The organism is Bacteroides sp. MSK.20.82 (genome assembly GCF_019052485.1).
GTDB lineage: Bacteria > Bacteroidota > Bacteroidia > Bacteroidales > Bacteroidaceae > Bacteroides > Bacteroides thetaiotaomicron.
Genome location: NZ_JAHQUN010000021.1, coordinates 57,672 through 99,703, shown reverse-complemented (window position 1 = coordinate 99,703; position 42,032 = coordinate 57,672). Strand labels below are relative to the sequence as shown.

Here is a 42,032-nt window from a genome sequence, read left to right as displayed (position 1 = left end):
TGAAAACGTTGATTGCTCCGAGTATCAGTGAGGCTGACGAAAACGGAAGTTTCCACCAATGGGTACGCCCTATCAAGATTGAAGACTTGCTGGGTCGTTCAGAAATTCATATCAATATGGAGGAGGTGATGACTGAGTTCTGTGGCAAGGTTGTGCTGGTGACAGGAGCTGCCGGTAGTATTGGTAGCGAACTTTGCCGGCAACTGGCTCAGATGAACATCAAGAAGCTGATCATGTTTGATTCCGCCGAGTCACCTTTGCATAATGTCCGTCTGGAATTTGAGAAGAATTATCCCGGTCTTGATTTTGTTCCTGTCATTGGAGATGTCCGCGTGAAAGAACGTCTCCGTATGGTCTTCGAAACTTATCAGCCTCAGATCATCTTTCATGCCGCTGCTTATAAGCATGTTCCGTTAATGGAAGAGAATCCCTGTGAAGCTGTACTGGTCAACGTTGTCGGCTCTCGCCAGGTTGCTGATATGGCAGTTGAATACGGAGCTGAAAAGATGATCATGGTTTCTACCGATAAGGCTGTAAATCCTACCAATGTAATGGGATGCTCGAAACGATTAGCTGAAATCTATGTACAGAGCTTGGGCTGTGCCATCCGTGAGGGCAAAGTGAAAGGCCATACCAAATTTATCACTACCCGCTTTGGTAACGTCTTGGGTAGTAACGGCTCTGTAATTCCCCGTTTTAAAGAACAGATCGAGAATGGCGGTCCTGTCACAGTGACTCACCCCGATATCATTCGTTTCTTTATGACTATTCCCGAAGCTTGTCGCTTGGTAATGGAGGCCGCTACTATGGGTGAAGGCAATGAGATTTTTGTCTTTGAGATGGGAAAAGCCGTGAAGATTGTTGATCTGGCCACCCGTATGATCGAATTGGCCGGTTATCGTCCCGGTAAAGATATTGAGATCAAGTTTACGGGATTGCGTCCGGGTGAGAAGCTTTATGAAGAAGTCCTGAGCGATAAAGAGAATACGATTCCTACCGAGAATAAGAAGATAATGATAGCGAAGGTACGTCATTATGAGTATACTGATATCCTTGAAACTTATGGAGAGTTTGAGAAGTTATCCCGTACGGTAAAGATCATGGACACAGTGAAACTAATGAAGAGAGTGGTACCTGAATTTAAATCCAAGAACTCGCCGAAGTTTGAGGTCTTGGATAGATAACTAGAATAATTCTGAACACTAACATAAATCAACAATGGATACAAAAGAATTGAAGATTGCTGTTGCAGGTACCGGCTATGTTGGTCTTAGCATAGCAACGCTTTTGTCGCAACATCATCAGGTGACGGCAGTCGATGTGATTCCTGAGAAAGTAGATATGCTTAATCGTAAACAATCGCCTATTCAGGATGAGTATATAGAGAAATATTTGTCTGAAAAGTCATTGAATCTAACGGCTACGCTTGACGGCGCCGAGGCCTACAGTGATGCTGATTTTGTGGTTATAGCGGCTCCTACTAACTATGATCCGGTGAAAAACTATTTTGATACTCATCATATAGAGGATGTCATTGACTTGGTTTTAAGTGTCAATCCTGATGCTGTGATGGTAATTAAGTCTACTATTCCAGTAGGATATTGTCGTGGACTTTATTTGAAGTATGCCCGAAAGGGAGTCAGGAAGCTTAACTTGCTTTTTTCTCCTGAGTTTCTTCGTGAGAGCATGGCCCTTTATGATAACCTTTATCCAAGTCGTATCATTGTTGGTTATCCAAAGTTGATTGATAGCGAGCAGTTCGACGAGGAAAATGAAGCAATAAAGGTCATTGCGAATATTCCTGTCTTAGAGAAGGCTGCGCATACTTTTGCCGCATTGCTTCAGGAAGGTGCAATCAAGGAAGATATTCCTACGCTTTTTATGGGTATCAAGGAGGCAGAGGCTGTTAAGCTGTTTGCTAATACCTATCTTGCATTGCGTGTCAGTTATTTTAATGAACTTGATACTTATGCAGAGATGAAAGGTCTGGATTCTCAGTCGATAATACAGGGTGTTGGTCTTGATCCTCGTATTGGTACACATTATAATAATCCTAGTTTTGGTTATGGCGGTTATTGTTTGCCTAAAGACACGAAACAACTATTGGCTAATTATCAGGATGTTCCTCAGAACATGATGACTGCTATTGTCGAAAGTAACCGTACAAGAAAAGACTTCATAGCAGATCAAGTCTTGCGTAAAGCTGGTTATTATACTGCCTCCTGCTCATGGGATGCCCAGAAAGAGCAAAAAATAACCATTGGTGTATATCGTTTGACCATGAAGTCCAATTCTGACAACTTCCGTCAGAGTGCCATTCAAGGGATTATGAAGCGTATCAAGGCGAAGGGTGCTACTATTGTGATTTTCGAGCCTACTATGCAAGATGGTGAAACATTCTTTGGTAGCCAAGTGGTCAATAACTTAATCAAATTCAAGGAAATAAGTCAGGCCATCATCGCCAACCGCTACGATTCTTGTCTGGATGATGTGAAAGAGAAGGTATATACTCGTGACATTTTCCAAAGAGATTAACTTTATGGTAACATACAATGTTAGTTTAGAGAACAAAGTGGTTTTGGTGACTGGTGCAGCCGGTTTTATCGGAGCCAATTTGGTGAAACGTTTGCTAAATGAGTTTGATAGCGTGAAAGTCATCGGTATTGATAGTATTACCGAATACTATGACGTACGTTTAAAGTATGAACGCTTACAAGAATTGTCTGCTTACGGTGACAGATTTGTTTTCATAAAAGACAGTATTGCTAAAAAGGAAATTGTTGAGTCTATTTTCACTAACTACCATCCTCAGGTAGTCGTGAATCTTGCTGCACAAGCTGGTGTACGTTATAGCATCACTAACCCTGATGCTTATATTGAAAGTAACCTTATTGGATTTTATAACATCTTAGAGTCCTGTCGTCATCATAGCGTGGAGCATTTAGTATATGCTTCTTCCAGTAGTGTGTATGGAAGCAATAAGAAAGTGCCTTATAGTACCGATGATAAGGTGGACAATCCTGTATCACTCTATGCTGCTACTAAAAAGAGCAATGAGTTAATGGCTCATGCTTATAGCAAGCTCTATAACATACCAAGCACAGGTCTGCGATTCTTCACTGTTTACGGTCCCTGCGGTCGTCCAGATATGGCATATTTTGGCTTTACCAACAAACTTCGTGAGGGTAAGACCATCCAAATATTCAATTACGGCAACTGCAAACGCGACTTCACCTATGTTGATGATATTGTAGAGGGTATTGTCTGTATCATGCAGCATGCTCCTGAGAAGAAAAATGGCGAGGACGGACTTCCAATCCCACCATACAAGGTATATAATATCGGTAACAACTCACCTGAGAATCTCCTTGATTTCGTGACCATTCTTCAAGAAGAGCTCATAGCAGCCAAGGTACTTCCTGATGATTACGATTTTGAGACACACAAAGAATTAGTGCCAATGCAGCCAGGTGATGTTTCTGTCACCTATGCTGACACAACTTCATTGGAACAAGATTTTGGCTTCAAGCCATCAATCTCACTACGTAAGGGCTTAAGGGCTTTCGCTCAATGGTACTCGAAGTACTATAAGTGTGAAGAGTAGTTTATGCTAAGTTAGTCGAAGTACCAATTACTATGGCACCTGCGAATATCCCCTTTAGACCTTCGTCTTTAGCCTTTCCTTTCCTCTTTCTCAAAATATTTAGTTACTGCTACTGTATTTTGCAACTTTTCTTCTAGTGATAATTCTGTGGTTAGGCTGCTTACAAAAGAATAAAAAATAAAATAATAACAGTCAAATTATGGCAAAGAAAGTTATGCTAGTTTTCGGAACCCGGCCAGAGGCAATCAAGATGTGCCCATTGGTAAAAGAGTTCCAGAAGCGCAACGATGAGTTCGAAACTATCGTATGTGTTACCGGTCAGCATCGTGAAATGCTTGATCAAGTTCTCAAAATCTTTGATGTGAAGCCTGATTACGACCTCAACATCATGAAGCAAGGTCAGGATCTTACTGATGTGACTGCACGTGTCCTCACCGGTCTTCGTGATGTGTTCAAAGAGTGTCGTCCAGATGTTGTACTCGTTCATGGTGACACCACTACCTCAATGGCAGGTGCCCTTGCAGCGTTCTATTCCCAGATTCCTGTAGGTCACGTGGAGGCAGGTCTTCGCACTCATAATATTTACTCTCCATGGCCAGAGGAGATGAACCGTCAGATTACAGGACGTATTGCTACCTATAACTTTTCTCCAACTCCACTTTCTGAGAAGAACCTGTTGGAGGAGAAAGCTCATGGCAACATCTATGTGACCGGTAATACCGTTATTGATGCCCTTTATATGGTAGTTAATAAACTTAAGACCGATGATGCGCTCGCTAAGGAGCAAGACAACGTACTCGTACAGGCAGGTTACGATGTAACACGTCTTGCTAACGGCAAGAAGCTTGTCCTCATCACTGGTCACCGTCGCGAGAACTTTGGTGACGGCTTCATTCGTATGGTAACTACAATGAAGGATCTTTCAGAAAAATATCTTGAGGTTGACTTCGTATATCCTATGCACCTCAATCCTAACGTGCGCAAGCCTATCCACGAAGTGTTTGGTGAAGATCTTACTCGTCCTAACTTTTTCTTTATTGAGCCACTTCAGTATCTCGAGTTTGTACACCTTATGAGTAGAGCTACTATTGTCTTGACCGATTCTGGTGGAATCCAAGAGGAGGCTCCAGGACTTGGAAAGCCAGTACTCGTAATGCGTGATACCACAGAGCGTCCTGAAGCACTTGCATCTGGTACTGTTCATCTTGTGGGAACAGATTATGATAAGATTATGAATGAGGTAAGCGTCCTCCTTGACGATGCAGCAGCATATGATGCTATGAGCAAAGCAGTTAACCCTTACGGTGATGGACAGGCTTGCTGTCGCATTGCAGACATCCTTGCTGACAAAGAGACAGAACGTTACGATGTCAATTTCATCCCAACAACAGAAAATAACAACAAAAAATAACTCATTAAAAATCAAACTCATGATTAATGTAATTGGATTGGGTTACATCGGTCTTCCGACCGCCCTTATGATGGCCTCTCACGGAGTTGAGGTCATCGGTACTGACTACAACGAGCAGCTCGTTAATACCCTCAATGCAGGTCACACCACCTTCAAAGAGGATGGTATCGACGAACTCTTTCATAATGCCCTCAAAGCTGGCATCAAGTTCACTACAGAGTACCAGAAGACAGACATGTATGTCGTGTCCGTTCCTACACCATACGACAAGTTTTCAAAGAAGGTTGACGCATGCTATGTAGTAGCAGCTGTCAAGGAAGTGATGAAGGTTTGTCCTAAGGGAGCAACCGTAGTTATCGAGTCAACTGTCAGTCCAGGAACCATCGACAAGTTCGTACGTCCTGTCATCGAGGAGAACGGCTTCAAGATTGGTGAGGACATAAACCTTGTGCACGCTCCTGAGCGTATTATCCCAGGCAACATGATTTATGAGCTTCTTCACAACAACCGCACTATTGGTGCTGACTCGCGTGAGATTGGTGAGAAGGTAAAAGAGTACTATGCAAGCTTCTGTCAGGGTGATATTGTAGTAACCGATATTCGTACTGCGGAGATGACCAAGGTGGTTGAAAACACCTTTCGTGCAGTTAACATCGCTTTCGCTAACGAGCTTGCACGTATCTGTCGTCACGACAATATGAACGTATACGAGATTATCCGCATCTGCAACATGCACCCACGTGTAAATATTCTTCAGCCAGGACCTGGTGTAGGTGGGCATTGTATTTCTGTCGACCCATGGTTCCTCGTTGGAGACTATCCACAGCTCGCTAAGGTAATCGATGAGTCGATGAAGACTAACGATAGCCAGCCAACATTCGTTCTTGAGCGCATTTATGAGATCATGAAGGAGAACAATATCACCGATAACCGTAAAGTAGGCCTCTATGGGTTGACCTATAAGGAGAATGTTGATGACTTCCGTGAGTCTCCAGCCCTTCAATTACTCGATATTCAGCAGCGCCACTTAGCTCGTCCATTGAAGTGCTACGATCCTTTTCTCGAGAACCACAAGATTGCAGAGAATCAGTTCTCTGATTTCGATGAGTTCCTGAAGGATGTTGATATGGTAGTATTGATGGTTAAGCACGATCACATCAAGCACAACTGGGATAGGCTCAAGGGTAAGGTGATATTGGATTGTTTCAATATTTGTCCACTTGAGGGAGTTTATCACATTTAAAATATGAGGTTATTCGTCAGCACAGGTGGAGCACAAGCTTGCAGTTCGATTCTGCCTGACGGAGCAAATTAATAATAGTCAAATTTTAAACAATGAAAAGAGTTGGATTATTAATAGCTTATAAAAATCCAAATTATGGCACTATGCTTCAGGCATTTGCAACTCAATATATTGTTGAGTCTTTAGGGTGTGAAACAGAGATAATCGATTATACTGCAGATCGTTTTAACAAACATTATCCGCTTGATTTGGGCTTGTTTCGTTTTTTGATTGATGCTTATCAAGAAAAGAAGAAAAAGGCAGCACGCACAAAATTTAATGATGCAACTTTTCAAAATAACATTGCGAAAAGAAAAACTTCTTATGTAGAATTCATACATCGAAGATTACATAATATAAAGGAAGTTTCAGGTTTTTCAAATCTCTGTAAACTAGGTTCTGAATATGATGCTGTTCTTATTGGTAGTGACCAGAAATGGCATCCTGGATTCTCATTTGGAGTTGATTCTTCATTCCGTTTTGTGCCCAAGAGCGTTCGAACAATATCTTATGCAACTAGTCTTGGTGTTTCAGAATATCCAAAGAGCTATTGGAGAACATCTCGTAAAGCTTGGAGCAGGATAGACTATCTTTCTGTACGAGAAAAAACAGGAGCAGATATTATTTCAAAAGTATGTGATAATAATATTCACGCTGAGGTTGTTGTTGATCCTACCTATCTAATATCTTGCGAAGATTGGAAAAAGATTTTTCCAGTTGAAAAGAAATTTGAAGATAAGTATATTTTCTGCTATTTCTTAGGAAATGATGAAGAGTCAAAGAAATGTGCTCGTAGATATGCTAATTTGAAGGGCCTCAAACTTGTATCAGTAGTTAGTAACGAAAGTTATTCAGAAATAGACCAGGAATACGCAGATTTTCTAATGACAGGTGAGTCTCCAGACAGTTTCGTTAATTGGATAAGGGGGGCAGAATGTGTGTTTACAGATTCTTTCCATGGTACAGCATTTTCTATAATGAATGAAAAGCAGATATATGTGTTTTATAGGAAGAATACTGGAGTAAAGTTACAGCGTCATTCTAGAATCGATGATATCCTTTCTCTTTGGGAGATTAAATATAGATTAATTACAGATAAGCATAGGGAATGGGATAGTTATCAGGAACAGCCAATCGATTATACACTTGTTACCCAAAAGGTTCAATCAGAGCGCGAGAGATCAATGAAATTCTTGAAAGCAGCATTAACTTTTTAATATGTTGACATCCGGTTTATATCAAAGTAAGAATCAATGCTGTGGCTGTGAATTATGTTCTTGTGTCTGCCCGAAGAATTTAATTAGAATGCAACCAGATGACGAAGGCTTTCTGTATCCATATATAGAGACAGATGAGGGGTGTATACATTGTAATAAATGTATAAAAATCTGCCCAATGAAGTCCTCTAATCGAAATGATATTGTATTGAAAGCTTCGTTTGGCGGGCAAACGCGAGATATTGATGGAACGAGATATAGTTCTTCTGGAGGCTATGCAACGGCCATCAGTAAGCAATTTATTTTGGAAAAGGGTGTTGTTGTTGGTGTACGTTATTCTTCTGATTTTTCAAAATCGGAATATGCAATAGCAGAAACTATTGAGGAATTAGAACAGTTTAGGACTTCTAAGTATATTCAAGCTGAGAAGGGTGGTATCTATCAAACGATAAGAAATATAAAAAGGAAAAAAATATTATTTATCGGTCTGCCATGTGAAGTTTCAGCTCTGTATAATTATTGGGGGCGTAACACAGATAATTTATATTCTATATCTTTGGTGTGTCATGGACCTACGACTCCTAAGGTGCAAAATCTTTTTGCAAGTAAATTAAAAGAAAATAATAATTCTCAGATAAAGTATTTCTCCGTAAGATATAAAGAGAGTGGTTGGAAACCATATTATATTTATGCCGATTTTGAAAATGGGAAACATCATCAAGAACTTTTTAAAGGAAGTAGTTATGAGATTGCTTTTCAGTATCTGAAGCGACCTTCATGTTCTTCTTGTAGATATAAACTTGGTGATCAAGAATTCGGACTCGTATCTGATTTAACACTTGGTGATTTTCATGCTGTAGAAAAAAATATGCTCCAATATAGTCCTTGGGGGGTATCACAAGCGAGTGTTCAGTCGGAGAAAGGTGAATATTTGATTGATCTTGCAAGAAGGCTATGCAATGTTGAGTTCATTCCTGAAAAATATATAACTAAATATAATTATGCATTTCATCATCCTGTAGCTCAGAAGACAGGTAGAGAATCTTTTAAGCGTATACTTTTACGGGAGGGATTAGATTGTGCAGCAAAGAGTTTGCTGGTGCAAATCCCTACTTGTTATATTAATGCAAAAAGGAGAATAATATCATTCCTCTATAATGTAAAATCATATCTTATATCAAAGTAAAATGGGGAAAAGCTTAAAAAGCGTTTTTTTATCTGGAACAATGTGGACAGCTGCCGAAAATGTTATATTTACAGTATTAGGTATTGTACAATTGGCAATAACTAGTAGAATATTGTCTTCAACTGATTTTGGTGTCTATGCTATTGCTGTGTTTTTTACTGGCCTTGGAACAATTGCGTTTTCTATGGGATTAGGCCCAGCTTTAGTTCAGAAGAAAGGAGATATTAAAGACTATTTGGATACGGCTTGGTCTGCGAATTTATTAGCATCAATAGTAGCAACAATAGTTTTGGAATTTTTGATATTTCCAATATGCACTTATTATTACCATAATGAGGAAGGAGTGCTTCCATCTATGGTTATAATGTTAAGTGTTATATTCTCAGCAGGACAAAATCCTGCAATAGCATATTTTCAGAAGGAGATCAAATTAAAGAAATACTTCTATCTTAAAGTTTTTCCAAAAATTCTTAGTTTTGTTCTCGTTGTAGTTAGCGTGTACTACATGAAGTCTTATTGGGGATTAATTATTGCACTACTATCAGAATATTTGTTTAGGCTAATATATTCATTCTTTGTTTATCCATATAAAGTTAAGTTTGTTATTGACAAAGATAAATTTTATGAGCTATATAGATTTGGGGGGTGGTTGCAGTTGAAAAATATCACGTCATGGTTTGCTACTAATATTGATGTTGCTATAGTCGGTAACGTTTTGGGTACAGCATCTCTTGGATTGTATAATCGTGCTCAAACAATTGCAGGTTATCCAAGAACTTTCGTTACAGGTGTGATTGATAATGTCGCCTTTCCACTTTATGCTCAGATAACAGACGATAAATCTAGGGTCGACCATGTCCTTAGTCAAATTCAGAATATTGTCATGTATCTTCTTTCCATGATGTGTATTGTGGTTGTGCTTTATGCAAAGCCTATTGTTCTTCTTGTATTGGGCAGTACTTGGGTGGAAATGGTTGAACCGTTTAAAATAATATTTGTATCATATGTTTTTCAAACTTTGTTGTTTTCATTTAATCCATTATTGAGAGCTTATGGCTTTACAAAACAGGAATTCAGATTTTATACAATCAAAATGTTAGTGATGATAGGGCTTCTTTATCCTCTCACTTATTGGTATGGTCTTATTGGTGCTGGCATTTCTATTCTTCTTGCTGTGATATGTGTATTTCCTTATTTGTTTTACACTATTAAGAAACTTACCCATGTTGAGTTGAGACAAATCTTCTATTCTTTTGGAATTTCTCTCTTTGTTTCATTTATTACAGTTGGTGTTTTTATGTATATACCAGATTTTGATGGTTTTTGGTGGGTGTTAGAAATGTTTATAGCAATAACTTTTGCGTCATTCTTTTATTTTCTTCTGGCTTTAATTCTTAAGAAAGGACCTGGGCTCGCTATATTGTCGCTTACTCACCTTAAAAAATAAGTTGTTGATTCAAGATCACTATATAACTGTTTGTTAATAAACAGGAGATTGCTAGAATATATGAAAATATTATTTTATTACTTATTATACTTGATATTTTTAATATCATCAATTCTTTATGGGTCTTTATATATTGGCCCTGTTACCCCCAGACAAATAATGTCTGTTGTTATGATAGTCGTTTGCATAAAGGAGGGTTATCTTTTTTTTGATAAATATGCAAAACTGTATTTTGGATTTGTGTTCTTTTATCTTGTCGCTTGTTTCTCTACAGGAGGTTTTGATATAGCTCTTAGAAATTTATTAAGTTATTACTTGGTTGCATTTGTAGGATATCAGTCAACTCGAATGATAATTTCAAAATATAGGGGGGCAAGGTTTGTTTTGTTATCTTTGCTTTCTATTTTTTTCGTTGATGCTGTCGTTACTTTAATTCAAATGTGGCAGCGGCCACTTTCATATATCATACTTGATACTTTAAATATTACAGCTGCTGATGAACTTTTAGAGAGAGCTGAACTCCGTGAGATGGATACTCTAGCAGGTCTTGCGGTTCCGGGCATTGTTGGCTCCGTATTAAATGGATATGTACTTGCAGTTTCGTGTGCTTTGATATTTTATAATAAGAGTGCTCGTTTAAAGTTCTGGAATATAATATTGTTAATGTTTTTTCTTGTTTCAGTGTTCGTTGTACAAGAACGAACTGCTTTGTTTGCTGCAGGCTTTGTTTCGATATTAATGATTGTTAAGTTAGTCGGTAGTTCTGAAGAGAAAAACAAAGTCAAATGGATATTTTTTTTTATAGCTATAATATTAATAATTGTATTTGGTAGACCATTATTTTATGACAGTATTTTGGATGATGGATTTAGATATAGTGAATCGAGTTTCAGTATCAAAGAGGATGCTCGAAGTCATATTTGGTCTGAAGCCTGGGATTTTATTCAATCAACTCCAGTAGGCGGTATTTTTTATTATACTAACACTCACATTAAAATGCCTCATAATTTTTTTCTCAACGCTTTCATTTATGGTGGTATATTCGGTGGTTTGTTCCTTATCACTTTGTTTGTAGAACAAATGATAATTGTATTAAAAATACTAATCCAAAAGTTATCTGCGAATAATATTCTATCTCTAGTATTTGCTGGGGCCTACTTGGCATATAGTATTAATACAATGACTCATAATAGTTCTTTAGCAGATGGAAACCTATTGGTATGGTTATTATGGGGGGCTATTATTTCAACTCGTAATGGTATTAATAATATTAAGAAATAGTGTTTTATGATAAAAAATATTACTGATCTGCGTTATTATCATGAAAGTGATAGATTGGCCTGTAATAAAAGTGCAAAAGTGTCATTACGAGAAAGAATTCTTAGTTTCTTAGCACCTGATTATATTTCGGAATTCTTAAGAGAATTACGAATTGTTGAATATCTGTCCAATTGTTCTAATAGAGGAATTATGGGGAGGGCATTTCTTTTTTATCATCGATTAAAATTAAGAAAAATTCAATTGCATCTAGGTTTTTCTATACCTATTAATGTTTGTGGTCCAGGATTGTCCATCGCTCATTATGGTTCTATTATTATTTCAAGTAAAGCTAAGATTGGACGTAACTGTAGAATTCATTCATGCGTCAACATAGGGGCAAGTAGAGGCAAAAACGGTGCTCTCATAATTGGGAATAATGTGTATATTGGCCCAGGGGCAATATTGTTTGGTGATATAACTATTGCTGACAATGTAAGTATAGGAGCTAATGCAACTGTAAATCGCTCGTTCACTGAGTCAAATGTTGTTATTGCTGGGACACCAGCAGAAATTGTTAAAAGAAATGTTCCTGCATGGAATGAAGTATAATTTATTTGTATAGTAATGAATATTTGTATTGTATCAACTGATTATCCTGCTCCATCTCATCCAAAATATGTTTTTGTTGAGCAGTTGGTAAATGAAATGGTTAATCAAGGGGTTGATATATCTGTTATCGCTCCTCAAAGTATAACACGCCATTTACTAAAAGGAGACCCTCTGCTAGCAGTGGATTCTGAAAAGAAAATTGGTAATCGAAGTTATCATATTTATCGTCCGAAATATTTAACCCTTGGAAATGCTCCAAGATGGATACAAAACATATTAGAATGGTTAAGATATAAAGTCATCTTGAGAGTAATCACAAAACATAATTTAAAGCCCGATGCTATTTATGGCCATTTTTGGCAAAATGCTTTTGATATTAGAAAGTATTGCTATAAGAATGGTACACCATTGTTTGTTGCTTGTGGTGAAGGAGATACAGCATTGGAGGATCTTGTCAATTCGTTATCTTTTGCAGAAAAGAAAAGGCTTTCCAATGCGGTAACAGGCGTCATAAGTGTATCAAGTCTTAATAAAAGGAAGTGTATAGAATATGGGTTGTCAAAAGCTGAGGATATTGTTGTTCTTCCTAACTCTGTAAATTCTTCTCTTTTTTCTGATATAAATCCTCTTAATAGGAATTCACTTGGAGTTTTTGATGATGATTTTTTAATTGTTTTTACCGGTGGTTTTATCCATCGTAAGGGGGCTTCTAGACTTGCTGCTGCAATTGATAAGATTGGTGATAAAAGGATAAAAGTTATTTTTATAGGAAAGCCAGTACCAGGAGACGATGCGACACCTCATTGTAATGGAATAGTTCATATTGGAGCATTAGAACATGATGATATCCCTTCTTATCTCAGTGCTGCTGATGTGTTTTGTTTACCTACTTTGAATGAAGGCTGCTCTAATGCTATAGTAGAGGCCATTGCATGTGGACTTCCTATTATATCTTCAAACTTACCATTTAATGATGATATATTAGATAGTTCTAATGCTTTACTAGTAAACCCAGAAAGTGTCGATGATATCGCTTCTGCTATTAAACAATTAATGGATAATTCTGATTTAAGACAAAAGTTAGCAGAAGGATCTAAAGAAAAGGCTAAATCATTACGGATTGAATTTAGAGCAAAAAAAATAATTGAATTTATAAATAGACAGATGCAAAAGTAATCGATAAATGAGAGATTTTATTAGTAGCTTAATACATTTCTTTATTGAAATAAAAATATGGACACCGTGTCATATGCTGAAACGACTATGTTGCAAATGTTTTATGAAGAAATCCGACATGCTAAGTTTTATATTCAGGAATGTAGACATTTGAAGTCTGCAACGTATTACAATTGATAGAAATTGCAATATTTACAAATAACGTGTACTTGATGGACGAGCGATTTTACAATCAGTGATAATGTTGATATAGTAAATATTCTTGCGTTTGACCGGCGTGAAATGATTATAATAGTTCTGATTAAACTCCTGTCGCGAGTAACGTTACTATCGAAGATTATGTATGGATTGCTTCAAGAATAACAATTTTGCCAAGTGTAACAATAGGAAGAGGCGCAGTTGTTGCATGTGGCATGGTTGTAACAAGAGATGTTCCTCCTTTGGTTATAGCGGGGTACCTTCTAAGATTATTGGACGGCGAAAAGATAATATGAAATATAAGTTAGGCGATCGCCTATGGTTTAAATAAATATGAAATATTTGTTAGTTGATTTGTCGGGAAAGGTCGATAATTATGACAAGGCTTTATACCAAGCATTAGAAAAAGAATTGTCGAATGAAAAATCATCAATACAACTTTTGATTCCTGGTCATGGTTTAATTAGACTAATCCCTAATAAATTCAGTCAAACTGAATTTATTGTAAAGAGATTAATAAAGGCATTGGAGGGAGGGATTAATTACATTTACTTGCTTTTACATGTTGCTTTTAAGAAAATTGATACTATTCATTTCCAATGGTTACCTTTTGTTGAAGTAGTTGGTATAGAAAAATATATTCTTTATTTGCTACATGTACTATCACCTCAAACGAAGGTTATTTTAACGATACACAATATTTATCCTCATGGTGTGAAAAGTATGAGCGATAGCGGAAAACAAAAATATAAGAAGAGGTTTCGTGATACTTGCAGGAATATAGATAACATCATTGTTCATACGGAGTCATCTAAAATGGAAGTAATCAAAGAATTTGATTTTGTTCCTGATATTATCAGTATTGTTCATCATGGAGTTTTTATTCCTAAGATTAGGATCTCCAAGAAAGAATTTTTGCAAAAAAATAAATATGTTATATTACAGTTTGGTTTGCAAACCTATTATAAAGGAACTGATATTTTAGTTGATGCAGTTAACTTATTGCCTGCTGAATATAGTGAAAAGATTGAAACTAGAATAGTTGGTGGTGTCGGTGAAAGCTATTTACAGGAACTTAAAGGTAAAGATTCTAACTCCCTTATTCATTGGAAATCTTACTTTTTGTCTAATGATGAACTTTATGAAGAGATAAATAATAGTGACGTTTTAGTCCTTCCTTATAGAGAAATATCACAAAGTGGCGTTCTGTTGTTATCTATTTATTTTGAAAAAAATATAATCTGTTCGGACTTACCTTCTTTTGTAGAAACGATTCATGGTGATCAGGACAATTCGTTGGATCATGATTTTTTCTTCAAAAATAATGATCCGTCTTCTCTATGCGAATTACTTATGCGCTATATTGATAGTAATATTAATAATGAGAAGATACAATACAGGATTAAGCATCTGAAGAATTTGTATTCATGGGAGAATGCAGCTAAAGCTACTATTAGTATATATAGAAAATAAACAATTATTAAATATACAGAAATGAAAATTGCATTATTGACACAATACTACAAACCAGAAATGGGTGCACCTCAGAATCGTTTGTATGAAATGATTCATGGTCTTAAGGAATGTGGTAATGAAGTATGCATAATCACAGGTATGCCCAATTACCCTATGGGGAAGATATTTGATGATTATAGAGGTAAGATTACATGCACTGATCAAATAGATGGTGTAGAGATTAAAAGATATTGGCTCTATGCATCAAATACAAAGAAGGTGATTCCTAGAATTTGGAATATGGTATCTTTCTCATTTATGGTGCTATTCTCTTTACGCTATCTGAAGAGTAAGCAATTGGATTATTTAATAGTTGAAAGTCCTCCTTTGACGTTAGGGCTTGTTGGAAAATGGTTAGCCAAGCACGCACATTGTAAATTTATTGCAAATATCTCTGATATTTGGCCTTTGTCTGCGAAAGAATTGGGTGCGATATCAGAAGGAAAGCTTTATCATATTCTTGAGAATCTTGAGCATAGAATTTATAAGGGGGCTTATATTTCTATGGGGCAATCTCAGGAGATTGTTGATCATATTGCTTCCCACGGTGGCAATAAAACCTATCTGTTTCGGAATGGAGTAGATCCTACAAGATTTGCAGATATTAAGGTGCATAAGATTAATGATGGAAAAGTTAGATTGGTTTATGCTGGTTTGCTTGGATTCGCTCAAGGGGTTGCTGATATCTGCAAGTCCATCAATTTTGCTGAGATGGGTATGGAATTTCATATTTATGGTTCAGGTGGCGAGCAGAAGGAGATTGAAGCATTTATAGCTTCTCATCCCAATAATGGTATTATATATCATGGTGTCGTTGCTAGAGAAGAATTACCTTTTCGATTGAAAGAGGCTGATATGACGCTGATTCCGTTAGTCAAAAATATCTATGGAGCAGTTCCTTCTAAAATTTATGATTCTATGGCTGCAGCTTTACCTATTATGTTTGTTGGAGAAGGTGAGGGGGCCCGTATTGTGAAGGATAACAATATCGGATTGGTGGCCCATTCTAAAGACTATGAAGGATTAAAAGATAATATTAAGTATGCAGTATCTCATCCTGAGGAAATGAAAGTGATGGCAAAGAACTGCGTTGATTGTGCTGAGAATAAATTCAATCGTCCTAAACAAATCTTGTGTCTAAACGATTACTTGAAGGATAATCTTAAGTAAAATATTAAGCTATTTGAAAAGACGATTTCCAATAAATGGAATTAATAGTTAGGAAAAATCTGCTCCTAGCATTATTATGAGTATCTCTTTTTAGGCAGGATTTTAACAGATTGCTTACATTTCAATTGAATGCAAATGAGTGGAATTATTGGTTTGATTTTGCTGTTGATCATGGAGTGCAAGTTTTTGCTCTTGAGGCTATTAAAGGAAGAATATTAATAAATGCGAGCAATTGTGTAGACGAAGTCTTAACTCTGTCATTAATGAAATAACCAGCTAGCCTAATATTGTTCAACAGAATTTTAGACATAGCATCAAAAAACAACTTAGGGATTTGCAGCTAATCTTAGCTGAACCTGTTGTACGCAATGTAGTTCCTTGCATTGTTTGGATTTGCTGGAGTATCTGTAAGGAAGAAGCTAACGCTAACTTGTTGTTACTCCTACAGATGTAATAGTGATGAATCGAGAGGAGTTCAGGCGTGTTATAAAGAATGCGCTAATTTATACAGAGAAGAACAATGATATCGTAACTATCAGTATCAAGCCATTTTGTCTTGAAACTAGTTATGGATATGTCGAGTCTTCCTTAGGGAGGAGAAGATTCATAGCGTAAATGAATTCAAGGAGAAGCCAAACCTTGAAACAGCAAAGAAATATCTTGTTGCTGGCAATTATTTTTGGAATACAGGTATATTGGTATGGAGTGCCAATACCATTACAGAATGCATTAGTAAGTATAAACCAAGTATTGTAGAGGAGATGGATGCTATTATTGCCTCAGAAGTTTCAGAAATTTCAAAGGTTCGAGAGATTTTTCCGAATGTAGAAAAGGTCTCTGTTGTTTATGCAGTCATGGAGCCTGTATCCTGTATCAAAGGTTGGTATGGTATATATTCATCCTGCTGATTTCGGATGGAGCAATCTTGGTAATTGGGCTTCGTTACATGATAAACTTCAAAAAGATGAATTTATAATGGCGCAATTGGTAACATTTACGTGTACGAATGCAAGAATTATGTGGTTTATGTAGAAGATACAAATAAGGTTGTGTTTCAGGGTTTAGATGGATATATTGCCTCTGAGAAAAATGGTTATATTCTTATTTGTCAGAGAAGTGAGGAACAGAGAATTAAAGAGTATAAAGGTTATGATAGGGTAGTACGGAGGACATAAGCCTATGATTCGATGTTATTGCCTGTGAGAATGAATAATAAGTTATATGAAACGATTATTTGATATAGTAGCGAGTGGAATTGGGCTTGTGCTGTTGGGCCCATTGTTTTTAGTCCTTGCCATTTGGATCAAGATGGATTCAAAAGGCCCTGTGTTCTATCGTCAGGTGCGTGTAGGCAAGAACAATAAGAATTTCCGTATTTTAAAGTTTCGTTCCATGCATGTAGGGGCGGACAAAGGATCATTGGTGACTATTGGTGGGCGTGATTCTCGGATTACACGCTCTGGGTATTACATCCGCAAATATAAGTTTGATGAAATACCTCAATTAATCAATGTGCTTATCGGCGACATGAGTTTGGTAGGCCCTCGTCCTGAGGTTCGCTATTATGTGAATTATTGGACTTCAGAGCAGATGCACGTGTTGGATGTACGTCCAGGTATTACAGATCCTGCAAGTATCAAGTTCCGTAATGAGAATGAACTGATGGAAAAGGCTGAGGCCCCAGAGGATTACTACATCAATGTGATTATGCAGGAGAAGATCAAGCTTTACCTGGAGTATGTTGAGAACGCTAGTTTTTGGTATGACATTAAGCTGATCTTTATGACATTCAAAGTGATAATTACTGAAAGATAAACAATAACTTTTAAAACATACAGTAAAATGAGTACTGATTTAAAAAAAAGGAACGTGTTTTTCAGTCCTCCAGATATGACGGAAACTGAAACGAGATTGGTAGTAGAGGCTATCATGAGTGGTTGGATTACTACTGGTCCTAAGACAAAAGAATTTGAGAAGAAGATTTCGGCATACGTACATACTGATAAGACTGTATGTCTGAATTCTGCAACAGCTGCTATGGAACTTGCGCTTCGTCTTATTGGAGTGGGGCCTGAGGATGAGGTAATTGTGCCTGCATATACTTATACGGCTAGTGCAAGTGTGACTCAGCATGTGGGGTGCCACTTAGTGATGGTAGATAGCAACGAGGAAAACCAGCAGATGGATCTACAAAAGTTGGCTGAGGCTATCACAGAACGTACTAAGGTGATTGTGCCTGTTGATCTAGGTGGTGTGGTATGTGAGTATGACAAGATTTTGGAGATCCTTGAGCAGAAGAAGGGTTTGTTCCGTCCTACTAATGAATTACAGAAGAAGATTGGGCGTGTGATAATCAGTTCGGATTGTGCTCACGCTTTTGGTAGCGAGTGGAAAGGTAAGATGGCTGGTGAGATTGGAGACTTCTCTTCCTTCAGTTTCCATGCTGTTAAGAATTTGACTACGGCAGAAGGTGGCGCACTTACTTGGCATCTACCATTTGGAAACGAACCTATAATAATGGATATAGATACTACTATTCCTGTCTTCGAGGGAGAGACATGGAATGAATTTCTGTACCGCAAGTGCCAGTTGTTCAGTCTCCATGGACAGAACAAGGATGCTTTGGCAAAAACTAAGCTCGGATCATGGGAGTATGATGTGATTGGCCCTTGGTATAAATGTAATATGACCGACATCATGGCTTCGCTTGGTTTGGCTCAGATGGAGCGTTACGATACAATGCTTCAGAAACGTCAAAAGTATGTAGAGCGTTTCAATGAGGCTTTTAAGGAACTGAATGTGGCTGTTCTCGACCATAAAGGGGCTGAGCATTGTTCAAGTCATCACCTTTACATCATCCGTTTGTTAGGCAAGACTCGTGAGCAGGTGAACGATGTTATCACTAAGATGGCAGAACGTGGCATCGCTACCAACGTGCACTACAAGCCGCTACCTATGATGACTGCCTATAAGACTCTCGGTTTCGACATTAAGAACTTTCCCAATGCCTACAAGATGTTCGAGAATACAATGACACTTCCACTTAACACTAAGATGACAGAGGAGGATGTAGAGTATGTTATCGAGAACTTCGTAGATATCGTAAAGTCCCTATAATCTCATTTAGATTCTCCAATGAAAAAAGTAGTAATAGGGGGATTATGTGCATACTTCTTTTAGGTACAGAGGACAGATAAGACAAGATGTGAGTTTTTGAGTTCAATAATTAATGGAAAAGATGATTGATAAAGATTTTCCAAAAGGGTTATTAACTCAGGCGGCTGAATTGCCATCCTTGCGTTGTAATTATGACTTATGTAATTTGACACATTACAATGAATGCTGAATGCTTTGCAGGCACAAACGGAAGTGTCTATTTATCAATATGAAAATACTGGAGAAGCTGTAACGTGTCTTGCAGGTAAATTGGAAGAAGTTATCTATGGAGGAGTAAATAAAATTTATAATTATAGTATTAAAAACAATAGAAAGAAATATATGAAGAAAATGAAACAACTAGGCTATTGCCTATTGGTAGCTTTTCTGTTAACAGCCTGCCAGTCTTACAAAAAAGTACCTTACTTGCAGGATGCAGAAGTAGTACTGTATAGTACCCAGAATGAACAACTGTACGATGCAAAGATTATGCCAAAGGATTTGTTAACCATTGTGGTGTCATGTACTAGTCCAGAATTGGCGGCGCCTTTCAATTTGACTGTTGCAACGCAGAATAATATGGCCTTGAATTATGCCACCACTCAGCCAGTCTTACAACAGTACTTGGTGGATAATGAAGGTAATATCAATTTTCCAGTGTTGGGTGAACTACATGTGGGTGGATTAACGAAGAAAGCAACAGAGCAAATGATTGTGGAAAGGCTGAAACCTTATATAAAAGAAACTCCTATTGTAACAGTACGTATGGTGAATTATAAGATTTCCGTAATCGGCGAAGTTGCCCGTCCTGGTACGTTCACGATTTCTAATGAAAAAGTGAACATTCTGGAAGCTTTAGCTATGGCAGGAGATATGACTGTATACGGTTTGCGTGATGATGTTAAGCTGATACGGGAGAACGCCAATGGTAAGCAGGAAATTATTCCGTTGGACCTGAATAAGGCGGAGACTATTCTTTCTCCTTATTATTATTTGCAGCAGAATGATATCATCTACGTGACTCCTAATAAAGCGAAAGCACGAAATTCGGATATCGGAACTAGTACAAGCTTGTGGTTCTCTGCTACTTCAATCCTTGTTTCTATTGCCAGTTTATTGTTTAACATCTTGAAATAAAAAGAAAGGGTTATGAAGGAAGAAAATCAAAACGTGAAGGAACGTGAATTGACTGAGGATCAGATTGATTTCCGAGCGCTTCTTTTTAAGTATATTATTCATTGGCCCTGGTTTGTAGGGGCAGTGTTGCTATGTTTTGTTGGCGCGTGGTTTTATTTGCATTGGGCTACCCCCATTTATAATATTTCCGCCACTGTTCTCATAAAAGACGAGAAGAAGGGTGGAGGTGCAGGACTTTCTTCGGAATTGGAGGATATGGGGTTAAGTGGTGTGATGACTTCTTCTAAAAATATTGATAACGAGTTGGAAGTTTTACGTTCGAAAACACTCGTAAAAGAGGTTGTTAATCAGTTGGGATTGTATATAACTTATAAAGATGAGGATGAATTTCCTGCTAAAGGTTTATATAAGACTTCTCCGGTGCAGGTGAGTCTGACATCTCAGGAGGCTGAAGAATTGAATGTACCAATGATGGTGGAGATGACCTTACAGCCTGAAGGTAGTATGGATGTGAATGTGACTGTAGGTGAGAAGGGTTATCAGAAGCATTTTGAGAAGTTGCCTGCTATCTTTCCGACTGATGAAGGCACGCTGGCCTTCTTTCAGGCGGCTGATTCGGTAACTTTACAGGATGGAACGAAAGTTCCTCGGATAGAGAAGAATATACGCCATATAACTGCGACAATAAACAAACCGATGAGAGTGGCAAAAGACTATTGTAAAAACTTGTCTATTGCCCCTACTTCTAAGACTACTTCTGTAGCCGTAATTTCGTTGAAGAACTCCAGTTTGCAGCGTGGACAGGACTTTATCAACCAGTTGCTTGAAATGTATAATCGCAATACGAACAATGATAAAAACGAAATCGCTCAGAAGACGGCGGAATTTATTGATGAACGTATTGGCATTATCTCAAAAGAATTGGGTAGTACGGAAGCTAATCTGGAATCTTTCAAGCGTGATGCAGGTATCACGGATTTGACGAGTGAAGCTCAGATAGCCTTAGCTGGTAATGCTGAGTATGAAAAGAAGAGCGTAGAGAACCGTACTCAAATCAGTTTGGTGAATGACTTGCGTAAGTATTTGCGAGGCAATGAATACGAAGTCTTGCCGAGTAATGTAGGTTTACAGGATGCTGCCTTGATTGGAGCCATTGAACGTTATAACGAAATGCTTATTGAGCGTAAACGCTTGCTACGCACATCAACAGAAAATAATCCCACGATTGTGAATCTAGATACGAGTATCCGTGCTATGAAAGCCAATGTACAGGCTACCCTTGAAGGAACCTTGCAGGGACTGATGATTACCAAAGAGAGCCTTGACCGTGAAGCGAGTCGTTATTCCCGTCGTATCAGCAACGCTCCGGGTCAGGAACGTGCTTATGTGAGTATTGCCCGTCAGCAGGAGATCAAGGCAGGATTGTATCTGATGTTGTTACAGAAACGTGAAGAGAATGCTATTGCGCTTGCTGCCACTGCGAATAATGCGAAGATCATTGATGAAGCGATAGCTGATGATATCCCGGTATCTCCCAAACGCTCTATGATCTATTTGATTGCATTGATGCTTGGTGTTGGAATTCCGGTTGGTATCATCTACTTGATTGAACTGACGAAATTCAAGATCGAAGGTCGTGCCGATGTGGAGAAACTAACGAGTGTTCCTGTTGTCGGTGATATTCCATTAACTGATGAGAAGAATGATAAGAATGGTTCTATCGCTGTCTTCGAGAACAAGAATAATCTGATGAGTGAAACCTTCCGTAATATTCGAACCAATCTTCAGTTTATGCTCGATAATGATCAGAAGGTGATCCTTGTGACCTCGACTGTCAGTGGTGAAGGAAAATCGTTTGTTTCGTCGAACCTGGCTATCAGTCTTTCTCTTTTGGGAAAGAAAGTGGTGATTGTCGGACTCGATATTCGTAAGCCAGGGTTGAATAAAGTATTCCAGCTCTCTAATAAGGAGAGAGGTATTACTCAGTATCTTTCCAATCCTGAGACGGATTTGATGGAACTTGTTCAACCTTCTGATGTGAATAAGAATCTGTTTATTCTTCCGGGTGGTACTGTTCCTCCTAATCCAACGGAACTGTTGGCTCGTAACGGTCTGGACAGAGCGATAGAAACCTTGAAGAAGAACTTCGATTATGTCATCCTTGATACTGCTCCTATCGGCATGGTAACGGATACCTTATTAATAGGTCGTGTAGCAGACTTGTCAGTTTACGTATGCCGTGCTGACTACACTCATAAGGCGGAATATACATTGATCAATGAACTGTCTTTTGAGAAGAAGCTGCCTAATCTTTGTACCGTCATCAACGGCGTAGACCTGAAGAAGCGAAAATATGGTTATTACTACAGCTACGGTAAGTATGGCAAACACTACGGCTATGGTAAACGTTATGGTTACGGCTATGGATATGGTCAAGATACAAAAAGATAAATATCTGAATATCTATGAATTATAACTTTTCTCAGAAAAAGAGCCCCGCAAGGGGCTTTTCTTTTTGTTATCTGAAATAAAAGCCTCACCTTTGCATTGTTGATCAACAAAACGTGAATAAAATAACTTGAATTTGAATCTTTAAAAAAACGTATTATGAGTGTAATTTACAAAGTTGTTACGCGACCATCTGACCCGCGTGTTCCCAATTCTCCCAAGAAATATTATCCGCATCTGATCACTTTAGGTCAGTCTGTCAATCTGAAATATATTGCGCAGAAAATGCAGGGCTATTCTTCTTTATCCATCGGTGATATCAAGAGTGTGATTCAGAATTTTGTGGAGAAAATGAAAGAGCAACTTCTGGAAGGTAAGTCTGTGAATATCGAAGGCTTGGGTGTATTTATGCTGACTGCTTGTTCGAAAGGGGCGGATGCAGCGAAAGATGTCAATGCTAAAAGTGTGGATAGCGTACGCATCTTCTTTCAGGCGAATAAGGAACTGCGTATCACGAAGACGGCTACCCGTGCAGATGAAAAACTGGATTTGATCAGTTTGGATGAATATCTGAAGAAGTTGAATGCCTCTGTGACTCCGAATGATCCGGATGATGGTGAAAATGGCGGTGGTGGAAATGAAGGAGGAGATGAGGAAGCCCCGGATCCGACTGTATAATCTGAAAAGCTTAAAAAGAAAGGAGGAAAAATCTATGAAGAAAACTTGGAGTGTAGTTTTGAAAGTAATCATTGCTGTAGCCGGTGCGATTGCCGGAGTACTGGGAGTACAGGCTGCATCATTGTAAGCAGCATTCAGTAAATAAAGTAATTGGTTAGATAAGACAGGCAGGCGGGAAGAACTTTCCCGCCTGCTTTGTTGTATGCTAAAATATCAAATAGTTGGCGTTACTTTTTCGTGTGCGATAACGAAAACACAAAAAATAACATTTTATTATGTAGAAAAAAATGAGGGAATGCTTCGTAGTTCACAAATAATGATTAAATTTGCCGCGATTTGTAATGTTGAGTTTGCAAAATGACGAATAATACTATAAAGCATCTAGGTATTGTGGAAAACATACAGGGTTCTCATCTGTCGGTGAGAATCGTTCAGACGTCGGCTTGTGCGGCTTGTAGCGCAAAAGGCCACTGTTCTTCGGCGGATAGTAAAGACAAAATCATAGATATAACGGATGTTACAGCTGCTTCCTATCAGGTAGGAGAGCGGGTGATGGTGATCGGCGAAACGTCGATGGGCATGATGGCTGTAACCCTTGCATTCATAATTCCTTTTGTACTTCTGATTGTTTCCCTGTTCGCATGGATGGCGTTGATAGGGAATGAACTGTATGCGGCTCTTCTTTCTCTGGCAGTTCTTATTCCTTATTATTTCGTATTGTGGCTCAATAAAACGCGAATGAAACAACATTTTTCATTTACTATAAAACCAATAAATAACTAAAACATTATGAATTTGATTCTGATTGCAGTGATTTCATTGGGAGCTATAGCGCTCGTGCTGGCCGCTATTCTTTATGTAGCTTCCAAGAAATTTGCCGTGTATGAAGACCCGCGGATTGCCCAGGTGGGGGAAGTGTTGCCCCAGGCAAACTGTGGTGGATGTGGCTATCCTGGATGTAGCGGATTTGCCGATGCTTGCGTCAAAGCCGGTTCGCTGGATGGTAAATTCTGCCCTGTAGGCGGTCAGCCTGTCATGGCACAAATTGCTGATATTCTCGGACTGGCAGCTACTGAAGCTGAACCGATGGTAGCAGTAGTAAGATGTAACGGAAGCTGTGCCAACCGTCCGCGTATTAATCAATACGACGGTGCGAAGAGTTGCGCTATTGCCGCTTCATTGTATGGTGGAGAAACAGGTTGTAGCTACGGATGCCTCGGATGTGGCGACTGTGTGGCTGCCTGCCAGTTCGATGCTATCCACATGAATCCTGAAACGGGACTTCCGGAAGTGGATGAAGCCAAATGTACAGCTTGTGGCGCTTGTGTAAAGGCTTGTCCGAAGGCGATCATCGAGATTCGTCCGCAAGGCAAGAAATCACGCCGTGTGTACATCTCTTGTGTGAACAAAGACAAGGGAGCCGTAGCACGTAAGGCTTGTACAGTGAGCTGTATCGGCTGTGGTAAGTGTGTCAAGACTTGTCCGTTCGAAGCCATTACGCTGGAGAACAACCTGGCTTACATCGATCCGAACAAGTGTAAATCATGCCGTAAGTGCGTGGAAGTTTGTCCGCAGAACACGATTATCGAGCTGAACTTCCCTCCACGTAAACCGAAGGCAGAAGAAGCACCGAAAACAGTTGCTGCAGAAGCTCCGAAGGTAACAGAATAATAACAGAATAAAATACAGAATTGTATGTTAAAGACATTTTCAATTGGTGGAGTTCATCCACACGAAAATAAATTGTCGGCACATCAACCTATCATCACAGCGGAAGTTCCTGCAAAGGCAGTTATTCTGTTGGGGCAGCACATTGGCGCACCTGCCAAACCGATAGTAGCAAAAGGTGATATGGTGAAGGTAGGCACGAAGATTGCCGAACCTGCCGGCTTCGTTTCGGCAGCAATTCACTCTTCTGTCAGTGGAAAAGTGGCGAAGATTGATACAGTAGTCGATGCGAGCGGTTATGCAAAACCTGCTATCTTTATTGATGTAGAAGGCGACGAATGGGAAGAAACCATTGACCGTAGTAAGACACTGGTCAAAGAATGTGAGCTTTCGTCCGAAGAAATCGTGAAGAAGATTGCCGATGCCGGTATCGTAGGTTTGGGTGGTGCTTGTTTTCCTACACAGGTGAAACTTTGTCCGCCTCCTTCGTTCAAGGCAGAATGTGTGATTATCAATGCGGTGGAATGTGAACCGTATCTGACTGCCGACCATCAGCTGATGCTGGAACACGCGGAAGAAGTCATGGTAGGTGTCTCCATTCTGATGAAAGCCGTGAAGGTAAATAAGGCATTTATCGGAATTGAGAATAACAAGCCGGATGCTATTGAACTGATGACGAAAGTTGCTTCCAGTTATGCAGGCATCGAAGTTGTTCCTTTGAAAGTGAAATATCCTCAGGGTGGTGAGAAACAGTTGATTGATGCGATTACCAAACGCCAGGTGGCAAGTGGTGCGCTGCCTATCTCTACTGGGGCAGTTGTGCAGAATGTGGGTACGGCATTTGCTGTTTATGAAGCTGTTCAGAAAAATAAACCGTTGTTTGAGCGTGTGATTACCGTAACTGGTAAGTCTGTGACCAAACCTTCCAACTTCCTGGCTCGTATCGGTACACCGATGAAACAGCTGATTGATGCTTGTGGCGGTCTGCCGGAGGATACGGGAAAAGTGATCGGTGGCGGTCCGATGATGGGTAAGGCTCTGGTGAATATCGAAGTTCCTACCGCAAAAGGCAGTTCCGGCATCTTGATTATGAATCAGAAGGAAGCCAAACGTGGTGAAGCACAAACCTGTATCCGTTGCGCAAAGTGTGTGAGCGCTTGTCCGATGGGACTGGAGCCGTACTTGCTCGGAGCTTTGTCCGAAAACGGAGATTTTGAAACAATGGAAAAAGAAAGAATCATGGATTGTATCGAGTGCGGTTCCTGTCAGTTCACTTGTCCTGCCAACCGTCCGCTGCTTGATTACTGCCGCTTGGGTAAGGGTAAAGTAGGAGCTATGATTCGTGCACGTCAAGCTAAAAAATAACGAAGTATGGAAAATAAATTAATCGTATCACTATCACCCCACGTGCATGGCGGAGACAGCGTACAGAAAAATATGTATGGTGTGCTGATCGCACTGATTCCGGCTTTTCTGGTGTCGCTTTATTTCTTCGGCCTGGGGGCTCTGATTGTCACGGCTACTTCGGTAGCAGCCTGTTTATTCTTCGAATGGGCGATCGTTAAATTCTTAATGAAGAAACCTGCTACAACCATTTGTGACGGTTCTGCTGTCATTACAGGTGTGTTGCTGGCATTCAATCTACCTTCCAATCTGCCTATCTGGATTATCATTCTGGGTGCACTGTTCGCAATCGGTGTAGGCAAGATGTCTTTCGGTGGTCTGGGCTGCAACCCATTCAACCCGGCATTGGCGGGACGTGTATTCCTGTTGCTTTCTTTCCCGGTGCAGATGACAACATGGCCGGTAGTAGGTCAGCTGACATCTTATATGGACGCTACCACCGGTGCTACTCCGCTGGCATTGATGAAACAGGCTATTCACGGCGATGCAAGTGCTTTGAGCCAGATACCTGATGCGCTGACTCTGTTTATCGGACAGAACGGCGGATGTATCGGTGAAGTAAGTGCGCTGGCACTGTTGCTCGGACTGGTATACATGCTCTGGAAAAAGATCATCACCTGGCATATTCCGGTTTCTATCATTGTGACTGTATTTGTATTTGCAGGCATTATGCACATGGTGGATCCCGAAAAGTATGTTTCTCCGATATTGCAACTACTCTCCGGAGGTCTGATGCTGGGAGCTGTCTTTATGGCAACCGACTATGTGACTTCTCCGATGAGCAAGAAAGGTATGCTGATTTACGGTGTTTGTATCGGTCTGCTGACGGTGGTTATCCGTCTGTTCGGTGCATATCCCGAAGGTATGTCATTCGCCATCCTGATTATGAATGCGTTCACTCCGCTGATTAACACCTATTGTAAACCTAAACGCTTTGGGGAGGTAGCGAAGAAGAAATGAAAAAGTTACAATCATCTTTAAAGAATATGTTGCTGGTACTTACGGGCGTTACAGCCGTTTCCGTAGCGTTACTGGCTTATGTGAACGAACTGACGACAGGCCCTATTGCCGAAGCGAATGCAAAGACGCTGAACGAGGCTTTGAAAAAGGTGCTTCCTGAATATACCAATAATCCGGTAGCCGAAAGCGATACTGTTTTCAGCGAGAAAGACGGAAAGAAAATCGTGGATTTCATTATCTATCCGGCCAAGAATGGCGAAAAGTGGGTAGGTTCTGCCGTTGAAGCCAAGTCAATGGGATTTGGCGGTGAACTGAAAGTGCTGGTGGGCTTTGATGCTGAAGGCAAGATTTATAACTACTCTTTATTGGCGCACGCTGAAACTCCGGGATTGGGTTCGAAAGCGGACAAATGGTTTGGAGCTTATGATCCTGCAAAGAACGAAAAACCGGTATCTCACGAAGAAAGTGCAAAGTCTATTTTGGGCATGAATCCGGGAGAGACTCCATTGGCTGTGACCAAAGACATGAATGGACAGGTAGATGCTATCACGGCTTCTACTATCACTTCACGTGCTTTCCTGAATGCGGTGAATGCTGCTTATCAGGCATATAAAGGCGGTGAGGTGGATACGAATTCCGGAGCTTCCCAGAAAAATGAACCGGCTGTTGCACCGGAAGGTGAAGCAGCTGCTAATGACACTAATAACTAAGAAAGGAGGAGACAGTTATGAATAATTTTAAAGTAATGATGAACGGGATTATCAAAGAGAATCCTATTTTTGTGCTCCTGCTCGGTATGTGTCCTACACTGGGTACGACATCATCGGCAATCAACGGTATGGGTATGGGACTGGCCACTATGTTCGTCCTGATTTGCTCGAACGTGGTAATTTCATCTATCAAGAATCTGATTCCGGATATGGTACGCATCCCTTCATTTATCGTGGTGATCGCGTCATTCGTGACACTGTTGCAGATGATAATGCAAGCATACGTGCCCGATCTGTATGCTACTCTCGGTCTTTTCATTCCGCTGATCGTAGTAAATTGTATCGTATTGGGACGTGCGGAAGCTTTCGCAGCGAAGAACAATCCGCTGGCTTCTATGTTTGATGGTATCGGTATGGGATTTGGTTTTACCATTGCCCTGACTCTGTTGGGTGCCGTACGTGAATTCCTCGGAACAGGTAAGATATTTAATCTGACCATTCTGCCGGAAGAATACGGAATGCTGATCTTTGTTCTGGCTCCGGGTGCCTTTATCGCTTTAGGTTATCTGATTGCCATTATTAATAGTCTGAAGAAAGCCTAACTCTATTAAATAAGAAAAGAATATGGAATATATATTGATATTTATCTCGGCAATCTTTGTAAACAACATTGTGTTGTCGCAGTTCCTGGGAATCTGTCCGTTCCTGGGTGTTTCCAAGAAGGTGGAAACAGCGATGGGTATGAGTGCGGCAGTTGCTTTCGTGCTGACTATCGCTACCATCGTCACATTCCTGATTCAGAAGTTTGTGTTGGACGCTTTCGGATTGGGGTACTTACAGACAATCACTTTTATTCTGGTTATTGCCGGACTGGTGCAGATGGTAGAAATTATTCTGAAGAAAGTTTCTCCTTCTTTGTATCAGGCACTGGGGGTGTTCCTGCCGTTGATTACAACGAACTGCTGTATTCTCGGTGTGGCAATCCTGGTAATCCAGAAAGACTTTGATCTGCTGACAGGTGTTGTATACGCATTCTCTACTGCTCTTGGCTTTGGTCTGGCACTGGTATTGTTTGCCGGATTGCGTGAGCAGATGACCCTGGTGAAGATTCCGAAAGGAATGCAGGGGACTCCGATTGCTTTGATTACCGCAGGTTTGCTGGCAATGGCATTCATGGGCTTCTCTGGCGTCGTGTAAAAGACTAAGTTGATAATTAGATAAAGAGGCTGGAAACTCTGTCGTATGGCAACATACAGGCAGTTTGTTTCCGGCCTTTTTCTTTATATCTGTTCATACCGAATATGTTTTTTATCATACCAAAACGCCCTCAAATCGTCCCGTAAGTATCTTCCTGTGAATAAAATTGCGATAGTTTATTGCATTTCCATTTTATTTCCATACATTTGTACCTCAAACAAACTGAAAACCGAAAAACTAACCATATTTTAAAATTATATGAAAGAAAGAATTTTAGTAACGGGAGGAACAGGCTATATTGGGTCTCATACCGTTGTAGAACTACAAAACAGTGGATACGAAGTAATCATTATCGATAATTTATCAAATTCGAGTGCTGACGTTGTTGACAATATAGAGAAAGTATCCGGTATCCGCCCAGCTTTTGAGAAACTGGATTGTCTTGATTTTGCTGGCCTTGATGCCGTATTTGCCAAATATAAAGGAATTAAAGCGATTATTCATTTCGCAGCAAGCAAAGCAGTAGGAGAGTCGGTAGAGAAGCCGTTGCTTTATTATCGTAACAACCTGGTTTCTTTAATCAACCTTCTGGAGTTAATGCCTAAACATGGAGTAGAAGGCATAGTGTTCTCTTCTTCCTGTACAGTATATGGTCAACCGGATGAGTTGCCTGTAACGGAAAAGGCTCCGATCAAGAAAGCGGAATCTCCTTATGGAAATACAAAACAGATTAATGAAGAAATTATCCGTGATACAATAGCTTCCGGTGCCCCGATCAATGCTATTTTGTTACGTTATTTCAATCCGATTGGCGCACATCCTACAGCATTGCTGGGTGAACTTCCGAACGGTGTTCCTCAAAACCTGATTCCTTATCTGACTCAGACAGCGATGGGTATCCGTGAAAAACTAAGTGTATTCGGTGACGATTATGATACTCCTGACGGTTCTTGTATCCGTGACTTTATCAACGTTGTTGACTTGGCAAAAGCACACGTGATTGCAATCCGCCGTATTTTGGAGCAAAAACAGAAAGAAAAAGTAGAAGTATTTAATATCGGTACAGGACGCGGCGTTTCAGTATTGGAACTGATTAATGGCTTTGAAAAAGCTACCGGCGTTAAATTGAATTATCAGATTGTAGGCCGTCGCGCAGGTGATATTGAAAAGGTATGGGCTAATCCCGATTATGCAAACCAGGAACTGGGTTGGAAAGCGGTAGAAACATTAGAAGATACTTTACGCTCTGCATGGAATTGGCAGCTGAAACTCCGTGAAAGAGGCATTCAGTAAAAAGATATTTGTTTTAATTAACATAAAAGTTTAAACAAATCGTTCATGCGATTTGTTTATTAGATGCTAATCAGCTTGATCTGTTTGTGAGTATGTGAATATGAGTAAATGGTACTTATGCCTCTCCGGCATAGACAGGTATGATTGCATAGTAGTTTTGTCGTGTTTTATTTTGTGTTTGTGTTGTGACGGTACTACGACGGGAGTCGTGGTACCGTTTTTTGTTACTCTTTTACAGCCTGCCTTTAAAACAGAATACGTTAGTTCCCCAATCGGTTTCAGGTAAAGTTCCTTCCGGCTCGAACAATCCGTATACGGAAGAACCGGAACCGCTCATAGAGGCATAAACAGCACCTTGCTTGTATAGTTCGGCTTTAATTTCTCCGATCACCGGATGCTGGGGGAATACGCTGTCTTCAAAATCATTGATTAATATCTCTTTCCATTCATTTACCGGGCGTTTGATCGCTTCTTTGATCGAGTATTCGGGATGATGAGGGTGAATATTGGCGAAAGCTTCCCGCGTTGATACGAATACATCCGGTTTGATGATCAGAATCTGATATCCTTTTAAGGATAGTGGAATGGGGGAGAATATGTTACCGATTCCTTCGGCAAAGGTCGGGGCGTTTCTGATAAAGAAAGCGCAGTCTGCTCCCAAAGTTGCGGCATATATTTCCAGCTGATCTTCGGATAAATTCAGCTGAAAGTGTTCGTTGAGTAATTTCAGCATGAAAGCCGCGTCTGATGAGCCTCCTCCCAGTCCGGCACCGGAAGGAATGTGTTTGTACAGATGGATCTCGATAGGACAGAGGTGAAACTCTTTATCTAATAGCAGATATGCTTTCACCACTAAATTGTCTTCCGGATTACCGGATATCTCCATTCCGTACTGATGCAGGGAGAACTTTTTGTCCGCTTCGGGGCTGGTCCGGATTTCCAGCGCATCTTCGAGAGCGACGGGGTAGAATACGGTTTCGAGGTTGTGATATCCGTCCGGACGCTTCTCGGTAATAGAGAGTCCCAGGTTTATTTTTGCGTTTGGGAAAGTGATCATATTCGTTCTGAATTATTATTTTTGAATTTTAAATTATGGGTTGCGAATTTATGCTATTGGTGACAAAGTTACTAAAATCTTCATTTTTCCTTATCTTTTCTTCATTATTATATTCTATCTTTGTCATCCCTTTCGGATTTTACTATGTATAAAAGCCGGGGATCATAAATTGTAAATCATAAAATTGTATATAAGCAGATGGCTGAACAAAGAAGAAATTCCCGTAACACAAAATCAACTAAAGTACAACCGGTCAATGATTATGGTCGTATCCAACCTCAGGCACCGGAGCTGGAAGAGGCGGTGTTGGGTGCTTTAATGATTGAGAAGGATGCTTATTCGCTGGTGAGTGAGATTCTTCGCCCGGAGTCATTTTATGAGCATCGTCATCAGTTGATTTATGCTGCCATTACTGATCTTGCCGTTAATCAGAAGCCGGTGGACATTCTGACGGTCAAAGAGCAGTTGAGCAAAAGAGGTGAGTTGGAAGAGGTCGGTGGACCGTTCTATATTACTCAGTTGAGCAGTAAGGTTGCTTCTTCCGCACATATCGAATATCACGCCCGTATTATTGCACAAAAATCGTTGGCGCGCGAATTGATAACGTTTACCAGTAATATTCAAAGCAAGGCTTTTGATGAGACACTGGATGTGGACGACTTGATGCAGGAGGCGGAAGGCAAGCTGTTTGAGATTTCCCAGCAGAATATGAAGAAAGACTATACGCAGATTAATCCGGTAATTGACGAAGCGTATAAGCTGATTCAGAAAGCGGCTGCACGAACGGACGGTCTGAGTGGTCTTGAAAGTGGATTTACGAAACTGGACAAGATGACCTCCGGTTGGCAGAACTCCGACCTTATTATAATCGCTGCCCGTCCTGCCATGGGTAAGACAGCTTTCGTACTTTCTATGGCTAAGAATATTGCTGTTGATTATCGGAATCCGGTAGCGTTGTTCTCTCTTGAAATGAGTAACGTCCAGTTGGTCAACCGTCTTATCACCAATGTTTGTGAGATTCCGAGTGAGAAGATCAAAAGTGGACAATTGGCAAGCTATGAGTGGCAACAGTTGGACTACAAACTGAAAGACCTGCTGGATGCTCCGCTTTATGTGGACGATACTCCGTCTTTGTCTGTGTTTGAACTCCGGACCAAAGCACGTCGTCTGGTGCGTGAACATGGGGTGAGAATCATTATTATTGACTACCTTCAGTTGATGAATGCGAGTGGTATGGCATTCGGTAGCCGTCAGGAAGAGGTTAGTACGATATCCCGTTCGTTGAAAGGATTGGCAAAGGAGTTGAACATTCCCATTATAGCCTTGTCGCAGTTGAATCGTGGTGTGGAGAGTCGTGAAGGTATTGACGGTAAACGCCCTCAGTTGAGTGACCTTCGTGAATCCGGAGCCATCGAGCAGGATGCCGATATGGTGTGTTTTATTCACCGTCCGGAATATTATAAGATTTATCAGGATGATCGTGGTAACGACCTGCGCGGTATGGCGGAAATTGTGATAGCCAAGCATCGTAATGGTGCGGTAGGTGAAGTCTTGCTCCGATTCAAAGGTGAGTTTACACGATTCTCTAATCCGGAAGATGATATGGTTATACCGATGCCGGGTGAACCTGCAGGTGCCATGCTGGGGTCTAAACTGAATGCCGGTGCTATGCCTCCGCCGGAACCGGACTTTGTTCCGCAGGGAAATAATCCGTTCGGTGCAACGGAAGGACCGTTACCTTTCTAAAAAAACGTCTTTTGGGTTGAATAGAATGACCGCTTAGTCAGATGAAAATAACCGCTCGATTTACTCCAATCGAGCGGTCGATTATTTTTTATAGAGTATAGCCAGGTTGTATTCTGATAGGGATAGGTGGCAAAAATGACAAAGAATACCCCTTTATTTTTTTGCCACTTTGTCACCAACCATGAATTTATTGGGGAATAATACAGTCAGGTCCTTGTTAGTTTAGCTTCTCTTGACATTTTTCTCTCAAATCGTTCTATGTCAACCGAAAAATCTTATTAACTTTGCGAAACTTTTTGAGAAACAATAAAAATTTAATTATATGAATATCTCTTATAACTGGCTGAAAGAGTATGTCAACTTTGATTTGACCCCCGATGAAACGGCTGCTGCGCTGACCTCAATCGGCTTGGAAACAGGTGGTGTAGAAGAAGTGCAAACCATTAAGGGTGGTTTGGAAGGACTCGTAATCGGTGAAGTGCTGACTTGCGAAGAACATCCGAATTCCGACCATTTGCATATCACTACCGTCAATCTGGGAGACGGCGAACCTGTACAGATTGTATGCGGTGCTCCGAATGTAGCTGCCGGACAGAAAGTAGTGGTTGCCACTTTGGGTACCAAACTTTATGACGGTGATGAATGCTTTACTATCAAGAAGTCAAAAATCCGTGGTGTAGAATCTACAGGGATGATTTGTGCAGAAGACGAAATCGGTATTGGTACTGATCATGCAGGAATCATCGTGTTGCCGGCTGAAGCTGTTCCGGGTACTCTCGCCAAAGACTATTATAATATCAAGAGTGACTACGTACTCGAAGTAGATATTACTCCTAACCGTGCAGACGCTTGCTCACACTATGGTGTGGCCCGCGACTTGTATGCTTACCTGATTCAGAATGGCAAGCAGGCTACTTTGCAACGTCCATCTGTAGATGGATTTAAGGTGGAAAATCATGATTTGGATATCGAAGTAGTGGTTGAAAACAGCGAAGCCTGTCCTCACTATGCCGGCGTTACGGTGAAAGGCGTTACTGTGAAGGAAAGCCCCGAATGGTTGCAGAATAAATTGCGCTTGATCGGTGTACGTCCTATTAATAATGTAGTGGATATTACTAATTATATCGTTCATGCTTTCGGTCAGCCATTGCATTGTTTCGATGCCGGAAAGATAAAAGGCAATGAAGTAATTGTCAAGACATTGCCGGAAGGCACTCCATTCGTCACATTGGATGAAGTGGAACGCAAGTTGAACGAACGCGATCTGATGATCTGCAACAAAGAAGAAGCGATGTGTATTGCCGGTGTATTCGGCGGACTGGATTCCGGTTCTACGGAAGCTACGACAGATGTATTTATCGAAAGCGCTTATTTCCATCCTACATGGGTGCGTAAGACTGCCCGTCGTCACGGTCTGAATACGGATGCTTCTTTCCGTTTCGAACGTGGCATCGATCCGAACGGAGTAATCTATTGTCTGAAACTGGCTGCTCTGATGGTGAAAGAACTGGCCGGTGGCACTATCTCATCCGAAATTAAGGATGTTTGCGTTGCAGCTCCACAAGACTTTATGGTAGAACTTTCTTATGAGAAAGTAAATTCGCTGATTGGTAAAGTGATTCCCGTGGAAACGATCAAGAGCATTGTTACCAGCCTGGAAATGAAAATCATGAATGAGACAGTTGACGGACTGACATTAGCCGTTCCTCCTTATCGTGTAGACGTACAGCGTGATTGCGATGTGATCGAAGATATTCTACGTATCTACGGATATAATAATGTAGAAATCCCGACTACGCTGAACTCCAGTCTGACAACCAAGGGTGAGCATGATAAATCAAACAAATTACAGAATCTGGTTGCAGAACAGTTGGTTGGCTGTGGCTTCAATGAAATACTGAATAATTCTCTGACTCGTGCCGCTTACTACGACGGTCTGGAGAACTATCCATCCAACCATCTGGTGATGCTGCTGAATCCACTGAGTGCCGATCTGAACTGTATGCGTCAGACATTGCTGTTCGGTGGACTGGAAAGCATCGCTCACAATGCAAACCGCAAGAATGCCGATTTGAAATTCTTCGAATTCGGTAATTGCTATTACTTCGATGCGGACAAGAAGAATCCAGAAAAAGTACTGGCTACCTATTCGGAAGACTATCACTTGGGTTTGTGGGTGACTGGAAAGAAAGTAGCCAACTCATGGGCACACCCGGATGAAAACAGTTCGGTATACGAATTGAAGGCTTATGTAGAGAATATATTGAAGCGCCTGGGACTGGATTTGCACAACCTGGTAGTTGGCAATCTGACTGACGATATTTTCGCTACCGCACTTTCTGTTCATACCAAGGGGGGGAAGCGTCTTGCCTCTTTCGGTGTTGTGACGAAGAAACTGCTGAAAGCATTCGATATAGATAATGAGGTGTATTATGCCGACTTGAACTGGAAAGAACTGATGAAGGCTATCCGTTCAGTGAAGATCAGCTACAAGGAAATTTCCAAATTCCCTGCTGTGAAGCGTGACTTGGCATTGTTGCTCGACAAGAACGTACAGTTTGCCGAAATCGAAAAAATCGCTTACGATACAGAAAAGAAACTGCTGAAAGAAGTGGAACTCTTCGATGTATACGAAGGTAAGAACATCGAAGCAGGTAAGAAATCGTATGCGGTCAGCTTCCTGCTTCAGGATGAAACTCAGACGCTGAACGATAAGATGATCGATAAGATCATGTCTAAACTGGTGAAGAATCTGGAAGATAAGCTGAATGCAAAATTGAGATAAATTTAAAATTCACAATTCAAAATTAATACAAACCAATGGGAAGAGCATTTGAATATAGAAAAGCCGCAAAGCTGAAAAGATGGGGCCACATGGCTAAAACATTTACAAGACTGGGTAAACAGATCGCTATTGCCGTGAAGGCGGGTGGTCCGGAACCGGAAAATAACCCGACACTGCGTTCGGTCATCGCTACTTGTAAGCGTGAGAATATGCCGAAGGACAATATCGAACGTGCGATTAAGAATGCAATGGGTAAGGATCAGAGCGACTACAAGAGCATGACTTACGAAGGATACGGTCCTCACGGAATTGCTGTCTTTGTAGATACGCTGACTGATAATACGACTCGTACGGTAGCCGATGTACGCTCTGTATTCAATAAATTTGGTGGTAACCTCGGAACAATGGGATCATTGGCTTTCCTCTTCGACCATAAATGTATGTTCACTTTCAAGATAAAGGACGGCATGGATATGGAAGAACTGATCCTTGATCTGATTGATTACGACGTAGAAGATGAGTACGAACAGGATGACGAAGAAGGAACAATCACTATCTACGGTGATCCTAAGAGCTATGCCGCTATTCAGAAACATCTTGAAGAGTGTGGCTTCGAGGATGTCGGCGGTGATTTTACTTATATCCCGAACGATCTGAAAGAGGTAACTCCGGAACAACGCGAAACTTTGGATAAGATGATAGAACGTCTTGAAGAATTTGATGACGTGCAGACTGTTTATACAAACATGAAGCCGGAAGAAGGCGGAAACGAGGAGTAAGCGGATTATGGAATATGTTTATAGAACCCAGGGTACTTGCAGCACAAACATCGAACTGAATGTAGAAGATGGAGTTGTGAAGGAAGTTGCCTTTTGGGGAGGATGTAACGGAAATCTTCAGGGACTTTCACGTCTGGTAAAGGGAATGAAGGTAGAAGAGGTTATCAAGAAACTTGAAGGAGTACGTTGCAGTGGCAGACCGACGTCCTGTCCCGATCAGTTGTGCCATGCACTGCATGAAATGGGATATTAACGGAAGTCTCCCTTTATAAAATATACACTGGCCTCCGGCAATTCATTTTGCCGGAGGTTTTTTATTGTGCCGTACCTTTCCCTATTTGTCGGTATTTTGAACCAAAATCGACCTTCGGTCGTTATTTATAAGTATATTTGTGCTGAATAAACTATTATGCAATGATGAAGAATATTTTTCAAGACTTGAAACGGAAAGATCATAAACGTTATTTGGGCGGACTGGATGTTTTTAAATATATTGGTCCCGGACTTTTGGTAACTGTCGGATTTATTGATCCGGGCAACTGGGCATCAAATTTTGCCGCAGGTTCCGAGTTCGGCTATTCACTTCTTTGGGTGGTCACCTTATCCACTATCATGTTGATTGTCCTCCAGCATAATGTTGCTCACTTGGGGATTGTTACGGGGCTTTGCCTTTCGGAAGCCGCTACGAAATATACTCCTAAATGGGTATCCCGTCCTATTTTGGGTACGGCGGTATTGGCGTCTATTTCTACTTCATTGGCTGAGATTCTGGGAGGAGCCATCGCATTGGAGATGCTGTTTGATATGCCTATTATGTGGGGGGCGGTGCTGACCACACTTTTTGTCTCCATCATGCTCTTTACCAACTCCTATAAAAAGATAGAACGTTCCATTATTGCTTTTGTCTCGGTGATCGGTCTTTCATTTATTTATGAATTGTTTCTGGTAGAAATAGACTGGCCGGCTGCGACGATGGGTTGGGTGACGCCTGCTTTCCCGAAGGGTAGTATGCTGATTATTATGAGTGTGCTGGGAGCGGTTGTGATGCCTCATAATCTGTTTCTGCATTCGGAAGTAATACAGAGTCACGAGTATAATAAGAAAGACGATGCGTCTATCAAGAAAGTATTGAAATACGAGTTGTTCGATACGCTTTTCTCGATGATCGTTGGCTGGGCAATTAACAGTGCTATGATTCTGCTGGCTGCTGCTACTTTCTTTAAAAGTGGTATTCAGGTGGAAGAATTGCAACAAGCCAAATCACTGCTTGAACCTTTGTTGGGAAGTAATGCGGCAATCGTATTCGCATTGGCTCTGTTGATGGCAGGTATTTCGTCCACCATAACAAGCGGAATGGCGGCAGGTTCTATCTTTGCAGGTATCTTTGGAGAGTCATATCATATTAAAGACAGTCACTCGCAGGTAGGAGTAATCCTTTCGTTGGGAATTGCGCTGTTGCTGATTTTCTTTATTGGTGATCCATTCAAGGGATTACTGATTTCGCAGATGATATTGAGTATTCAGTTGCCTTTCACGGTATTCCTGCAAGTAGGGTTGACTTCATCCCGAAAGGTAATGGGGAATTATGTCAATAGCCGTTGGAGTACTTTTGTATTATATGCTATTGCAGTCATTGTTTCGGTATTGAATATAATGCTGCTGTTTTCATAAAACGAACATAAATCTATAAACTATAAAATGATGAAGATTATTACTTATAATGTGAACGGGCTTCGTGCTGCCGTTTCTAAAGGTTTGCCGGAATGGCTGGTGCAGGAGAATCCGGATATTCTTTGTCTGCAAGAGACAAAACTACAGCCGGACCAATATCCGGCAGAAGTATTTGAAGCTTTGGGTTACAGGGCTTATCTCTATTCTGCACAAAAGAAGGGATACAGCGGTGTGGCGATCCTTACTAAGCAGGAACCCGATCATGTGGAATATGGTATGGGGATAGAAGCTTATGACAATGAAGGGCGTTTTATCCGTGCGGATTTTGGCGACTTGTCCGTAGTCAGTGTTTATCATCCTTCGGGAACGAGCGGAGACGAACGGCAGGCATTTAAAATGGTGTGGCTGGAAGACTTTCAGAAATATGTGACAGAGCTGCGCAAGACTCGTCCGAACCTTATCCTTTGCGGTGACTATAATATCTGTCATGAGCCGATTGATATTCATGATCCTGTCCGGAATGCCACGAACAGCGGCTTCCTGCCCGAAGAACGGGAATGGATGACTCGTTTCCTTTCTGCAGGATTTATTGATTCTTTCCGTCTGCTCTATCCGGAGAAACAGGAGTATACGTGGTGGAGCTATCGTTTTAATTCGCGTGCCAAGAATAAAGGCTGGCGGATTGACTATTGCATGACCAGTGAGCCGGTACGTCCGATGCTGAAAAGTGCCAGCATACTGAACGATGCCGTACATTCAGATCATTGTCCAATGGCTTTGGAAATAGAATAAAAACAGAAAATAGCATGGAAGATAGAATACAAAAAGCTGTAGAACTTTTTAAGAGCGGATATAACTGCTCGCAGTCTGTAGTAGCTGCATTTGCCGATATGTATGGTTTCACACAGGAGCAGGCAGTGCGTATGTCAGCCTCTTTTGGCGGAGGAATCGGGCGGATGCGTGAGACATGCGGGGCTGCTTGCGGACTGTTCCTGATAGCCGGACTGGAAACCGGAGCTACCGAAGCGACAGATCGTGAAGGAAAAGCTGCAAACTATGCGGTAGTGCAGGAATTGGCTGCCGAATTTAAAAAACGCAACGGGTCGTTGATTTGCGGAGAATTGTTGGGATTAAAGAAAAAAGAGCCGATTTCGACTGTTCCCGAAGAACGTAATACTCAATATTATAGCAAACGACCGTGTGCTAAAATGGTGGAAGAGGCGGCAAGAATTTGGGTAGAATACCTCGAAAAACACCCTAAATAAGGGGATAAAATGCTTTTTTATTACAAAATCAGCAAAAAAAGATTCAATAAAGTGTTATATAACATAAAAATAACTATCTTTGTCCCCGAAATAAAATCTGAAAGCTTTCGGGCCGGATGATTTTTAAAGCATGTCTAACTATAATTTCAAAAGCAAATGTTGAAAGAAAAAGCAGGTGTAATCGCAGGTAATATCTGGAATGCACTGAATGAAACAGAAGGAATGACTGCCAAGCAACTGAAAAAAGCAACTAAATTGGTTGACAAAGATTTGTTCCTCGGCCTTGGCTGGTTATTGAGAGAAGATAAAGTTTCTGCTGAAGAAGTAGAAGGTGAACTCTTCATCAAATTGATCTAAGCGAGTAACTCACTTAAGCAATAAAAAAATGCGTTGGTACATGATTATAATGTTATCAACGCATTTTTTTATATTCCGCCATTTACGTATCTTTGCACACCAAAAAGACAAAATAATAAGAATTCAGAATGAAGAATATACGAAATTTCTGCATCATTGCCCACATTGACCACGGTAAATCAACCCTGGCAGACCGCTTGCTGGAGTTTACCAACACTATTCAGGTGACTAACGGGCAGATGCTTGATGATATGGATTTGGAGAAGGAGAGAGGTATCACCATCAAGAGCCACGCTATCCAGATGGAGTACAACTACAAAGGTGAAAAGTATATCCTTAACCTGATTGACACTCCGGGGCACGTGGATTTTTCGTATGAGGTATCCCGTTCCATTGCCGCTTGCGAAGGTGCGCTGCTTATCGTAGACGCATCGCAGGGAGTGCAGGCACAGACCATCTCCAATCTGTATATGGCTATCGAACATGATCTCGAAATTATCCCCATTATCAATAAATGTGATATGGCAAGTGCCATGCCCGAAGAGGTAGAGGACGAAATCGTAGAACTGTTGGGCTGCAAGCGTGATGAGATTATCCGTGCATCCGGTAAGACCGGAATGGGCGTGGAGGAAATCCTCGCAGCCGTTATCGAACGCATTCCGCATCCCGAAGGTGATGAGGAAGCTCCGTTGCAGGCATTGATTTTTGACTCTGTATTCAACTCCTTCCGTGGTATTATCGCTTACTTTAAGATCGAAAATGGAGTAATCCGCAAGGGAGATAAAGTGAAGTTCTTTAATACCGGAAAAGAGTATGATGCCGATGAAGTAGGTGTACTGAAAATGGAACTGGTTCCACGTAACGAACTTCGTACGGGCGATGTAGGTTACATTATATCGGGTATCAAGACCTCGAAAGAGGTGAAAGTGGGAGATACCATTACTCATGTTGCCCGTCCGTGTGATAAAGCGATTGCGGGTTTTGAAGAAGTGAAGCCAATGGTTTTTGCCGGAGTCTATCCGATTGAGGCGGAAGATTTTGAGGATCTGCGTGCTTCTTTGGAAAAATTGCAGTTGAATGACGCTTCGCTGACTTTCCAGCCGGAATCTTCATTGGCACTGGGCTTCGGTTTCCGTTGCGGTTTCCTCGGATTGCTTCACATGGAGATTGTACAGGAACGTCTGGATCGTGAATTCGACATGAATGTGATTACTACCGTGCCTAACGTATCTTATAATATATATGATAAACAAGGCAATATGAAAGAAGTGCATAACCCCGGTGGTATGCCTGATCCGACGTTGATCGACCATATTGAAGAACCTTATATCAAAGCGTCTATTATTACGACTACCGATTATATCGGCCCGATTATGACCCTCTGTCTGGGGAAACGTGGAGAACTCTTGAAACAAGAGTATATTTCCGGTAATCGTGTGGAAATATATTATAACATGCCTTTGGGTGAAATCGTGATCGACTTCTATGACCGATTGAAGAGTATTTCGAAAGGATATGCGTCGTTCGACTATCATCCCAATGGTTTCCGTCCTTCCAAGTTGGTGAAACTGGACATCATGTTGAATGGTGAACCGGTCGATGCGCTTTCTACGCTGATTCACTTCGATAACGCGTATGATATGGGA

Annotated in this window: 38 protein-coding genes (1 of these 38 only partly in view); 37 read left to right on the top strand and 1 reads right to left on the bottom strand. The window is 40.7% G+C overall.

Annotation, left to right across the window (positions count from 1 at the left end; genetic code table 11):
• The 28 genes from KTR07_RS17045 to galE all read left to right on the top strand — a co-directional run.
• A partial coding sequence (locus tag KTR07_RS17045; protein ID WP_217315466.1) for a UDP-N-acetylglucosamine 4,6-dehydratase family protein occupies nt 1-1,184 on the top strand: 1,184 nt, incomplete at its 5' end.
• Between the two features lie 34 nt (nt 1,185-1,218).
• Entirely contained in the window at nt 1,219-2,535 is a 1,317-nt protein-coding gene (locus KTR07_RS17040) for a nucleotide sugar dehydrogenase (protein WP_011107343.1), read from the top strand.
• 4 nt (nt 2,536-2,539) lie between these two features.
• Nucleotides 2,540-3,604 carry an NAD-dependent epimerase/dehydratase family protein gene (locus KTR07_RS17035; protein ID WP_011107344.1) on the top strand — a complete coding sequence of 355 codons (1,065 nt, stop codon included), beginning with the start codon at nt 2,540-2,542 and terminating at the stop codon, nt 3,602-3,604.
• Nucleotides 3,605-3,803: 199 nt separating this feature from the next.
• A complete protein-coding gene (wecB, locus tag KTR07_RS17030) occupies nt 3,804-5,015 on the top strand; it encodes a non-hydrolyzing UDP-N-acetylglucosamine 2-epimerase (protein WP_016267351.1) in 1,212 nt (403 codons plus the stop codon).
• A 19-nt stretch (nt 5,016-5,034) separates the two neighbouring features.
• Nucleotides 5,035-6,258, top strand: a complete 1,224-nt coding sequence (locus tag KTR07_RS17025) for a nucleotide sugar dehydrogenase (RefSeq protein ID WP_016267352.1) — start codon at nt 5,035-5,037, stop codon at nt 6,256-6,258.
• Between the two features lie 92 nt (nt 6,259-6,350).
• On the top strand, nt 6,351-7,514 hold the full coding sequence (locus tag KTR07_RS17020) for a polysaccharide pyruvyl transferase family protein (protein WP_016267353.1): 1,164 nt from the start codon (nt 6,351-6,353) through the stop codon (nt 7,512-7,514).
• 88 nt (nt 7,515-7,602) lie between these two features.
• On the top strand, nt 7,603-8,700 hold the full coding sequence (locus KTR07_RS17015; RefSeq protein WP_254306558.1) for a Coenzyme F420 hydrogenase/dehydrogenase, beta subunit C-terminal domain: 1,098 nt from the start codon (nt 7,603-7,605) through the stop codon (nt 8,698-8,700).
• A gap of 1 nt (nt 8,701) precedes the next feature.
• Entirely contained in the window at nt 8,702-10,147 is a 1,446-nt protein-coding gene (locus tag KTR07_RS17010; RefSeq protein WP_016267355.1) for a lipopolysaccharide biosynthesis protein, read from the top strand.
• Between the two features lie 60 nt (nt 10,148-10,207).
• Nucleotides 10,208-11,428: an O-antigen ligase gene (locus KTR07_RS17005; RefSeq protein ID WP_070750706.1), complete on the top strand. Its 1,221-nt coding sequence runs from the start codon at nt 10,208-10,210 to the stop codon at nt 11,426-11,428.
• Nucleotides 11,429-11,434: 6 nt separating this feature from the next.
• A complete protein-coding gene (locus KTR07_RS17000; RefSeq protein WP_217315465.1) occupies nt 11,435-12,016 on the top strand; it encodes a serine O-acetyltransferase in 582 nt (193 codons plus the stop codon).
• 15 nt (nt 12,017-12,031) lie between these two features.
• Nucleotides 12,032-13,192, top strand: a complete 1,161-nt coding sequence (locus tag KTR07_RS16995) for a glycosyltransferase family 4 protein (RefSeq protein WP_070750708.1) — start codon at nt 12,032-12,034, stop codon at nt 13,190-13,192.
• Nucleotides 13,193-13,723: 531 nt separating this feature from the next.
• Nucleotides 13,724-14,863 carry a glycosyltransferase family 4 protein gene (locus KTR07_RS16985; RefSeq protein WP_011107353.1) on the top strand — a complete coding sequence of 380 codons (1,140 nt, stop codon included), beginning with the start codon at nt 13,724-13,726 and terminating at the stop codon, nt 14,861-14,863.
• Between the two features lie 21 nt (nt 14,864-14,884).
• A complete protein-coding gene (locus tag KTR07_RS16980; RefSeq protein ID WP_011107354.1) occupies nt 14,885-16,075 on the top strand; it encodes a glycosyltransferase family 4 protein in 1,191 nt (396 codons plus the stop codon).
• 572 nt (nt 16,076-16,647) lie between these two features.
• A complete protein-coding gene (locus tag KTR07_RS28455) occupies nt 16,648-16,983 on the top strand; it encodes a sugar phosphate nucleotidyltransferase (RefSeq protein WP_309491559.1) in 336 nt (111 codons plus the stop codon).
• Between the two features lie 313 nt (nt 16,984-17,296).
• Nucleotides 17,297-17,890 carry a sugar transferase gene (locus tag KTR07_RS16970; RefSeq protein WP_011107355.1) on the top strand — a complete coding sequence of 198 codons (594 nt, stop codon included), beginning with the start codon at nt 17,297-17,299 and terminating at the stop codon, nt 17,888-17,890.
• A 27-nt stretch (nt 17,891-17,917) separates the two neighbouring features.
• Nucleotides 17,918-19,192 carry a DegT/DnrJ/EryC1/StrS aminotransferase family protein gene (locus KTR07_RS16965; protein ID WP_070750710.1) on the top strand — a complete coding sequence of 425 codons (1,275 nt, stop codon included), beginning with the start codon at nt 17,918-17,920 and terminating at the stop codon, nt 19,190-19,192.
• 222 nt (nt 19,193-19,414) lie between these two features.
• Nucleotides 19,415-20,368 carry a polysaccharide biosynthesis/export family protein gene (locus tag KTR07_RS16960; RefSeq protein ID WP_011107357.1) on the top strand — a complete coding sequence of 318 codons (954 nt, stop codon included), beginning with the start codon at nt 19,415-19,417 and terminating at the stop codon, nt 20,366-20,368.
• A 12-nt stretch (nt 20,369-20,380) separates the two neighbouring features.
• Nucleotides 20,381-22,819 carry a tyrosine-protein kinase gene (locus KTR07_RS16955; protein WP_070750712.1) on the top strand — a complete coding sequence of 813 codons (2,439 nt, stop codon included), beginning with the start codon at nt 20,381-20,383 and terminating at the stop codon, nt 22,817-22,819.
• Between the two features lie 156 nt (nt 22,820-22,975).
• Nucleotides 22,976-23,494 carry an HU family DNA-binding protein gene (locus tag KTR07_RS16950; RefSeq protein WP_011107359.1) on the top strand — a complete coding sequence of 173 codons (519 nt, stop codon included), beginning with the start codon at nt 22,976-22,978 and terminating at the stop codon, nt 23,492-23,494.
• Nucleotides 23,495-23,528: 34 nt separating this feature from the next.
• Nucleotides 23,529-23,621 carry a smalltalk protein gene (locus KTR07_RS16945; RefSeq protein WP_008765124.1) on the top strand — a complete coding sequence of 31 codons (93 nt, stop codon included), beginning with the start codon at nt 23,529-23,531 and terminating at the stop codon, nt 23,619-23,621.
• 230 nt (nt 23,622-23,851) lie between these two features.
• Nucleotides 23,852-24,277, top strand: coding sequence for a SoxR reducing system RseC family protein (locus tag KTR07_RS16940; protein WP_008765125.1), 426 nt, complete (start codon nt 23,852-23,854; stop codon nt 24,275-24,277).
• Nucleotides 24,278-24,283: 6 nt separating this feature from the next.
• Nucleotides 24,284-25,165: a Fe-S cluster domain-containing protein gene (locus tag KTR07_RS16935; RefSeq protein WP_008761242.1), complete on the top strand. Its 882-nt coding sequence runs from the start codon at nt 24,284-24,286 to the stop codon at nt 25,163-25,165.
• A 24-nt stretch (nt 25,166-25,189) separates the two neighbouring features.
• Nucleotides 25,190-26,527 carry an electron transport complex subunit RsxC gene (gene rsxC / locus KTR07_RS16930; protein ID WP_008761243.1) on the top strand — a complete coding sequence of 446 codons (1,338 nt, stop codon included), beginning with the start codon at nt 25,190-25,192 and terminating at the stop codon, nt 26,525-26,527.
• A gap of 6 nt (nt 26,528-26,533) precedes the next feature.
• Nucleotides 26,534-27,526 (top strand): RnfABCDGE type electron transport complex subunit D, encoded by a 993-nt coding sequence (locus KTR07_RS16925; RefSeq protein ID WP_008761244.1) that lies wholly within the window; start codon nt 26,534-26,536, stop codon nt 27,524-27,526.
• Complete coding sequence (locus tag KTR07_RS16920) at nt 27,523-28,236, top strand: RnfABCDGE type electron transport complex subunit G (protein ID WP_070750716.1); 714 nt, start codon at nt 27,523-27,525, stop codon at nt 28,234-28,236. The genes KTR07_RS16925 and KTR07_RS16920 overlap by 4 nt, the downstream gene beginning before the upstream one ends.
• Nucleotides 28,237-28,253: 17 nt before the next feature.
• Nucleotides 28,254-28,838: an electron transport complex subunit RsxE gene (gene rsxE, locus KTR07_RS16915; protein ID WP_008761246.1), complete on the top strand. Its 585-nt coding sequence runs from the start codon at nt 28,254-28,256 to the stop codon at nt 28,836-28,838.
• 22 nt (nt 28,839-28,860) lie between these two features.
• Nucleotides 28,861-29,433, top strand: a complete 573-nt coding sequence (gene rsxA, locus KTR07_RS16910) for an electron transport complex subunit RsxA (protein ID WP_008761247.1) — start codon at nt 28,861-28,863, stop codon at nt 29,431-29,433.
• A 258-nt stretch (nt 29,434-29,691) separates the two neighbouring features.
• Nucleotides 29,692-30,726 carry a UDP-glucose 4-epimerase GalE gene (galE, locus tag KTR07_RS16905; protein ID WP_011107362.1) on the top strand — a complete coding sequence of 345 codons (1,035 nt, stop codon included), beginning with the start codon at nt 29,692-29,694 and terminating at the stop codon, nt 30,724-30,726.
• Nucleotides 30,727-30,958: 232 nt separating this feature from the next.
• Here the strand turns inward: galE and ispE are convergent, their stop codons facing one another.
• Nucleotides 30,959-31,783: a 4-(cytidine 5'-diphospho)-2-C-methyl-D-erythritol kinase gene (gene ispE / locus KTR07_RS16900; RefSeq protein ID WP_061473645.1), complete on the bottom strand. Its 825-nt coding sequence runs from the start codon at nt 31,781-31,783 to the stop codon at nt 30,959-30,961.
• 198 nt (nt 31,784-31,981) lie between these two features.
• On the opposite strand from ispE, the gene dnaB reads away from it, so the two are divergent.
• The 9 genes from dnaB to lepA form a co-directional block, all read left to right on the top strand.
• The gene (dnaB, locus tag KTR07_RS16895; protein WP_217315464.1) at nt 31,982-33,529 is read left to right on the top strand and encodes a replicative DNA helicase; all 1,548 of its coding nucleotides are present in this window, start codon (nt 31,982-31,984) and stop codon (nt 33,527-33,529) included.
• A 322-nt stretch (nt 33,530-33,851) separates the two neighbouring features.
• Nucleotides 33,852-36,314 carry a phenylalanine--tRNA ligase subunit beta gene (gene pheT / locus KTR07_RS16890; RefSeq protein ID WP_048692290.1) on the top strand — a complete coding sequence of 821 codons (2,463 nt, stop codon included), beginning with the start codon at nt 33,852-33,854 and terminating at the stop codon, nt 36,312-36,314.
• A gap of 35 nt (nt 36,315-36,349) precedes the next feature.
• Nucleotides 36,350-37,093 carry a YebC/PmpR family DNA-binding transcriptional regulator gene (locus KTR07_RS16885; protein WP_008761252.1) on the top strand — a complete coding sequence of 248 codons (744 nt, stop codon included), beginning with the start codon at nt 36,350-36,352 and terminating at the stop codon, nt 37,091-37,093.
• A gap of 7 nt (nt 37,094-37,100) precedes the next feature.
• A complete protein-coding gene (locus KTR07_RS16880) occupies nt 37,101-37,346 on the top strand; it encodes a TIGR03905 family TSCPD domain-containing protein (protein ID WP_008761253.1) in 246 nt (81 codons plus the stop codon).
• A gap of 164 nt (nt 37,347-37,510) precedes the next feature.
• Nucleotides 37,511-38,764, top strand: a complete 1,254-nt coding sequence (locus KTR07_RS16875) for an Nramp family divalent metal transporter (RefSeq protein WP_032840969.1) — start codon at nt 37,511-37,513, stop codon at nt 38,762-38,764.
• A 30-nt stretch (nt 38,765-38,794) separates the two neighbouring features.
• Nucleotides 38,795-39,556 carry an exodeoxyribonuclease III gene (locus KTR07_RS16870; protein WP_061473647.1) on the top strand — a complete coding sequence of 254 codons (762 nt, stop codon included), beginning with the start codon at nt 38,795-38,797 and terminating at the stop codon, nt 39,554-39,556.
• A gap of 14 nt (nt 39,557-39,570) precedes the next feature.
• The gene (locus KTR07_RS16865; RefSeq protein ID WP_008765511.1) at nt 39,571-40,029 is read left to right on the top strand and encodes a C-GCAxxG-C-C family protein; all 459 of its coding nucleotides are present in this window, start codon (nt 39,571-39,573) and stop codon (nt 40,027-40,029) included.
• 156 nt (nt 40,030-40,185) lie between these two features.
• The gene (locus KTR07_RS16860; RefSeq protein WP_008761257.1) at nt 40,186-40,386 is read left to right on the top strand and encodes a winged helix-turn-helix domain-containing protein; all 201 of its coding nucleotides are present in this window, start codon (nt 40,186-40,188) and stop codon (nt 40,384-40,386) included.
• A gap of 128 nt (nt 40,387-40,514) precedes the next feature.
• Nucleotides 40,515-42,032, top strand: the 5' portion of a protein-coding gene (gene lepA / locus KTR07_RS16855) for a translation elongation factor 4 (protein ID WP_008765513.1). It continues 264 nt past the right edge of the window; the window shows 1,518 of its 1,782 coding nt (coding positions 1-1,518); the start codon lies at nt 40,515-40,517; the stop codon falls past the right edge of the window.

Coding starts and splice junctions, on each gene's coding strand:
- KTR07_RS17040 (WP_011107343.1), top strand. CDS start 1,219: ATGGATACAAAAGAATTGAAGATTGCTGTTGCAGGTACCGGCTATGTT.
- KTR07_RS17035 (WP_011107344.1), top strand. CDS start 2,540: ATGGTAACATACAATGTTAGTTTAGAGAACAAAGTGGTTTTGGTGACT.
- wecB (WP_016267351.1), top strand. CDS start 3,804: ATGGCAAAGAAAGTTATGCTAGTTTTCGGAACCCGGCCAGAGGCAATC.
- KTR07_RS17025 (WP_016267352.1), top strand. CDS start 5,035: ATGATTAATGTAATTGGATTGGGTTACATCGGTCTTCCGACCGCCCTT.
- KTR07_RS17020 (WP_016267353.1), top strand. CDS start 6,351: ATGAAAAGAGTTGGATTATTAATAGCTTATAAAAATCCAAATTATGGC.
- KTR07_RS17015 (WP_254306558.1), top strand. CDS start 7,603: ATGCAACCAGATGACGAAGGCTTTCTGTATCCATATATAGAGACAGAT.
- KTR07_RS17010 (WP_016267355.1), top strand. CDS start 8,702: ATGGGGAAAAGCTTAAAAAGCGTTTTTTTATCTGGAACAATGTGGACA.
- KTR07_RS17005 (WP_070750706.1), top strand. CDS start 10,208: ATGAAAATATTATTTTATTACTTATTATACTTGATATTTTTAATATCA.
- KTR07_RS17000 (WP_217315465.1), top strand. CDS start 11,435: ATGATAAAAAATATTACTGATCTGCGTTATTATCATGAAAGTGATAGA.
- KTR07_RS16995 (WP_070750708.1), top strand. CDS start 12,032: ATGAATATTTGTATTGTATCAACTGATTATCCTGCTCCATCTCATCCA.
- KTR07_RS16985 (WP_011107353.1), top strand. CDS start 13,724: ATGAAATATTTGTTAGTTGATTTGTCGGGAAAGGTCGATAATTATGAC.
- KTR07_RS16980 (WP_011107354.1), top strand. CDS start 14,885: ATGAAAATTGCATTATTGACACAATACTACAAACCAGAAATGGGTGCA.
- KTR07_RS16970 (WP_011107355.1), top strand. CDS start 17,297: ATGAAACGATTATTTGATATAGTAGCGAGTGGAATTGGGCTTGTGCTG.
- KTR07_RS16965 (WP_070750710.1), top strand. CDS start 17,918: ATGAGTACTGATTTAAAAAAAAGGAACGTGTTTTTCAGTCCTCCAGAT.
- KTR07_RS16960 (WP_011107357.1), top strand. CDS start 19,415: ATGCTGAATGCTTTGCAGGCACAAACGGAAGTGTCTATTTATCAATAT.
- KTR07_RS16955 (WP_070750712.1), top strand. CDS start 20,381: ATGAAGGAAGAAAATCAAAACGTGAAGGAACGTGAATTGACTGAGGAT.
- KTR07_RS16950 (WP_011107359.1), top strand. CDS start 22,976: ATGAGTGTAATTTACAAAGTTGTTACGCGACCATCTGACCCGCGTGTT.
- KTR07_RS16945 (WP_008765124.1), top strand. CDS start 23,529: ATGAAGAAAACTTGGAGTGTAGTTTTGAAAGTAATCATTGCTGTAGCC.
- KTR07_RS16940 (WP_008765125.1), top strand. CDS start 23,852: ATGACGAATAATACTATAAAGCATCTAGGTATTGTGGAAAACATACAG.
- KTR07_RS16935 (WP_008761242.1), top strand. CDS start 24,284: ATGAATTTGATTCTGATTGCAGTGATTTCATTGGGAGCTATAGCGCTC.
- rsxC (WP_008761243.1), top strand. CDS start 25,190: ATGTTAAAGACATTTTCAATTGGTGGAGTTCATCCACACGAAAATAAA.
- KTR07_RS16925 (WP_008761244.1), top strand. CDS start 26,534: ATGGAAAATAAATTAATCGTATCACTATCACCCCACGTGCATGGCGGA.
- KTR07_RS16920 (WP_070750716.1), top strand. CDS start 27,523: ATGAAAAAGTTACAATCATCTTTAAAGAATATGTTGCTGGTACTTACG.
- rsxE (WP_008761246.1), top strand. CDS start 28,254: ATGAATAATTTTAAAGTAATGATGAACGGGATTATCAAAGAGAATCCT.
- rsxA (WP_008761247.1), top strand. CDS start 28,861: ATGGAATATATATTGATATTTATCTCGGCAATCTTTGTAAACAACATT.
- galE (WP_011107362.1), top strand. CDS start 29,692: ATGAAAGAAAGAATTTTAGTAACGGGAGGAACAGGCTATATTGGGTCT.
- ispE (WP_061473645.1), bottom strand. CDS start 31,783: ATGATCACTTTCCCAAACGCAAAAATAAACCTGGGACTCTCTATTACC.
- dnaB (WP_217315464.1), top strand. CDS start 31,982: ATGGCTGAACAAAGAAGAAATTCCCGTAACACAAAATCAACTAAAGTA.
- pheT (WP_048692290.1), top strand. CDS start 33,852: ATGAATATCTCTTATAACTGGCTGAAAGAGTATGTCAACTTTGATTTG.
- KTR07_RS16885 (WP_008761252.1), top strand. CDS start 36,350: ATGGGAAGAGCATTTGAATATAGAAAAGCCGCAAAGCTGAAAAGATGG.
- KTR07_RS16880 (WP_008761253.1), top strand. CDS start 37,101: ATGGAATATGTTTATAGAACCCAGGGTACTTGCAGCACAAACATCGAA.
- KTR07_RS16875 (WP_032840969.1), top strand. CDS start 37,511: ATGAAGAATATTTTTCAAGACTTGAAACGGAAAGATCATAAACGTTAT.
- KTR07_RS16870 (WP_061473647.1), top strand. CDS start 38,795: ATGAAGATTATTACTTATAATGTGAACGGGCTTCGTGCTGCCGTTTCT.
- KTR07_RS16865 (WP_008765511.1), top strand. CDS start 39,571: ATGGAAGATAGAATACAAAAAGCTGTAGAACTTTTTAAGAGCGGATAT.
- KTR07_RS16860 (WP_008761257.1), top strand. CDS start 40,186: ATGTTGAAAGAAAAAGCAGGTGTAATCGCAGGTAATATCTGGAATGCA.